Annotated in this window: 56 protein-coding genes and 4 pseudogenes (1 of these 60 cut by a window edge); 29 read left to right on the top strand and 31 right to left on the bottom strand. The window is 69.1% G+C overall.

Translation table 11 applies throughout. The annotated features are described in order from the left end of the window. Positions 1 to 59: 59 nt before the first annotated feature. The gene (locus tag DK389_RS16685) at positions 60 to 1,637 is read right to left on the bottom strand and encodes a DHA2 family efflux MFS transporter permease subunit (protein ID WP_109891226.1); all 1,578 of its coding nucleotides are present in this window, start codon (positions 1,635 to 1,637) and stop codon (positions 60 to 62) included. A 21-nt stretch (positions 1,638 to 1,658) separates the two neighbouring features. Continuing rightward, positions 1,659 to 2,885, bottom strand: a complete 1,227-nt coding sequence (locus tag DK389_RS16680; protein ID WP_109891224.1) for an HlyD family secretion protein — start codon at positions 2,883 to 2,885, stop codon at positions 1,659 to 1,661. 216 nt (positions 2,886 to 3,101) lie between these two features. Between DK389_RS16680 and DK389_RS16675 the strand changes: the two genes are divergently transcribed. Beyond that, on the top strand, positions 3,102 to 3,746 hold the full coding sequence (locus DK389_RS16675; protein WP_109891222.1) for a TetR/AcrR family transcriptional regulator: 645 nt from the start codon (positions 3,102 to 3,104) through the stop codon (positions 3,744 to 3,746). Positions 3,747 to 3,753: 7 nt separating this feature from the next. On the opposite strand, the gene dxr is transcribed toward DK389_RS16675, so the two are convergent. The 7 genes and pseudogenes from dxr to DK389_RS16640 all read right to left on the bottom strand — a co-directional run bounded on the left by dxr (position 3,754) and on the right by DK389_RS16640 (position 10,467). Further along, positions 3,754 to 4,932: a 1-deoxy-D-xylulose-5-phosphate reductoisomerase gene (dxr, locus tag DK389_RS16670; protein ID WP_109891220.1), complete on the bottom strand. Its 1,179-nt coding sequence runs from the start codon at positions 4,930 to 4,932 to the stop codon at positions 3,754 to 3,756. 13 nt (positions 4,933 to 4,945) lie between these two features. After that, positions 4,946 to 5,817 (bottom strand): annotated as a pseudogene (locus DK389_RS16665) (phosphatidate cytidylyltransferase). Further along, the gene (locus DK389_RS16660; protein ID WP_109896462.1) at positions 5,817 to 6,593 is read right to left on the bottom strand and encodes an isoprenyl transferase; all 777 of its coding nucleotides are present in this window, start codon (positions 6,591 to 6,593) and stop codon (positions 5,817 to 5,819) included. Before DK389_RS16660 ends, DK389_RS16665 begins: the two are co-directional and overlap by 1 nt. Positions 6,594 to 6,768: 175 nt before the next feature. After that, positions 6,769 to 7,332 carry a ribosome recycling factor gene (frr, locus tag DK389_RS16655; RefSeq protein WP_109891218.1) on the bottom strand — a complete coding sequence of 188 codons (564 nt, stop codon included), beginning with the start codon at positions 7,330 to 7,332 and terminating at the stop codon, positions 6,769 to 6,771. A gap of 146 nt (positions 7,333 to 7,478) precedes the next feature. Then, entirely contained in the window at positions 7,479 to 8,201 is a 723-nt protein-coding gene (pyrH, locus tag DK389_RS16650) for a UMP kinase (RefSeq protein WP_109891216.1), read from the bottom strand. A gap of 147 nt (positions 8,202 to 8,348) precedes the next feature. Next, complete coding sequence (gene tsf / locus DK389_RS16645; RefSeq protein ID WP_109891214.1) at positions 8,349 to 9,275, bottom strand: translation elongation factor Ts; 927 nt, start codon at positions 9,273 to 9,275, stop codon at positions 8,349 to 8,351. A gap of 121 nt (positions 9,276 to 9,396) precedes the next feature. Continuing rightward, a complete protein-coding gene (locus DK389_RS16640; RefSeq protein WP_109891212.1) occupies positions 9,397 to 10,467 on the bottom strand; it encodes a 30S ribosomal protein S2 in 1,071 nt (356 codons plus the stop codon). Between the two features lie 409 nt (positions 10,468 to 10,876). Here DK389_RS16640 and DK389_RS16635 point away from each other — a divergent pair, with 409 nt between their 5' ends. Genes DK389_RS16635 through DK389_RS16625 form a run of 3 tightly spaced genes read left to right on the top strand, consistent with a single transcriptional unit; the run spans position 10,877 to position 14,392 of the window. Then, entirely contained in the window at positions 10,877 to 11,512 is a 636-nt protein-coding gene (locus DK389_RS16635) for a hypothetical protein (RefSeq protein WP_109891210.1), read from the top strand. A 10-nt stretch (positions 11,513 to 11,522) separates the two neighbouring features. Beyond that, positions 11,523 to 12,890 carry a patatin-like phospholipase family protein gene (locus DK389_RS33455; protein WP_109891208.1) on the top strand — a complete coding sequence of 456 codons (1,368 nt, stop codon included), beginning with the start codon at positions 11,523 to 11,525 and terminating at the stop codon, positions 12,888 to 12,890. Further along, a complete protein-coding gene (locus DK389_RS16625) occupies positions 12,809 to 14,392 on the top strand; it encodes a cell division FtsX domain-containing protein (protein ID WP_109891206.1) in 1,584 nt (527 codons plus the stop codon). Before DK389_RS33455 ends, DK389_RS16625 begins: the two co-directional genes overlap by 82 nt. A 111-nt stretch (positions 14,393 to 14,503) precedes the next feature. Here DK389_RS16625 and DK389_RS16620 read toward each other — a convergent pair whose 3' ends face one another. From DK389_RS16620 to DK389_RS16590, 7 genes are all read right to left on the bottom strand, one after another. Continuing rightward, positions 14,504 to 15,268 (bottom strand): pseudouridine synthase, encoded by a 765-nt coding sequence (locus tag DK389_RS16620; protein WP_109891204.1) that lies wholly within the window; start codon positions 15,266 to 15,268, stop codon positions 14,504 to 14,506. Next, a complete protein-coding gene (locus DK389_RS16615) occupies positions 15,265 to 16,170 on the bottom strand; it encodes a class I SAM-dependent methyltransferase (RefSeq protein WP_109891202.1) in 906 nt (301 codons plus the stop codon). Before DK389_RS16615 ends, DK389_RS16620 begins: the two co-directional genes overlap by 4 nt. Positions 16,171 to 16,267: 97 nt before the next feature. Beyond that, entirely contained in the window at positions 16,268 to 17,257 is a 990-nt protein-coding gene (gene era, locus DK389_RS16610) for a GTPase Era (RefSeq protein ID WP_109891200.1), read from the bottom strand. Positions 17,258 to 17,290: 33 nt separating this feature from the next. Continuing rightward, on the bottom strand, positions 17,291 to 18,052 hold the full coding sequence (gene rnc / locus DK389_RS16605) for a ribonuclease III (protein ID WP_109891198.1): 762 nt from the start codon (positions 18,050 to 18,052) through the stop codon (positions 17,291 to 17,293). Between the two features lie 10 nt (positions 18,053 to 18,062). Further along, on the bottom strand, positions 18,063 to 18,872 hold the full coding sequence (gene lepB / locus DK389_RS16600) for a signal peptidase I (RefSeq protein ID WP_109896460.1): 810 nt from the start codon (positions 18,870 to 18,872) through the stop codon (positions 18,063 to 18,065). A gap of 137 nt (positions 18,873 to 19,009) precedes the next feature. Beyond that, positions 19,010 to 19,423: a holo-ACP synthase gene (acpS, locus tag DK389_RS16595; protein ID WP_109891196.1), complete on the bottom strand. Its 414-nt coding sequence runs from the start codon at positions 19,421 to 19,423 to the stop codon at positions 19,010 to 19,012. Next, positions 19,420 to 20,187 (bottom strand): pyridoxine 5'-phosphate synthase, encoded by a 768-nt coding sequence (locus DK389_RS16590; RefSeq protein ID WP_236960118.1) that lies wholly within the window; start codon positions 20,185 to 20,187, stop codon positions 19,420 to 19,422. Before DK389_RS16590 ends, acpS begins: the two co-directional genes overlap by 4 nt. Before the next feature lie 139 nt (positions 20,188 to 20,326). On the opposite strand from DK389_RS16590, the gene DK389_RS16585 reads away from it, so the two are divergent. Continuing rightward, on the top strand, positions 20,327 to 20,701 hold the full coding sequence (locus DK389_RS16585) for a PH domain-containing protein (protein WP_109891192.1): 375 nt from the start codon (positions 20,327 to 20,329) through the stop codon (positions 20,699 to 20,701). A 62-nt stretch (positions 20,702 to 20,763) separates the two neighbouring features. Here the strand turns inward: DK389_RS16585 and DK389_RS16580 are convergent, their stop codons facing one another. Further along, positions 20,764 to 21,030, bottom strand: coding sequence for a hypothetical protein (locus tag DK389_RS16580; RefSeq protein WP_162560705.1), 267 nt, complete (start codon positions 21,028 to 21,030; stop codon positions 20,764 to 20,766). A 397-nt stretch (positions 21,031 to 21,427) separates the two neighbouring features. Between DK389_RS16580 and rpsF the strand changes: the two are divergent. The 13 genes and pseudogenes from rpsF to DK389_RS16515 all read left to right on the top strand — a co-directional run bounded on the left by rpsF (position 21,428) and on the right by DK389_RS16515 (position 33,863). Further along, a pseudogene (gene rpsF, locus DK389_RS16575) lies at positions 21,428 to 21,906 on the top strand (30S ribosomal protein S6). 3 nt (positions 21,907 to 21,909) lie between these two features. Next, positions 21,910 to 22,161 carry a 30S ribosomal protein S18 gene (gene rpsR, locus DK389_RS16570; RefSeq protein ID WP_066921788.1) on the top strand — a complete coding sequence of 84 codons (252 nt, stop codon included), beginning with the start codon at positions 21,910 to 21,912 and terminating at the stop codon, positions 22,159 to 22,161. 125 nt (positions 22,162 to 22,286) lie between these two features. After that, on the top strand, positions 22,287 to 23,285 hold the full coding sequence (locus DK389_RS16565) for a DUF2232 domain-containing protein (RefSeq protein ID WP_109891188.1): 999 nt from the start codon (positions 22,287 to 22,289) through the stop codon (positions 23,283 to 23,285). Positions 23,286 to 23,313: 28 nt separating this feature from the next. Continuing rightward, complete coding sequence (rplI, locus tag DK389_RS16560) at positions 23,314 to 23,880, top strand: 50S ribosomal protein L9 (RefSeq protein ID WP_109891186.1); 567 nt, start codon at positions 23,314 to 23,316, stop codon at positions 23,878 to 23,880. Positions 23,881 to 24,141: 261 nt separating this feature from the next. Then, positions 24,142 to 25,629, top strand: coding sequence for a replicative DNA helicase (locus tag DK389_RS16555; protein ID WP_109891184.1), 1,488 nt, complete (start codon positions 24,142 to 24,144; stop codon positions 25,627 to 25,629). 37 nt (positions 25,630 to 25,666) lie between these two features. Then, complete coding sequence (locus tag DK389_RS16550; protein ID WP_109891182.1) at positions 25,667 to 26,149, top strand: DUF29 domain-containing protein; 483 nt, start codon at positions 25,667 to 25,669, stop codon at positions 26,147 to 26,149. 44 nt (positions 26,150 to 26,193) lie between these two features. Further along, the gene (alr, locus tag DK389_RS16545; RefSeq protein WP_236960986.1) at positions 26,194 to 27,285 is read left to right on the top strand and encodes an alanine racemase; all 1,092 of its coding nucleotides are present in this window, start codon (positions 26,194 to 26,196) and stop codon (positions 27,283 to 27,285) included. Positions 27,286 to 27,339: 54 nt separating this feature from the next. After that, positions 27,340 to 28,770, top strand: a complete 1,431-nt coding sequence (gene radA / locus DK389_RS16540; protein WP_109891178.1) for a DNA repair protein RadA — start codon at positions 27,340 to 27,342, stop codon at positions 28,768 to 28,770. A gap of 117 nt (positions 28,771 to 28,887) precedes the next feature. Continuing rightward, positions 28,888 to 29,511, top strand: a complete 624-nt coding sequence (locus DK389_RS16535) for a CvpA family protein (protein ID WP_109891176.1) — start codon at positions 28,888 to 28,890, stop codon at positions 29,509 to 29,511. A 182-nt stretch (positions 29,512 to 29,693) separates the two neighbouring features. Continuing rightward, the gene (gene purF / locus DK389_RS16530; RefSeq protein WP_109891174.1) at positions 29,694 to 31,184 is read left to right on the top strand and encodes an amidophosphoribosyltransferase; all 1,491 of its coding nucleotides are present in this window, start codon (positions 29,694 to 29,696) and stop codon (positions 31,182 to 31,184) included. Between the two features lie 8 nt (positions 31,185 to 31,192). Then, entirely contained in the window at positions 31,193 to 31,960 is a 768-nt protein-coding gene (locus DK389_RS16525; protein WP_418291948.1) for an SDR family NAD(P)-dependent oxidoreductase, read from the top strand. Between the two features lie 57 nt (positions 31,961 to 32,017). Beyond that, positions 32,018 to 32,428: a dihydrofolate reductase gene (locus tag DK389_RS16520; RefSeq protein WP_109891170.1), complete on the top strand. Its 411-nt coding sequence runs from the start codon at positions 32,018 to 32,020 to the stop codon at positions 32,426 to 32,428. A 292-nt stretch (positions 32,429 to 32,720) separates the two neighbouring features. Then, positions 32,721 to 33,863 (top strand): carboxylate-amine ligase, encoded by a 1,143-nt coding sequence (locus tag DK389_RS16515; RefSeq protein ID WP_109891168.1) that lies wholly within the window; start codon positions 32,721 to 32,723, stop codon positions 33,861 to 33,863. A gap of 7 nt (positions 33,864 to 33,870) precedes the next feature. On the opposite strand, the gene DK389_RS16510 is transcribed toward DK389_RS16515, so the two are convergent. From DK389_RS16510 to DK389_RS16495, 4 genes are all read right to left on the bottom strand, one after another. Continuing rightward, a complete protein-coding gene (locus tag DK389_RS16510) occupies positions 33,871 to 34,797 on the bottom strand; it encodes a sulfite exporter TauE/SafE family protein (protein ID WP_109891166.1) in 927 nt (308 codons plus the stop codon). Positions 34,798 to 34,961: 164 nt separating this feature from the next. Further along, a complete protein-coding gene (gene der / locus DK389_RS16505) occupies positions 34,962 to 36,311 on the bottom strand; it encodes a ribosome biogenesis GTPase Der (protein ID WP_109896458.1) in 1,350 nt (449 codons plus the stop codon). Positions 36,312 to 36,442: 131 nt separating this feature from the next. Further along, positions 36,443 to 37,153, bottom strand: a complete 711-nt coding sequence (locus DK389_RS16500) for a tetratricopeptide repeat protein (protein ID WP_109891164.1) — start codon at positions 37,151 to 37,153, stop codon at positions 36,443 to 36,445. A 122-nt stretch (positions 37,154 to 37,275) separates the two neighbouring features. Next, positions 37,276 to 37,884, bottom strand: coding sequence for an NnrU family protein (locus tag DK389_RS16495; RefSeq protein ID WP_109891162.1), 609 nt, complete (start codon positions 37,882 to 37,884; stop codon positions 37,276 to 37,278). 115 nt (positions 37,885 to 37,999) lie between these two features. Between DK389_RS16495 and DK389_RS16490 the strand changes: the two genes are divergently transcribed. From DK389_RS16490 to DK389_RS16480, 3 genes are all read left to right on the top strand, one after another. Next, positions 38,000 to 39,184: a hypothetical protein gene (locus DK389_RS16490; protein WP_109891160.1), complete on the top strand. Its 1,185-nt coding sequence runs from the start codon at positions 38,000 to 38,002 to the stop codon at positions 39,182 to 39,184. Positions 39,185 to 39,532: 348 nt separating this feature from the next. Beyond that, complete coding sequence (locus DK389_RS16485; RefSeq protein WP_109891158.1) at positions 39,533 to 39,793, top strand: DUF6894 family protein; 261 nt, start codon at positions 39,533 to 39,535, stop codon at positions 39,791 to 39,793. Between the two features lie 534 nt (positions 39,794 to 40,327). Beyond that, complete coding sequence (locus DK389_RS16480; protein ID WP_109891155.1) at positions 40,328 to 40,852, top strand: hypothetical protein; 525 nt, start codon at positions 40,328 to 40,330, stop codon at positions 40,850 to 40,852. Positions 40,853 to 40,882: 30 nt separating this feature from the next. Here DK389_RS16480 and DK389_RS16475 read toward each other — a convergent pair whose 3' ends face one another. Together DK389_RS16475 and DK389_RS16470 are read right to left on the bottom strand one after the other, a co-directional pair. After that, positions 40,883 to 41,125 (bottom strand): hypothetical protein, encoded by a 243-nt coding sequence (locus DK389_RS16475; RefSeq protein ID WP_109891153.1) that lies wholly within the window; start codon positions 41,123 to 41,125, stop codon positions 40,883 to 40,885. Positions 41,126 to 41,306: 181 nt separating this feature from the next. After that, a complete protein-coding gene (locus tag DK389_RS16470) occupies positions 41,307 to 41,669 on the bottom strand; it encodes a hypothetical protein (protein ID WP_109891151.1) in 363 nt (120 codons plus the stop codon). On the opposite strand from DK389_RS16470, the gene DK389_RS32560 reads away from it, so the two are divergent. Both DK389_RS32560 and DK389_RS16460 read left to right on the top strand, forming a co-directional pair. After that, the gene (locus DK389_RS32560; protein WP_162560704.1) at positions 41,662 to 42,144 is read left to right on the top strand and encodes a hypothetical protein; all 483 of its coding nucleotides are present in this window, start codon (positions 41,662 to 41,664) and stop codon (positions 42,142 to 42,144) included. The genes DK389_RS16470 and DK389_RS32560 overlap by 8 nt on opposite strands. A 233-nt stretch (positions 42,145 to 42,377) precedes the next feature. Continuing rightward, complete coding sequence (locus tag DK389_RS16460; RefSeq protein WP_109896456.1) at positions 42,378 to 42,671, top strand: hypothetical protein; 294 nt, start codon at positions 42,378 to 42,380, stop codon at positions 42,669 to 42,671. Positions 42,672 to 42,718: 47 nt separating this feature from the next. Here the strand turns inward: DK389_RS16460 and DK389_RS16455 are convergent, their stop codons facing one another. From DK389_RS16455 to DK389_RS34345, 3 genes are all read right to left on the bottom strand, one after another. After that, entirely contained in the window at positions 42,719 to 43,420 is a 702-nt protein-coding gene (locus DK389_RS16455) for a L,D-transpeptidase (protein ID WP_236960116.1), read from the bottom strand. 708 nt (positions 43,421 to 44,128) lie between these two features. Beyond that, a complete protein-coding gene (locus tag DK389_RS32555; RefSeq protein ID WP_236960114.1) occupies positions 44,129 to 44,509 on the bottom strand; it encodes a hypothetical protein in 381 nt (126 codons plus the stop codon). A 384-nt stretch (positions 44,510 to 44,893) separates the two neighbouring features. Further along, complete coding sequence (locus DK389_RS34345; protein WP_236960112.1) at positions 44,894 to 45,328, bottom strand: lytic transglycosylase domain-containing protein; 435 nt, start codon at positions 45,326 to 45,328, stop codon at positions 44,894 to 44,896. Between the two features lie 1,011 nt (positions 45,329 to 46,339). On the opposite strand from DK389_RS34345, the gene oxlT reads away from it, so the two are divergent. The 4 genes from oxlT (at position 46,340) to DK389_RS16430 (ending at position 49,759) form a co-directional block, all read left to right on the top strand. After that, entirely contained in the window at positions 46,340 to 47,638 is a 1,299-nt protein-coding gene (gene oxlT, locus DK389_RS16445) for an oxalate/formate MFS antiporter (RefSeq protein WP_109891145.1), read from the top strand. Between the two features lie 243 nt (positions 47,639 to 47,881). After that, complete coding sequence (locus DK389_RS16440) at positions 47,882 to 48,628, top strand: GntR family transcriptional regulator (RefSeq protein WP_236960110.1); 747 nt, start codon at positions 47,882 to 47,884, stop codon at positions 48,626 to 48,628. 51 nt (positions 48,629 to 48,679) lie between these two features. Next, a complete protein-coding gene (locus tag DK389_RS16435) occupies positions 48,680 to 49,135 on the top strand; it encodes a hypothetical protein (protein ID WP_109891143.1) in 456 nt (151 codons plus the stop codon). Between the two features lie 186 nt (positions 49,136 to 49,321). Continuing rightward, complete coding sequence (locus tag DK389_RS16430; protein ID WP_236960108.1) at positions 49,322 to 49,759, top strand: hypothetical protein; 438 nt, start codon at positions 49,322 to 49,324, stop codon at positions 49,757 to 49,759. A 199-nt stretch (positions 49,760 to 49,958) separates the two neighbouring features. Here DK389_RS16430 and DK389_RS32550 read toward each other — a convergent pair whose 3' ends face one another. Both DK389_RS32550 and DK389_RS32545 read right to left on the bottom strand, forming a co-directional pair. Next, a complete protein-coding gene (locus tag DK389_RS32550) occupies positions 49,959 to 50,402 on the bottom strand; it encodes a hypothetical protein (RefSeq protein ID WP_162560703.1) in 444 nt (147 codons plus the stop codon). A 101-nt stretch (positions 50,403 to 50,503) separates the two neighbouring features. Continuing rightward, entirely contained in the window at positions 50,504 to 51,172 is a 669-nt protein-coding gene (locus tag DK389_RS32545) for a hypothetical protein (protein ID WP_162560702.1), read from the bottom strand. Between the two features lie 223 nt (positions 51,173 to 51,395). Here DK389_RS32545 and DK389_RS35675 point away from each other — a divergent pair. After that, positions 51,396 to 52,272, top strand: a pseudogene (locus DK389_RS35675) (transposase); the annotation flags it as partial. On the opposite strand, the pseudogene DK389_RS34340 reads toward DK389_RS35675, so the two are convergent. Both DK389_RS34340 and DK389_RS34335 read right to left on the bottom strand, forming a co-directional pair. After that, positions 52,213 to 52,386: pseudogene (locus tag DK389_RS34340) on the bottom strand (IS701 family transposase); the annotation flags it as partial. The pseudogenes DK389_RS35675 and DK389_RS34340 overlap by 60 nt on opposite strands. A 63-nt stretch (positions 52,387 to 52,449) precedes the next feature. Further along, complete coding sequence (locus tag DK389_RS34335) at positions 52,450 to 52,746, bottom strand: hypothetical protein (RefSeq protein WP_236960106.1); 297 nt, start codon at positions 52,744 to 52,746, stop codon at positions 52,450 to 52,452. 308 nt (positions 52,747 to 53,054) lie between these two features. Between DK389_RS34335 and DK389_RS16415 the strand changes: the two genes are divergently transcribed. After that, a protein-coding gene (locus DK389_RS16415) for an IS630 family transposase (RefSeq protein ID WP_109887384.1) occupies positions 53,055 to 54,115 on the top strand; the annotation gives its coding sequence in 2 pieces (ribosomal slippage) (positions 53,055 to 53,541 and positions 53,541 to 54,115; 1,062 coding nt in all). Between the two features lie 16 nt (positions 54,116 to 54,131). On the opposite strand, the gene DK389_RS33610 is transcribed toward DK389_RS16415, so the two are convergent. Next, positions 54,132 to 55,068 carry the 3' portion of an endo alpha-1,4 polygalactosaminidase gene (locus DK389_RS33610; protein WP_210206675.1) on the bottom strand. 476 nt of this gene lie beyond the right edge of the window, so 937 of the gene's 1,413 nt are visible here — the last part of the coding sequence; its start codon lies beyond the right edge, outside the window — the gene reads right to left on this strand; the stop codon is at positions 54,132 to 54,134.

Raw genomic sequence — 55,068 nt, 5'->3', positions numbered from 1 at the left:
CCGTTTTCCCCGCTATTCGCGGCGCTTCGATGGCCGGCGCCGGCAGAGGTCGCGGCCGGTCAGTGGCCGGCGCCGGCCGGGCCCGCGGCGCGCGGGCGCCGGATCAGCGGGGTCGCGCAGGCCATGGCGAGGAACAGCATCGTCAGGACGAGGAACACGTCCGAGAAGCTCATCAGCAGGCCCTGCACCCGCACCGTGTTCGACAGGGCCTTCAGCGCCTGCGCGTTGGCGTCGCCGCCAAGCGCCTCGAACTGGCGGCGCATCGTGTCGAGGCGCTCCAGCACGGCCGCGTTCGTCCAGGTGAAGCGCTCGTGCAGCCGCGCGAGGTGAAGGTCCCAGCGGTCGTTCAGGAGCGTGTTGATGAGGGCGAGACCAACCGCGCCGCCGAGATTGCGCGTGAGGTTGTAGAGGCCCGACGCGTTCTTCATCCGCGCCGGCGGCAGCGTGCCGAGGGCGATGTTGTTGATCGGGATCATGCACAGCATCAGCGAGCAGCCGCGCAGCACCTGCGGCAGCAGCAGCTCCCAGAAATCCCAGTCCTTGGTGAGCCCGGTCACGATCCAGGTGCCGGCGGCGAAGCCCGCGAAGCCGATCGCCATCAGCACCCGCGGGTCGGCACGCCCCGAGAACCGCCCGGCGATCGGCGCGGTCGCGAACATGGCGAGGCCGGAGATGAACATGGTCTCGCCGATCTGGAGCGCCGAGTAGCCGCGCACGCGCCCGAGATAGACGGGGTAGAGGTAGGTCAGCCCGTAGAGGCCGATGCCCATCACGAAGCTGAAGATGCAGCCCGCCGCGAAGTTGCGGTCGCCGAAGGCCCTCAGGTCCACGATCGGCTCGCGGGCCGTGAAGGCGCGCCAGAAGAAGGCGAGCCCCGAGACGGCGCAGACGATCGCGCAGGTGAAAACCGCCTCGTCGGCGAGCCAGTCGTGGTTCGGGCCCTCCTCCAGCACGTATTCGAGGCAGCCGAGGAACCCCGCCATGAAGGCGAGGCCGAACCAGTCGAAATGCTTGAACAGGTCGAGGTTCGGGCGGTCGAAATCGACGAGGTAGTAGGTCGAGACCGTGACGAAGATGCCCGGCACGATGTTGATCAGAAACAGCCAGTGCCAGGAGAACAGGTCGGTCAGGTAGCCGCCCACCGTCGGACCGATCGTCGGGGCGAGCGTCGCCACGAGGCCGATCATCGGCGAGACGATCGGGCGCTTCGAGGGCGGGAAGATCGTGAAGGCCGAGGCGAAGACGGTCGGGATCATGCCGCCGCCGATGAAGCCCTGCAGGGCCCGCCAGACGATCATCTCGTTGATCGTGGTCGAGGTCGAGCACATCAGGCTCATCAGGGTGAAGCCGCCGGCGGCGATCGTGAACATCCAGCGCGTCGAGATCACCCGCGACAGGAACCCCGAGAGCGGGATCATGATCACTTCGGCGATCAGGTAGCTCGTCTGCACCCACGGGATCTCATCGGCCGAGGCCGAGAGCCCCGCCTGGATCTCGGCGAGGGAGGCGGAGACGATCTGGATGTCCAGGATCGCCATGAACATCCCGAACACCATGCAGAGGAACGCCACCATGCGGCGCCGGTCGAGCGGCGGCTCGGCGGGGGCGGCGGCGATCGGGGCTGCGGGCGCGGCCATGGCGGATCCTTCGTCCGGACCCTACTCGTGGCCCGCGGTGCGCACGCGCCCCTGCCCCGCCTCGCGGGTATCGACCCGCACCGTGACGGAGAGGCCCGGACGCAGCAGGCCCTCCCGGGCGATCTCCTCCGGCACGCGGACGCGCACGGGCAGGCGCTGCACGATCTTGGTGAAGTTGCCGGTGGCGTTGTCGGGCGGCAGCAGGCTGAAGACGGAGCCCGAGGCCGGGGACAGGAACTCGACCTCACCGACGATGTCCCGGTCCGGATAGGCGTCGACCGCGATGTGGACGGGCTGGCCGGGGCGCATGCGGGCGAGCTGCGTCTCCTTGAAGTTCGCGTCGATGCGCACGCTCTCGAGCGGCACCAGGGCGGCGATGCGGGAGCCCGGCGCGACGTAGGCGCCCGCCTCGACGGCCTTGTTGCCGACGACGCCGTCGAAGGGCGCGCGGATCGTCGTGAAGGCGAGGTCGCGGGCCGCCCGCTCCTCGGCGTTCCTCAATTCCACCGCGAGGCTCTCCGCCTCGCGGCCCTGCGCGCGCAGCACCTCGACATTGGCCCTCGAGGCGGCGAGGGAGGCCTCGGCGCCCTTCACGGCCGCCTCCGTGCGGTCGCGGTCGGCGCGGGCCTGCTCGATGCGGGACTTCGCCACGAAATCCGATTTCTCCAGCGCCTGCTGGCGCCCGTAATCGGCGGCCGCGCGGACCGCGTCGGCCTTCGCGGCCTCGATCTGGGCGAGCCCTTGCGCGATCTGCGCCTGCGCCGCCTCGATCTGGTGACCGATCCGGCCGATCGTCGCCTGCTGGGTCAGGAGCTTGTCGTGGGCGGCCTCGAGCGCGAGGCGGTAATCGCCGTCGTCGAGCGCTGCGATCACCTCGCCCTTGCGGACGGATTGCCCGTTCCGGACCGGGACGGCGGCGAGGTAGCCGGGCACCTTGGCCGCGAGGACCGAGATGTCGGCCTGCACGTAGGCGTCGTCCGTCGAGACGAAGAAGCGGCCGAGCGTCCACCACGCGTAGGCCTTGTAGCCGCCGCCCCCCAGCGCCGCAGCGAGCAGCAGGAGGAGGACGAGCTTCCGCAGCGGCTTGCGGCGACGCGGCTCGGCCGGAGCCACGGCGACCGGAGCGGGCGCCGCGGCCAAGGCCGGAACGCGGCCGGAGACCTCCGGCCCGCGGACCTCGCTCCTCGGCTCGTCGGGTGCGGCCGCGTTCGGCTCGTTCCTCGCGGATCCGTCTTCGCGCAGGGACATCGGCTATCCGTCGCAACTTCTGACCGAACCGTTCGGTCAATGCTCCATACAGGTTGACCCGAGCGGAGCGGCACGACATATCTATGCTGACTGAACGGTTCGGTCAATGCATGCGCGAACGTCCCGAGGGCGTTCGACGTCGCGGCGTGCCGCCTGGATTTCGCCTGCCGAAGCGAATCCGCCAGAATGCCGGATCGGTGCGTGAGTGGGACGACGATGACGAGTGATGCGGCGATTCTGGAGCCAGCCAATCGCCCCCTCGCGGAGGGCGACAAGCGGCGGCAGATCCTCGACGGGGCGCGTGCCGTGTTCCTCGGCTCGGGTTTCGACGGGGCGAGCATGGGCGAGATCGCCCGGGCGGCCGGCGTCTCGAAGGGTACGCTCTACGTCTACTTCGACAGCAAGGAGGCCCTGTTCGAGGCGCTGACGCTGGAGGAGAAGCGCTGTCTGGCCGAGGCCCTGTTCCGCCTCGACGGGGACGATCCGGACGTGCGGGCGGTGCTGACGCGCCTCGGCCTCACCTACCTCACCGAGATGATCCGGCCCGAGCACGTGCAGGTGATCCGCATGGTGATCGGCGCCTGCGAGAAGTTTCCCCGCTTCGGCCAGGCCTTCTTCGAGGCGGGGCCGGCGCAGGGCGTCGCGCGGCTCGCCGCCTATCTGAAGACGCAGGTCGCAGCCGGGCGGCTCCGGATCGCCGATCCCGACCTCGCGGCCAAGCACTTCCTGCACCTGACGCAGGCGGGGCTGCTGACCCGCCTCCTGTTCTGCGCCGGCGGCCCGGTGACGGAGGCCGAGATGCGCTACCGGGTCGAGGAGGCGGTACGGGTGTTCTTCGCGGCCTACGGGCCGGAGGCGTGAGCCGGGCTCAGCCCGCGGCGCGCATCTGCGGCAGGGCCTCTGTGCTCCAGGCGCGCACATGCGCGTCGATGGCCAGCGCCTCGTCGACGTCGGCGGGCGCCGCCCGGTAGGTTCCGGCGAAGTGCTCGCAGGCCCGCTCCACCAGATCAGCGATGCCGTAGAAGGCGATCTCGCCGCGGATGAAGGCCGCGACCGCGATCTCGTTCGCCGCGTTCATCACGGTCGGCGCGGCCGCACCGTCCGCCAGCGCCGCGCGGGCGATCGCCAAGCAGGGGAAGCGGGCCTCGTCGGCGGGCTCGAAGGTGAGGCTGCCGGCCGCCGCGAGGTCGAGGTTCCGCCCGCGCTGGATCGCGAGCCGGTCGCCGAGGCCGAGGCAATGGGCGATCGGCACCCGCATGTCGGGCATGGCGAGCCCGGCGGTCACGGCCCCGTCGCGCCAGTAGACGAGGCCGTGCACGATCGATTGCGGGTGCACGATCACGTCGAGCCGCTCCGCCTCGATCGCGAAGAGATGGTGCGCCTCGATCAGCTCCAGCCCCTTGTTCATCAGGGAGGCGGAATCGATGTTGATCTTCATGCCCATCGACCAAGTCGGGTGGGCCGCGGCCTCGGCCGGTGAGGCCGCCTGGATGCGCTCGCGCGTCCAAGTCCGGAACGGGCCGCCGGAGGCGGTGATGGTCATCTTGGCGACGTCCGAGACGCGGCCGTCGCCGAGCGCCTGGGCCAGCGCGTTGTGCTCGGAATCGACCGGCAGGAGGCGCGCCCCGTAGCGGGCGGCGTCGCGCATGAAGGCGTGGCCCGCGCAGACGAGGCTCTCCTTGTTGGCGAGCGCGATGGTGCGGCCGAGGCGCAGCGCCGCGTGGGTCGGCTTCAGGCCCGCGGCGCCGCTCACCGCCGCGACCACGATGTCGGCCTCGCGGGACGCCGCCTCCAGCACGGCGCCCTCGCCCGCGCCGCAGGCGATGCCGGAGCCGGAGAGCGCCTCGCGGAGCGCGGGGCCCGCGCTCTCGTCGGCGAGCGCGGCGAAATCGGCGCGCATCTCGCGGGCGAGCTTGGCGAGCGCGGCCGCGTCCTTCCCGCCGACGAGGGCGCCGACCCGGAAGCGGCCGTCATGCTGGGCGAGGAGATCGGCGGTGGAGCGGCCGATCGAGCCGGTGGCCCCGAGGACGGTGACGGTGAGAGACACGGGGGAAGCTCCTTCAGGCCGCCGCGAGGTGGCGCAGGACGAGGTAGGCGCCGACGAGGATCGCGACGGCGAAGAAGCCGTCGAGCCGGTCCATGACGCCGCCGTGGCCGGGGATCGAGCGGCCGGAATCCTTCACCCCGTAGACCCGCTTCAGGCCGGATTCGACGAGATCGCCGGCCTGGCTGAGAATCGAGGCGACGGCGCTCGCGAGGGCGACCTGCTCCAGCGGCGCCTCGGCGAGGCTGCTCCAGCCGTAGACGCGGGCGAGCGCCATCAAGCCGGTGCCGGCGGCGACGGCGGCGAGGAGGCCGCCGATCGCGCCCGACCACGTCTTCTTCGGCGAGATCCGGGGCATCAGCTTGGGGCCGCCCAAGGAGCGGCCGGTGAAGTAGGCGGCGATGTCCGTCGACCAGACGACGGCGAACATCCAGGCCGGTCCGACGATGCCGATCTCCGGATCGTCCCTGAGGGCCGAGGGCACCAGCACGATCACGGCCGCCGCCGCGAGGCCCGCGACGGCGCGCAGCCGCCCCAGCCGCCGCCCGCGACGACGAGCACGGCCGCCGCGCCGCTCACGACGACGGCGAGCGCGGCCAGCGGCGACGTGCCCGACTGCGCGCAGAGCGCGAGCCCGCCGAGCGTCGCCCCGATGAGGAGGATCAGGAAGCCGCCCGGCCGGGTGCGGCTCATGCCGATCCACTCGGCCGCGCCGACGATGCCGGCCACCAGCCAGACGAGGGCGAAGGGCCAGCCGCCCTCGACGAGCGCCGCGACGACGATGCCGGCCAGGATCACGCCGGAGACGACCCGGAGCACGAGTTCGCGCCCGCCCAGGCGCGCGCGGCCCGGGATCGGGCCCGGTGAGACCTCGCCGGACGCGCTCATCATCCGGCCTTCTGGCTGAGGCCGCCGAAGCGGCGGTCGCGCCGGTGGAACTCGTCGATGGCGGCCGCGAAGGCCGCGTGGTCGAAGTCCGGCCAGAATTCCGGCACGATCACGTATTCGGAATAGGCGGTCTGCCAGGTCAGGAAATTCGAGAGGCGCTGCTCGCCGGAGGTGCGGATCACGAGGTCCGGGTCCGGGATGCCGGCGGTGTCGAGGGCGTCGGCGATCCGCGAGGCGTCGATCGCCTCCGGCGCGAGGCGGCCCTCGGCGACGGCGGCGGCCAGGCGCCGCACGGCGCCCAGGATCTCCTGCCGCCCGCCGTAATTGAAGGCGACGACGAGGGTGAGCCCGGTATTGGCCCGGGTGCGCTCCTCGGCCTCGCGCAGGACGGCGGCGATGTCGGGGCTCAGGCCCTCGCGCTCGCCGATGATGCGGATGCGGACGTTGCTGGAATGGAGGTCGGCGAGGTCGCGGCGCACGAACAGCTTCAGGAGGCCCATGAGGTCGGAGACCTCGGCGGGCGGGCGCCGCCAGTTCTCGGAGGAGAAGCTGTAGATGGTCAGGTAGCGGATGCCGAGGTCGATGGCCGAGCGCACGGCGCGCCGCACGGCCTCGACGCCGCGCCGGTGCCCCTCGACGCGGGGCAGGCCGCGGCGGGCGGCCCAGCGCCCGTTCCCGTCCATGATGATGGCGACGTGCCCCGGCGCGGGGCAGGACGCGGCCGACGCGACGGCCCCCTGGCCCGGTCGTGCCGCCGTCTGGCCGTCGCCCGTCATGCCCGCCTCGGCCTGACGCGCGCGCTCCGCCTGCTCCACGCGTCTCTCCATCGCTCGCGCCGATACCGCACCGAGAGCCACTCTGGCGCATCCTTGGGGCATTTTCAGGTCATGCCCCGCGAAGGACGCGGCCCGCGAAGGTGCGGAACGCCCCCTCGCCCGTCGCAGGCCCGGCTCAGACCTGCATGATCTCCTTCTCCTTCGAGGCCAGCACCCCGTCGATCTCGGCGATGTGGTGGTCGGTGGCCTTCTGGACCTCCGCCGCCTGACGCTTCTCGTCGTCCTCGCTGATGGCGCTGTCCTTGAGGAGCTTCTTGAGATGGTCGAGCCCGTCGCGGCGCACGTGGCGCACGGCGACGCGGGCCTCCTCGGTGTATTTGTGGGCGACCTTGACCATCTCCTTGCGGCGCTGCTCGTTCATCTCGGGGATGCGCAGGCGGATGGTCTGCCCTTCCGTCTGCGGGTTGAGGCCGAGATCGGATTCGCGGATCGCCTTCTCGACGGCCGTGATCATGCTGCGGTCCCAGACCGAGATGCTGAGGAGGCGCGGCTCCGGCACGCTCACGGTCGCCACCTGCGCCATCGGCATCATCGCCCCGTAGGCGTCGACCTGGATCGGATCGAGGAGGCTCGGCGTCGCGCGGCCGGTGCGCAGCGAGCCGAGATCCTTCGAGAGCGAGGTCACGGCGCCCTGCATGCGGCGCTTGAGGTCGTTCAGATCGAAGTCCGGTGTGGCCATGTCCTGCGGTTCCCGACGCGTCCCGATTGCATGCCGGGGCGGCGCCCGTGGGCCCGCCCGTTCGGGGCTTCAATGAACGAAAATCGGCAGCGCCGCAAATGCCTATCGCGTAAGGAAAACGGAGCCGTCCGCGGGCGCGGCGGCCGTCAGGGGACGACGTGCGTCGAGGGCGACTGCCCGGTGAGGATCGCGGTGATCGAGCTCGGGGCGTGCACGGAGCCGACCACGATCGAGAGGCGGCTCTCGCGGGCGAGCGCGAAGGCGGCGGTGTCCATCACCTTGAGGTCGCGGGCGATGGCCTCGTCGTGGGTGATGCGGTCGTAGCGCGTCGCGGTGGGATCGTGCTTCGGGTCGGCCGAGTAGACCCCGTCGACCTGCGTCGCCTTGAGCACGGCGTCGCAGCGCAGCTCCGCTGCCCGGAGCACCGCCGCGGTGTCGGTGGTGAAGTACGGGTTGCCGGTGCCGCCCGCCAGCACCACGACCTGCCCCTTGTCGAGGTGGTGCAGGGCCGGCTGCCGGGCGTAGGTCTCGCAGATCGTCGGCATCGAGACCGCCGACATGGTGCGGGCGGTCACGCCCGTCGCGTTCAGTGCTGTCTCCAGCGCCAGCGAGTTCATCACGGTGGCCATCATGCCGAGGGAATCGCCGGTGGCGCGGTCGATGAAGCCGGCGGCCGAGATGCGGGCGCCGCGGATCATGTTGCCGCCGCCGACGACGAGCGCGACCTCAATGCCGGCCTCGATGGTGCGGGCGATGTCCTCGGCGAGGCCGGCGAGCGTCGGGGGGTGCAGCCAGTAGCCGTCCGGGGCGGCCAACGCCTCGCCGGAGAGCTTCACGAGCACGCGGCGAAACGGCGTCGTCTCCGGCATCAGCCCATCCCCTCGTCGCCGGCTGTCCGAGACCGCGCCGGCCTGCACGCGAACCGAGGGGGCTTCTACTTAAGCGGGCGCGCGCCGTCGAGGGGCGCGCGCCCGGTAAGGTGCCCCTCCCCCGTCTCCGGAGGGAGGAAGAGGCGATCAGGCGCGGCCGGCCTGCTGGGCGACCTCGGTGGCGAAGTCCGGGCCCTCTTCCTTCTCGATGCCCTCGCCGAGGGCGTAGCGGACGAAGCCCGTGAGCTTGACCGGCGCGCCGACCTTGCCCTCGGCCTCCTTCAGCACCTGCGCGACCGACTTCGAGCCGTCGTGCACGAAGGGCTGCTCCAGGAGGGTGACCTCCTTGTAGTAGGTCTTCAGGCCGCTCTCGACGATCTTCTGGAGGACGTGGTCCGGCTTGCCGGCGTTCTTCTCGCGCAGGATGTTGCTCTCGCGCTCCAGCGTCGCCGCGTCGACGCCCGAGGCGTCGAGGGCGACCGGGTTCGTCGCCGCGACGTGCATGGCGATCTGGCGGCCGAGGGTCGACAGCCCGTCCACGTCGCCCTCGGATTCGAGCGCGACCAGCACGCCGATCTTGCCGAGGCCCTCGGTGACCTGGTTGTGGACGTAGCTCGCGATGACGCCCTTCGTCACGTCGAGCTTGGCGACGCGGCGCAGGTTCATGTTCTCGCCGATCGTGGCGATCAGGCTCTGGAGCCGCTCGCCGACCGTGGTCGACTCGCCCGGGAACGGGGCGGCCTGCAGACCCTCCAGCGTGCCGTCCGTGTTGAGGGCGAGCTTGGCCGCCTCGCGGACGAAGGCCTGGAAGTTGTCGTTGCGGGCGACGAAGTCGGTCTCGGAATTCACCTCGACGATGGCGGCGTGGTGGCCCGAGGATTCGACGGCGACGAGGCCCTCGGCGGCGGTGCGGCCGGCTTTCTTGGCGGCCTTGGCGAGGCCCTTCTTGCGCAGCCAGTCCACGGCGGCCTCGAGGTCGCCGTCCGTCTCGTTGAGGGCGCCCTTGCAATCCATCATGCCCGCGCCGGTCTTCTCGCGGAGCTCCTTCACCATCGCGGCGGTGATGTTGGCCATGGCCGGTCCTTCCTGTGACGTGTTCAGATGAGAATGAGCCCGGCGCTCAGGGGCTGAGCACCGGGCCCGAAGGGTGTCGCATGCCGTCCGGCGCGGCCCGATCACGGGCCGCGCGGCGTGCTCAGGCGGCGGCGGCGGCCTCGACGAAGGCGCGGGCCTGCTCGACCCAGCCGTCGCGGCCGAAGCGGCCGTTGAGCTTCAGGTCGCCGTCCACGCGGGCGACGTCCTCGGGGCTCATCGCGGCGATCTGCCAGTAATGGTAGATGCCGGCATCGTTGAGCTTCTGCACGATCTGCGGACCGGCGCCGTTGAGCTTGGTCAGGTCGTCCGGCGCGCCGCGCGGGGCGGCGAGGAGCTCGAAATGCTCCGTCGACTCGGCGAGCGCCTCGACGTCGGCCGCGCTCAGCGCCTCGGCGTCGACCGCGGGGCCGCGATCGTCGTTGGCCGGGGGCAGCTCCTCGGCGACCGGAGCCTCGGAGGCGCCGAGATCGATGCCCGACGAGCCCTGCGCGCGCGAGATGCCGTCGATGGCGGCGCGGGCGACGAGATCGCAGTAGAGGGCGATGGCGCGGCCGGCGTCGTCATTGGCCGGGACCACGTAGGTGATGCCGTCCGGGTTGCAGTTCGTGTCGACGATGGCGGCGACCGGGATGCCGAGGCGCTGGGCCTCCTTGATGGCGAGCTGCTCCTTGTTCGTGTCGATCACGAACAGGAGGTCGGGCACGCCGCCCATGTCCTTGATGCCGCCGAGCGCCTTCTCGAGCTTGTCCTTCTCGCGGGACAGCATCAGGCGCTCCTTCTTGGTCAGGCCCTGGCCGCCGCCCTCGAGCGTCTCGTCAACCTTGCGCAGGCGCTGGATCGAGCCCGAGATGGTCTTCCAGTTGGTCAGCATGCCGCCGAGCCAGCGGGAGTTGACGTAGTACTGGGCGGAGCGCTTGGCGGCCTCGGCGATCGTGTCCGACGCCTGGCGCTTCGTGCCGACGAACAGCACGCGGCCGCCCTTGGCGACGGTGTCGCTCACCGCCTGCAGCGCGTGGTGCATCGCCGGGACGGTCTGGGCGAGATCGATGATGTGGATGTTGTTGCGGGTGCCGAAGATGTAGGGCTGCATCTTCGGGTTCCAGCGGTGGGACTGGTGCCCGAAATGAGCGCCGGCTTCGAGGAGCTGACGCATAGAGAAATCGACGGCCATGATCGGTGTGCTCTCCGGTTGATACCGCCGCGGAGGAAGCGACCGGCCGCAAGGGTCCGGCCACCGGAAACGCCTCATTCAGGCATGAGGCCGGCTCCGCGTGTGGAATGGGCGCGGCCTTAGCAGAGCGCCTCTCCGAAGGCAAGGCGGACGGAAAGGGGCGGTCCCACGGGTCTGCATGGAGTTCCTGCGCGGACGGAACCGGACACGAACGCGGGCAGCGACGGGAAACCCTGCCTCCGTGCCGCTTTTGCACTTCCCAAAATCAATCTCAGGTGCATTAAATCAATCTTAGCGATTATTCGCAGTTGGCGGTGCCGAGCATCGGCCCGCCTCGACCAGTCACGCCCGAAAGACGGGCGGCGGGATAACGCGCGCCGAACGAGCCGCGAGAACGAAGGGGGCCTCCATGCGCGTTCCGGCAGCGATCCTGTTCCTGTGCCTGCTCGCGGCCTGCGACTCGCCGAGCCTGAAGGTGACGCAACTCCAGTACGGCACCTCGAACACCCTCGCCACGACCGGCAATCTCCGCCTCGTCAGCGAGCGCCCGAGACCCGGGCCCGACGGCCTCGTCCGGCCCATCGTCTGCACGGAGCCGAGCCCCGACTACGCCGTGGAATTCGGGCGCAACGCCAACGCCAATGCCAGCGTGACCATCGCCGAGAAGGGCAGCGGCAGCATCGCGGGCGGCTTCGCGCAGACCGAGAAGGTCACGACGCTGGAGGGCCGGACCGCCGGCGTGCTGGCGCTCCGCGACGGGCTCTACGCCGCCTGCCAAGCCTATTCCAACGGCGTGATCGGGCACGACGCCTACGCGATGATCCTCAGCCAGTACGGCACGCTCCTCGTCGCCCTCGTCAGCAAGCCGGACGGCGCAATCGGCCCCGGCGCCGACAAGCGGGCCGCCCTCGCCGCGATGCTCGTCACCTGCATCAGCAAGTATGACGAGACCCGCCTGCCGGCCGCCCGCAACCCGATCCTCGACGACCGCTTCTGCCGGCGCGTGCTGAACCAGGGCCTGAGCTTCGCCCTGACCCGGTCCTGAGGGGCCGGCGATGTCGCACGCTCACGATCCCGTCGCGCCGCTCTCGACCGACGAGGCCCTCGCCGCCGAGCGGGACGCCCTCGAACTCCCGGACGGGGCGCAGCCAGCCGCCCTCTGCCTGTCGGGCGGGGGCGTGCGCAGCGCCGCCTTCGGCCTCGGCGTGCTACAGGCCCTCGCCGCGCGCCGGCTCCTCGGCCATTTCCACTACCTCTCGACGGTCTCCGGCGGCGGCTACATCGCCGCGTGGCTGACCCGGGTGGTCTCCGGACAGCTCGACGAGGCGGGGGGCCAGACGCGCTGGGCCAGCGTCACGGCCGCCGAGGACGCGATCAGCGGTCCCGGCAGCGACCGGCCCGGCGGGCCGGTCCACGCCCTGCGCCGCTACACGAGCTTCCTGGCGCCCGAGCCCGGCCTCCTCTCGCTCGACACCCTGACGGGTGTCCTGCTCTGGCTGCGGAACACGCTGATCAACTGGTTCGTGCTGCTGCCCGTCTTCGTCGCAGTGGCCGCGTCCCTGCTCCTCTACGCCGTCGCGACGGCGTCCCTCGTGACGCACCGGCACGACCTCGCCGAGTTCGTGCTCCTGGCGGTCGGGGGCGCGTGCCTGCTCTCGGCCGTGTACTGGTCGATCCTCGGCGTGCCGAGCCACAGTCATCCCGACCTCCCAGCCTCTTGGATCAGGCGGGACGACCGGGCCCACCCGTTCGGACCGGACGCGGGCCAGATCCGGATCCGGATCATCGTGCCGATCCTCGTCTGGTGCTTCGCGATGCCGATGGCGGCGGCGCCGCGCATCCTCAGCGACCACCACATCGCGGACCTCCACCAAGTGTTCCGGACGGGGCCGCCGCCCGCCTGCGAGCCGGCGGCGAAGCCGTGTCCGCCGGCGGCGGCCTCGGCGGAGGCGCGTCCTCCCGCGGGCGCCGCCGTCGGGACCGCCTGCCACCCGGCGACGCCGGCCGCCTGCCCCGCGCCGCCGCGGCGAACGGGTGCGACGGAGACGCAGATCCTGCTCGTGCCGGGGCTCAGCGTCGCGATCTGCCTGCTCGCCTACGGGCTCGCCTTCCTCTGGGAATCCAGCCGCCGCTACGGGGCGCGCGACGCGCGGGACGAGGCGCTGGCACGGGTTTGGCACGTCACGCTGTTCCGGAGGGGTCTTCTCGCCTGGATCGTCAGCGCGCTCGCCTCGGCGGCCCTGCTCTGGTGGGGCATCTGGTTCGCCCAGGATCTCGACATCTTCTGGCTGGTGCTGCTCGGCCCCTCTGGATCGCGCTGGCCGAGACCCTGCGCACCACGGTGTTCGTGGCCCTGCGGCGCAACGCCCTGCGGGGCGACCTCGACCGGGAATGGCTCGCCCGGCTCAACGGGACGAAGCTGATCGTCGTGCTCGGCCTCTGCCTTGCGGGCATCGTCGTGGTGATCGGCGGATCGCACCTGTCGGATTGGGGCGGCTCGGCCATCGCCGCGCTCGCGGGCGGCGGCGTCGCCTCGGGCGGCCTCGTCGCCTGGATCGGCCGCAGCGCGATGACGGCCTTCACCGCGCGCGGCGAGGCGCAGAAGCCGCGGCTCGTCCCGCTCTCGGTCCTGACCAATGCGGGGATCATCGTGTTCGGCACCGCTCTTCTGGTGCTGATCGGGCACGCCACCGCCGTCGCAATCGGTTGGGCCGCCTCGCGTTTTTCCCCCGCGCCCACGATGATCGCGATCACCGCGGCGAGTGTCGCGTTCGTGATCGCTGCGGCAGGCCTCGCCTGGCTCCTCAGCGGGCTGATCAACCTCAACCGGTTCTCGATGCACGCCGTCTACCGGAGCCGCCTGATCCGCGGCTTCCTCGGCTCGGCACGCCGGAGCGGCGCCAAGCACCCGGACCGCTTCACCGGCTTCGATCCCCTCGACAACCTCCGGGTGGCCGACGCCTTCACGCGCCGCTCGCCGCCGCGCCTGTTCCCGGTCATCAACGTCGCCCTCAACCGGACCCGGGGCTACGACCCGGCCCAGGCCGAGCGCAAGGCCGATTCCTTCACGATCACGCCGCTCCATTGCGGCTCGGCCCGGCTGCGCCGCTCCACGGACGACGGCGCCGCGACCGGCGCCTACGTCCCGACCGAGAGCTACGCGGGCGACGAGCGCCAGACCGGCATCCACGACGAGCCGAAGGGCATCACCCTCGGAACCGCGATGACGATCTCGGGCGCCGCCGCGAGCCCCAACATGGGCTACCATTCCTCGGCCCTGACCGCCTTCGTGATGACGCTCTTCAACATGCGGCTCGGGGCGTGGCTTCCCAATCCCGGCATCGGGCTCCGGAAGGGCGAGCTGATCCGTGGCGGCCCACGCAACGCCGTGCCGGCCCTCCTGTCCGAGCTGATCGGCAGCTCGCGGGACGACGGTGCCTTCGTCTACCTGTCCGATGGCGGCCAATTCGACAATCTGGGCCTCTACGAGATGCTGCGCCGGCGCTGCGCGCTGATCCTCGTCGTCGATGCGGGCCAGGACCAGACCTACGCCTACGAGGATCTCGGGCGCGCGATCCAGTACGCGACCATCGATCTCGGGGTCTCGATCGACTTCCCGAAGCCGATCAGGGTGGATCAGAAGCGCTTGCGGGCGGAGGGCGCCTTCGCCCGCATTACTTATCCGGCGCGCGACGGGCAGCCGAGGGCGGAGGGGCGGCTCCTTTACCTGAAGCCCTGGCTCTCCGATCCCCTCCCGATCGAGATCTCGGCCTGCGCCGGCCGGCGCAAGACCTTCCCCACGACCCGACCCTCAACCAGTTCTTCACGGAGAGCGACTTCGAATCCTACCGACGGCTGGGCGCCTGGATCACGGGCGCGATGCTCGACGCGGCCGCGCGCGCCCCGGACACGCTCGACGACGTGATGGACCCGGCCGAGACCGAGTTGCATCGCGTCTTCAACGGCCTCGAGGCCCTGGCCGACAGGCGCGCTTGAGCGACGCGTGATGGCGAGCGTCGCTGACGGGTCGCCCGCGTCAGGCCGGCGCGGAGCCGGGCGCGGCACCGAAGATCCGCTCGACATCCTCCGCGCTCGCCGAGCGGAACGCGCCGGGCGCCAGATCCTCGGGCAGGTCGAGGGCGCCGATCCGGTCGCGATGCAGGGCCGTCACGTGGTTGCCGATCGCGGCGAACATCCGCCGGACCTGATGATAGCGGCCCTCGGTCAGGGTCACGGCCGCGCGCGTCGCGTCGTGCACCTCCGTCGCCACGGGCAGGAGCGGCCTGTCCTCGCCCTCCAGCATCAGCGTGCCGGAGGCGAAAACCTCGGCCTCATCGCCGCGCAGGGGCCGCTCGAGGGTGACTTGATAGCGCTTCGGGACGCTCGCCTTCGGCGAGATGATCCGGTGCAGGAGCGCCCCGTCATCCGTCAGCAGAATCAGGCCCGAGGTTTCCTTATCGAGCCGCCCGACCGTGGAGAGGGCCGGATCCCGGCGACGCCAGCGGGTCGGGAGGAGGCCGTAGATCAGCGGGCCGGCCTCCTTGTGCGAGCAGGTGACGCCGACCGGCTTGTGCAGCAGGAGCAGCAGGCCCGGCGGCGGGTCGAGCCTGTCCCCGTCGACCGTCATCCGTTCTGGCAGGTCCGGCGTGACGGCGATCCGCCGGTCCGCATCGTGCAGCACCGCGCCGTCGAGCCGGATACGGCCGCCGCGGGCGAGGCCCGCGATCTCGCGCCGCGAACCGTAGCCGAGATTCGCCAGGAGCTTGTCGAGCCGCAGGTTCGTGGTCTTGGCGGCGCTCATGCGCGGGCCTCGTAGACCTTGTAGCCATTGGCGGCCGCCCGCTGCGCGACGCTGCGGAACGAGGCCCTGAGAACCGCCTCGTAGGGCAGATGGGCATTGGCCGTCAGCCAGAGCGTCCCACCGGGGCGCAGGCTCTCGGCGGCACGCCGAATGAAGGTCTGCCCGAGGGCTTGGTCCTCGGCACCGCCATCGTGGAAGGGCGGATTCATGACGACGAAGTCGAGCCGGGCGAGGCCGGAATCGGCCGTGCGGAGATCGGCCCAACGGAACTCGGCGCGCGGGTCCCCGACGTTGCGGCGGGCCATCTCGATGGCGCGCCGGTCGATGTCGATGAGCACCAGCTTCGTGACGGCCGGCGCGGCGAGCAGAGCGCGCGCGAGGATCCCGAGCCCGCAGCCGAGATCGGCACCGGCACCCGAGACGGGCGGCAGCACGCCGAGGAGGAGCGCGGTGCCCGGATCGAGCCGATCCCAGGAGAAGATGCCGGGCTGCGTGCAGAGGGCGATATTCTCGATGTGGCGGGGTGCGCCAGCCGAGATGGCCTCGGCGAGCGGCAGCGCTGCCTCGGGTCGATCGAGCGTGCAGATGCGGTGGTGGCGCCGCGGCTCGTCGCCTGGCGCGCAGCCGAGATCGCGCAGCTCGCGGGCGAGGCGTGAGCCGCCCTTGTCCTTCGGCGCGAGCGCCGTGAGGCGCCCGCCAGGCCTGAGCGCGCGGAGCGCGTGCGCGAGCACGAACCGCCGCTCGACCGTGCCGGGGGGCGCCAGCATCGCGATGCTGTCGAGGCTCGCCTCGGCGCAATCCTCGAGCCGGGCCGAACCGGGGATCAGGGGCGAGAGCTGGACGGCATTGCCCGGCACCTCGGCGAGGCCGGCGGGGGGCAGGCCGTAAACGGCGGCGGACATCGCGGAGGAAGGCATCGGGGACGAAGGTAGGTCCGAGGCGGGTCGGTTCGATCGGGAGCCGGGCCGGCGGCCCTGCGTGCAGACGTCGCGGGGCGCGTCAGGCCTTGGGGAATTCGAGCCCCATCTCGCGGTACCGGGCCGGGTCGTCCGCCCAGTTCTCGCGAACCTTGACGTGAAGGAACAGGTGGACCTTCGCCTCGGCCACTTCGGCGATCTCCAGGCGGGCCGCCTGACCGATCGCCTTGATGGTCTGGCCGCCCTTGCCGAGCACGATGGAGCGCTGGCTCTCCCGCTCCACGAAGATCGTCTGCTCGATGCGCACCGAGCCGTCCGCGCGCACCTGCCACTGGTCGGTCTCGACGGTCGAGCGGTAGGGCAGTTCCTCGTGGAGCCGGTCGTAGATCTTCTCGCGTGTGATCTCGGCGGCCAGCATGCGGATCGGCGCGTCCGAGACCTGATCCTCCGGGTAGAGCCAGGGGCCGGGCGGCATCATCGCGGCGAGGCTCCGCTTCAGGTCGGCGACACCGTCGCCGTTGAGCGCCGAGATCATGAAGGTTTCGGCGAACGACATCCGTCCGTTGAGGCCCGCCGCGAGGTCGAGGAGCTTCTCGCGCGGGATCAGGTCGATCTTGTTCAGGATGAGGATGCGCGGGCGCCGCACCTCGGGTAGCCGGGCGAGGATCGCCTCGACCTCCTCGTCCACGCCCTTGCGGGCATCGACGAGCAGGCAGATCGCGTCGGCGTCGGCCGCACCGCTCCAGGCCGAATGCACCATCGCCCGGTCGAGACGGCGCTTCGGCGCGAAGATCCCGGGCGTGTCGACGAGCACGATCTGCGCGCTGCCCTCGATGGCGATGCCGCGCACGAGGGCGCGCGTCGTCTGGACCTTGCGCGAGACGATCGACACCTTGGTGCCGACGAGGCTGTTGAGCAGCGTCGACTTGCCGGCGTTCGGCACGCCGATCAGCGCGACGAAGCCCGCCCGCGCGTCGGCCGGCATCGCGGGCAGCGGCGGGATGTGCGGGCCGTCCTGTCCCTGTTCGGGCGTGTCGTCTTCAGGGGTGTCGTCCTGCGGCGCTCGGGCCATCGGGTCAGTTCCTCAGCGGGGCGAGGTGCCCCATCAACCGGTCTCGGTCGCGTTGGTTTCGGCGGCAGCCTCCCCGATGCCCTCGCGGGCGAGGACGCTTCGGGCCGCCTCCTGCTCGGCGAGACGTTTGGACGTGCCCTCGCCGTAGCCCGGCTCGACGCCCACGACGCGGGCGGCGATGCGGAAACGCGGGGCGTGGTCGGGCCCGGAACGTTCCACCACCTCGTAGACGGGGACGGCGAGGCCGCGGCCCATCGCCCATTCCTGCAGGGCCGACTTGGCGTCGCGCCCGCGCGGCGCATCCGTCTTCTCGCCAGGGCGAAAGGCCGTCGCGACGAGATCCTTCGCACGACCGAACCCGGCATCGAGGTAGACGGCTCCGAGGATCGCCTCGCAGACATCGGCGAGGATCGTCTGGTTCCGGCGCCCGCCGCCCATCACCTCACCCGGACCGAGGACGAGGTGCGGGCCGACATCCCAGGCGGCCGCGACGGTGGCGCAGGTCTCCCGGCGCACCAGCCCCGCGAGGCGTCGCGAGAGGTCGCCCTCGTCGGCCTCGGGAAAGTTCTGATAGAGCAGCTCCGCGACGGCGAGGCCGAGCACCCGGTCGCCCAGGAACTCGAGGCGCTGATAGCTGCCTGCACGCCCGGTCGCCTTGCTGACATGGGTGAGCGCGAGGCTCAGGAGATTCGGGTCGGCGAAGGTGTGGCCGAGGCGATCCTCCAGCGCGCTGAGGGGCGGCTTCGGCTTGTGCGCGCGCCGCGCGCGGCTGGAGGGACGCGCGGCGTCGTTCAAGGCGCCACCGTCAGTGAATGGTGTTGAAGATGCGGTTCCAACGGACCTTGGCGGGCCAGTTCCAGACCTGCCAGGCCGGCGTGCCCTCGTCGATCGAGAAGAAGATCATCTCGGCGCGGCCGACGAAGTTCTCGAAGGGCACGTAGCCGACATTGGCGAGATCGCGCGAATCGGTCGAGTTGTCGCGGTTGTCGCCCATCATGAAGAAGTGGCCGGGCGGCACCGTGTAGAGCTCGGTCTTGTCCCAGAAGCCGTTGTCGCCGTCGCGCTCGATGACCCGGTGGACGACGCCGTTCGGCAGCGTCTCCATGTATTGCGGAACCTTGGTCGCCTGGCCGTAGGGATCGATCGTCTCGTAATCGGCGATGCGCTCCCGCTTGACCGGCTTGCCGTTGATGTTGAGCACGCCGTCGATGACCTGGATCTTGTCGCCCGGAAGGCCGATCACGCGCTTGATGTAGTCCGTGGCGTTGTCCTTCGGCAGCTTGAAGACGGCGATGTCACCGCGCTTCGGCTCGGCCGCCCAGACGCGACCTTCCGACTTGACCGGAATGAACTCACTCAAGGGCAGCGAGTACTTCGAGTAGCCGTAGGAATACTTGGACACGAACAGGTAGTCGCCGATCAGGAGGGTTGGCACCAGCGATCCCGAGGGAATGTTGAAGGGCTGGAACAGCAGCGTGCGCACCACGAGGGCGATGAGCAGCGCCTGGATGCCGACCTTCAGGGTCTCGCGGATGCTGGCCCAGGTTCCAGTCGAACCGGTCTCGGCCGCCCGAATCTCGTGCTTCGTCTCGTGATCCACGCGTGCGCGTTCCATCGATTCGCCCAGTCCTTCGACTCGGCCCCCGGCCCGGTCCATCGGCATGCAAAGCGGGGAGCCTGCCGCGATCCTGTCCGCTGTGTGCGGGGGTCTAGACTAAGCCGGGACAGCCCGCAACGCGTGAAGTCCGCCGGCTAATCCCGGAAGGTGCCGCACGGCACCGCCTCGATGACCACGAAGGCCTGCGCGAGCGGCGGATCGTCGGTGAGACTGACATGCACTCGCGCCTCGTGGCCGGGCGGCGTCATCTCCGACAGCCGCGCGAGCGCGCCGCCGCTGAGGCGCAGGGTCGGGCGGCCACCCGGCAGGTTCACGACCTCCATGTCCCGCCAGAACACGCCGAGGCTCAAGCCCGTGCCGAGTGCCTTGGCGCAGGCCTCCTTGGCCGCGAAGCGTCGCGCGTAGGATGGGGCGCGGGCCGCGCGCGCATCGCTCTTGGCGCGTTCGCCCTCGGTGAAGACGCGGTGCGTGAAGCGGTCGCCGAAGCGCTCCAGAGACCTCTCGATGCGGCGGATGTCGCAGAGGTCCGAGCCGATGCCGAGGATCACGCCGCGACCTCCGGCCCCTTCTGCCGCGCCCGATCCATCGCCGCACGCATGTCGCGCACCGCCTGAGGAAGCCCGACGAAGATGGCCTCCGCGATGATGGCGTGGCCGATGTTGAGCTCGGCGAGCTGGGGCAGCCGCGCGATCGGCCCGACGCTGTCGACGGTCAGCCCGTGCCCGGCATGGATCTCGAGGCCGATCGCAGCACCGTACTCGGCGGCGCGCGCGATCCGCGACAATTCGTGCGCGACGCGCTCCGTCTCGCCCGCGATCACCGCCTCGCAATAGCTGCCGGTGTGGAGTTCGACGACCGGCGCGCCGAGGACGCGGGCCGCCTCCATCACCCGCTCGTCGGGCTCGACGAACAGGGAGACGCGGATGCCGGCCTCCGACAGGGCCTTCACGCGCGGCTTCAGGTGCTCGCGGGCTCCGATGATGTCGAGGCCACCCTCGGTGGTGCGCTCCTCGCGCTTCTCCGGCACGAGGCAGGCCGCGTGCGGGCGGATGCGCAGCGCGATCCCGATCATCTCGTCGGTGGCCGCCATCTCGTAATTGAGCGGCACCGTCAGGATCTCCTTGAGGGCGTCCATGTCCGCGTCGCGGATGTGGCGGCGATCCTCGCGCAGGTGCGCCGTGATGCCGTCGGCGCCCGCCTCCACGGCGAGGCGCGCCGCGCGCACCGGGTCCGGATAGGCGCCGCCGCGCGCGTTCCGCACGGTGGCGACGTGATCGATGTTGACGCCGAGACGGAGGCGGGAGACGGACACGGTCGTTTCCTTCAGCGCGCGGCGGGTGCTCCCGCTTCCGCGCTGCTCTATCCGAGGCCGCAGCGGCTTGAAAGCGCGCGGGGTGCAAGGCCGGCCCGCCCCGCCCATATGCTCGGATGCGAGCGGAGGACACGCGACGATGGGCTTACTCGACGGGCTTCTGGGCCACGGCAGCGATCTCAGCGCGGACGAGTTACGGGACCAGATGGCAGGAGTGCTCGCGGAGGGCGAGAGCGTGCGCGTCGCCTTCAAGGTTATCCGCGATCTCTTCGTCTTCACGGACCGCCGGCTCGTCTTCGTCGACCGCCAGGGGCTGACCGGCCGCAAGGTCGAGTACCTGACCGTGCCCTACCGGGCGATCACCGCGTTCTCGATCGAGACGGCGGGGAGCTTCGATCTCGATTCGGAATTGAAGATCTGGGTCTCGGGCCGGCCCGATCCAATCCAGCGCACGCTGAAGCGGGGCGCCAACATCCTCGGCATTCAGCAGGCCATCGCGGCGTCCCTGAAGTAGGCGGCCGCGCGAACGAGAAAGGCCGGGCCTCGCGACCCGGCCTTCGTCAGCAGTCCGTGCGCTCAGCGGCGCGGGGTCGGCTCGGCGGGCGTCGGGGCCGTGCCACGATCCATCGTGGAGCCGGCCTTCATGCCGGCATCCGGCGCCGTGGCGGTGCCGGTGGTGGCCGGCATTCCACCCTTCTCCATCGCCTTCTCGGAATTGCTCTTCACGCTGCCGGGATTGTTCATGTTCTTTTGGGCGCTGTCCGGGGCCGTGCTCTGGGCGAGCGAAGCACCCGTGAGAGATACGAGCAGGCCCGCGGCAACGGCAAAGGTTTGCATACGCATTAGTTTGTCCTTCATTCGCACGTCTGGGTGGTAAAACAGTCTCGCGACGGAAAGGTTCGCGGAAAAGATTGTGCGCGGCCGAACCCGATCGGCGGCTCGATTGGCGAGGCGTCACGGGGGCGCGATGCGATCACCGCGCGGACGCGCCCTTGTAGATCGCGATCAAACCCGCTAAAGGCCCCACCTCGCGTTCGCTCCGGCTGGGGGCTGAACGGACGGTGCCGCTCGCGGCACAGGGCCCTGCCCGTCGTCCCGTGTCTCCGCCTTCGATCAACCGCTCGGGCCTGAAACATTCGGCTCGGAGGGCTTGGCGCCGGGCAAGCGCGTGACGAAACCGGCCCGATCCTCCCGCGCGTCCCGCGTGCGGTCGGGCCCCATTCACGCTGAAGGGCCCGCAATGCCTTTATACGAGCACGTCTTCCTGGCGCGCCAGGACGTGACGTCCCAGCAGGTCGAGACCATGGTCGAGACCTACAAGGGCGTCATCGAGCAGAACGGCGGCAAGGTCGACAAGATCGAGATGTGGGGCGTGAAGTCCCTCGCCTACCGCATCAAGAAGAACCGCAAGGCGCATTTCACGCTCCTCAACATCGAGGCTCCCCGGCGGCCCTCGCCGAGATGGAGCGCCAGATGCAGATCTCCGAGGACGTCCTGCGCTTCATGACGATCCGCGTCGAGGAGCTCGAGACCGAGCCGTCGGCGATGATGCAGAAGCGCGACCGCGACGACCGCAAGGATCGCGACCGCGGCGATCGCGGCGGCCGGCGTCGCGATGACGACGGCTTCGGCGGTGGCGGCTTCGGCGGCGACCGTGATCGCGGCGACCGCGGTGATCGTGGCGACCGCCCTGAGCGCAACTTCGGCGGGGAGAACTAAGTCATGGCATTCGGTGCTGGTGGCGGCGGTGGCCGTCGTCCGTTCTTCCGTCGGCGCAAGACTTGTCCCTTCTCGGGCGCGAACGCTCCGAAGATCGACTACAAGGACGTGAAGCTGCTCTCCCGCTACGTGTCGGAGCGCGGCAAGATCGTGCCGTCGCGCATCACGGCGGTGTCGGCCAAGAAGCAGCGCGAGCTCGCCCAGGCGATCAAGCGCTCCCGCTTCCTCGGCCTGCTCCCCTACGTGATCAAGTAACAGGTCGCCCCGGCCACCCGGCCGGGACTATCAACCGACCGGCGGACCTCAGCGTCCGCCGGGACGCTGGGGCGGAGTGCCGCCTCTAACCCTGCCCGGAACGGGTCAGCGGGACAGCGGGATCGATGAAGCAGTTTCTCGGCATCGGCATCGGTGCGGGCCTCGTCTCGGCGCTCCTGTTCGGAGTGCTCCTGAAGGCGACGCCGCTCGCCATCGTGCTCTACCTCCTGGCGCCCCTGCCCATCCTGATCGTGGGCCTCGGCTGGAGCCACAAGGCCGCCCTCGTCGCCGCCGCGACCGGGAGCATCGCGCTCGCCCTCATCGTCACGCCCTTCCTCGGCCTCGGCTTCGGAGCCTACCTCGCCCTGCCCGCGTGGTGGCTGGCCTACCTCGCCCTGCTCGGGCGTCCGGGCGCGGACGGCAGCCTCGAATGGTACCCGACCGGCCGCCTCCTCGGCTGGACGGCGGCGACCGCCGCGCTCGCCTTCGTCGCCATCGCGGTGATCGCTTCGCCGAACTACGAGACCTTTCACGCGCAATTGCGCAGCATGAGCGCCTCGATCGTGCGCGTGCAGCCTTCCCGCCAGCCCGCGCCGAAATCCGAGACGGCGCAGCCGGATCAGGCCCCTGCCGCTGGCGGAGCCGAAGCCCCCTCCGAGCCCGCCGGCGGCCAGCAGGCGGAGGTGGCGGATGCGCTCGCGCGGATCGCGCCGGCGCTCGCCACGCAGGGGCTCGCCCTGCTCCTCACCTTCTATCTCTGGGCCGCCGCTCGCATCGTGCAGGTCTCCGGGCGCCTGCCCCGCCCCTGGCCGGACATTCCCTCGACGGTGATGCCGCGGGCCGTTCTCGGGCTTCTCGGGGCGTCCGTGCTCCTCGGCTTCCTGCCGGGCTACGCGGGCGTCCTCGGCACCGCGCTCGCGGGCTCGCTCAGCGCGGCCTTCGCCCTTCAGGGCCTCGCCGCCTTCCATGACCGCAGCCGCGGACGCGCCGGCCGCCCGGCCCTGTTGTTCGGCCTCTACCTCGTCCTGTTCGTGACCCAGGGCATCGCCCTGTTCGCGCTCACCCTGTTCGGCATCGCCGATACCGCCCTGAACCTGCGCCGTGCCGGCGCGGCCAGATCCTGAAGACCGACATCACAGAAGGACCAGACCGATGGAAGTGATCCTGCTCGAACGCGTCGCCAAGCTCGGCCAGATGGGCGAGACCGTGAAGGTCCGCCCGGGCTTCGCCCGCAATTTCCTGCTGCCCCGCGGCAAGGCGCTCCGCGCAACCGAGAACAACAAGAAGCACTTCGAGACGCAGCGCGCCCAGCTCGAGGCCCGCAACCTCGAGCGCCGCAAGGACGCCGAGAGCGTCGCCGAGAAGCTGAACGGCCAGAGCTTCACCCTGATCCGCCAGTCCGGCGAGACCGGTGTGCTCTACGGCTCGGTCTCGACCCGCGACCTCGCCGAGGTCGTGACGAAGGAGGGCTTCTCGGTCTCCCGCGACCAGTTCAGCCTGAACCAGCCGATCAAGACGCTCGGCCTGCACACGGTGCCGGTCGTGCTGCACCCCGAGGTCGAGGTGAACGTCACCGTGAACGTCGCCCGCAGCCCCGAGGAGGCCGAGCGCCAGGCCCGCGGCGAGTCGGTGACCGAGCGCGAGCAGTTCAACCTCGACGATCTGGGTCTCGAGGTCGGCGCGGCGCTGGCCGAGAGCGGCGAGGACGAGACCGCCTGAGGCCGCCCCGCCTCCACTTCTCCACCGGGAATCGGTGGAGAATGGGGAGCGTTCGGCCCGAGGGTTGACACGTTCCACATTTGTTCCAGCATGGACGCCCGCCGCTTGCATGAGCGGCGGGCGTCCTTTTTGCGCGGGGTCGTCCCCGGGCGGGAGGCGGCGCAAGCATCGGTCAACCATGACGGTGCCATGGTCGCCGGATGTTGTCGGATCGCGGCGTCTTCTGGGGCCGCACCTTTGAGAATCGGAGCGAGACCGCCGATGGTCCTACCGAACGCCCTCACGGCGAAGCTCGAGACGGTGCAAGCCGAGTACCGGGTCGCGCCCCATAACATCGACGCGGAGCAGGCGCTCCTCGGCGCGATCCTCGTCAACAACGACGCGTATTACCGCGTGTCGGACTTCCTCCTCCCCGAGCATTTCATGGAGGAGGCGCACCAGCAGATCTTCCAGGTGGCCACCAGCCTGATCAAGGCCGGCAAGCTCGCGACCCCGATCACGCTGAAGACCTATCTCGGCGACGCCGATTTCGGCGGCCAGACCGTGATGCAGTACCTCGCCCGGCTCGCGGCCGACGCCACCACGGTGATCAACGCGGGCGAGTACGGCCGCACGATCTACGACCTCGCGATCCGGCGCCGCCTCATCACGATCGGTGAGGATCTCGTGAACGGCGCCTACGAGGCGCCCGTCGAGGCGGCGCCGCGCGACCAGATCGAGGCGACGGAGCGCCGGCTCTACGAGCTCGCCGAATCGGGCAAGTACGACGGCGGCTTCCAGAAGTTCTCGGACGCGCTCACTGCGGCCGTCGACATGGCGGCCAAGGCCTACCAGCGCGACGGCAAGCTCTCCGGCATCGCCACCGGTCTGTCCGACCTCGACGCCAAGATGGGCGGCCTGCAGCCCTCGGACCTGATCATCCTCGCGGGGCGCCCGGCCATGGGCAAGACCTCGCTCGTCACCAACATCGCCTTCAACATCGCCAAGGCGTACCAGGGCGAGAAGCGGCCCGACGGTACCATCGAGACCAAGAACGGCGGCATCGTCGGCTTCTTCTCCCTCGAAATGTCGGCCGAGCAGCTCGCCACCCGCATCATCGCCGAGCAATCGGGCGTGCCCTCCTACAAGATCCGCCGCGGCGACATCCGGCCGGAGGATTTCTACAAGATCACCGACGCGGCCCGGGACATGCAGACGATCCCATTCTACATCGACCAGACCGGCGGCATCTCCATCGCCCAGCTCGCCGCCCGGGCCCGGCGCCTGAAGCGCCAGAAGGGGCTCGACCTCCTCATCGTCGACTACCTGCAGCTCCTTTCCGGCTCCTCGAAGAAGGGCGACAACCGCGTCCAGGAGATGACCGAGATCACCACCGGCATGAAGGCCCTCGCCAAGGAACTGGCGGTTCCGATCATCGCGCTCTCGCAGCTCTCGCGTCAGGTTGAGAACCGCGACGACAAGCGCCCACAGCTCGCGGACCTGCGCGAATCCGGCTCGATCGAGCAGGACGCCGACGTGGTGATGTTCGTGTTCCGCGAGGAATACTACGTCAACAACAAGAAGCCCCGCGAGGGCACCGAGGAGTTCTTTGCCTGGGAAGCGGAGATGAACCGCGTTCACGGCAAGGCGGAGGTGATCCTCGGCAAGCAGCGCCACGGCCCGACCGGCACGGTGGAGCTGCAATTTGACGCCAACATCACTCGCTTCTCGAACCTCGCGCAGGACGACCGGATGCCCGAGCGGATGTGATAGGGTCAGGGGTGAGGACCTGTCAGGGAGATCGGCGGTGGCGAGCCCGAAGCAGTCGGTTGTCGAGACCGCGCGCACGGCCCACGAAGCGGACCTGTCCGCCTGGGCGATGGAGCAGGCGGCGCGGCGGCGCGCGGCGGCGTGGTCGCGGCTCGACATCGACAATCTTGCCGACGAGATCGAGGATGTGGCCAACTCCGAACGCCACGCGCTCACGAGCGCGCCTCACATCATCCTCCTGCATATCCTGGAATGGGACCATCAGCCCGAGCGCCGGACGCGCAGCTGGGCCGAATCCATCCGCACGCAGCGGCTCGCGGTGCAGGATCGCCTCGACGACAGCCCGAGCCTCAACCGGCAGATCGGTGAACGTCTGCCGCGGGCCTACCGGCGGGCGCGCGTCGAGGCGGCCGGCGAGACCAGCCTCGACGAGACGGTGTTCCCCGCCGCCTGCCCCTACGGATTCGAGGAGCTGATGAGCCGCGAGATCCCCTGGCCGCCCGCCTCGGAGGGACCCTGATCATCGCGCGCGAATGCTCAGCCGAGGCCGCGCCTCGCGATGTCATCTCTTCCGAGGCCAATCTGGCGTCCCACGGCGCCCGCCTGACGGTCGATCTCGGTGCCGTCGCGGGCAACTGGCGCCTTCTCTCCGCCGAGGCTCCGGGTGTGCCCTGTGCGGCCGTCGTCAAGGCCGATGCCTATGGCTGCGGATTGACGGGCGTCGCGCCGGCCCTGTGGCGCGCGGGCTGCCGCAGCTTCTTCGTGGCGCATCTTTCCGAGGCGCTGGCCCTGCGCGCGCTCCTGCCGGCAGCCGAGATCTCGGTGCTGAACGGGCTCATGCCCGGGACCGGAGGGGCCTATGTCGAGGCGCGGCTGCGGCCGGTGCTGGGCTCCCGCGAGGAACTCGACGAGTGGACCGGGATCGCGCGCGGCCGGCACCCGGCGGCGCTCCACGTCGATACCGGCATGAATCGCCTCGGGCTGCGCCTGCCCGAGGCGCTGGCACTCGCCGCCGGTCCCGTGATCCCGCGCGCCGGGATCGATCTCCTGATGACGCACCTCGTCAGCGCCGAGCGGCCGGAGGACCCGGTCAATGCGCGCCAGATCGCCGATTTCGCGATGCTCCGCGCAGCCTTCCCAGGCATCCCCGGCTCGCTCGCGAACTCTTCGGGGATCTTCCTCGGCGGATCCGCGCACCACGACCTGCTGCGCCCGGGCTACGCCCTGTTCGGCGGCAACCCGACGCCCGGCCGGCCGAACCCGATGCGGCCGGTGGTGCGGCTGGAATCCGCGATCGCGCAGGTCCGCATGGTCGAGGCGGGCGAGAGCGTCGGTTACAACGGGCGCTGGACGGCGCCCGCCCGCCGCCGCCTCGCCACCCTGTCCCTCGGCTACGCCGACGGTTACCCCCGCGCGGCGAGCAACACGGGCCGGGCCCTCGTCGACGGCGTTTCCTGCCCGATCCTCGGCCTGATCTCGATGGACCTCGTCATCCTCGACGTGACGGAGGCGCGCGGCGCGGCCCGGGGCGCGACCGCGACGCTGATCGGCGACGTCCTCGACGTTGACGCGGTGGGCGCGGCCGCGGGCACGATCGGCTACGAGATCCTGACGGGGCTAGGTTCTCGTTATGTTCGCCATTATGTTGGGGGTTGATCCGGACCTCCCGCCGCATTTCGGCGGCCCGACCCAAGGTGACTGCGCGCTGACATGGCCAAGATCCAACAGACTTTTGTCTGCCAGTCCTGCGGCGCGGTCTACAATCGCTGGCGCGGGCGCTGCGAGGCCTGCAACGGCTGGAACACGATCGTCGAGGAGGTTGCCGGCGGCGGCCCGCAATCTGGACCGGCCGCGACCCGTCCCGCGCGAGCGCGCGGACGCGTTTTCCCCCTAGAGGGCCTGACCGGCGAGGCCAAGGAGGCGCCGCGCGTCGCCTCCGGCATCGCCGAGCTTGACCGGGTCACGGGCGGCGGCTTCGTGCGCGGCTCGGTGATCCTGCTCGGGGGTGATCCGGGCATCGGCAAGTCGACGCTGCTGATGCAGGCCTCGGCCGCGATGGCCGCGACCGGAGAGCGCGTCGCCTACATCTCCGGCGAGGAGGCGGTGGGGCAGGTGCGCCTGCGGGCCGAGCGCCTCGGACTCGCCCGGCACCCGGTCGAGCTCGCGGCCGAGACCAACGTCGAGGATATCGTCGAGACGCTCTCGCAGGGGCGCCCACCCGCGCTCGCCATCATCGACTCCATTCAGACCATGTGGACCGAGACGGTGGAATCAGCCCCCGGCACGGTCACGCAGGTGCGAAGCTCCGCCCAGGCGCTGATCCGCTTCGCCAAGACCACGGGCACGGCGGTGATCCTCGTCGGCCACGTCACCAAGGACGGGCAGATCGCGGGGCCGCGGGTCGTCGAGCACATGGTCGATGCGGTCGCCTCCTTCGAGGGCGACCAGGGCCACCATTTTCGCATCCTGCGGGCGGTAAAGAACCGCTTCGGCCCGACCGACGAGATCGGCGTCTTCGAGATGACGGATGGGGGGCTCGCCGAGGTGCCGAACCCCTCCGCGCTGTTCCTCGCGGCGCGCGACCACGCCGCGCCCGGCACAGCGGTCTTCGCCGGGATGGAGGGCACGCGCCCGCTCCTCGTGGAGATCCAGGCGCTCGTCGCCCCCTCCGCCCTCGGCATGCCGCGGCGCGCGGTGGTGGGCTGGGATCCGAACCGACTCTCGATGGTGCTGGCCGTGCTCGAAGCCCATGGCGGCATCCGGCTCGGAACGCACGACGTCTACCTGAACGTCGCGGGCGGGCTTCGCATCACAGAGCCTGCGGCCGACCTCGCGGTGGCGGCCGCCCTTGTCTCCTCCCTGTCGGGCGCGGTGCTGCCCCACGAGAGCGTCTATTTCGGCGAGATCGGCCTCTCCGGCGCGATCCGTCCCGTCGCGCAGGCGACCGCCCGCCTGAAGGAGGCGCAGAAGCTCGGCTTCTCGAAGGCGCTGACGCCGCAGGGACGCGGCGAGGCTGGGGAGCGGGCTTTCCCGACGGAAGCCCTGCGCCACATTGCCGACCTCGTCTCCGGCATCGCCGCGGGCGCGCCCCGCCGAACCGGATCCGAGCGCGGGCGGGGACGCTACGCTGAGGAGGATTGAACCCGAGGTCGCCAGGGTGACGGCCGAGGTTCGGCGCGGTATAGAGGGTCCGCGGTCCGGGGAGCCGCAAAAATCCGGCGAAGCCCTCGCATCTCCCCGTGTAGCTTACAGGACGCGATGCCGTTCTCCGTTCTCGATCTCGTCGTCCTCGGAATCGTCGTGATTTCCGCGCTGCTCGCGGCCGTGCGCGGCGTCACCCGCGAGGTGCTGGCCATCATCGCCTGGGTGGCGGCCGCCGCGGTGGCGTGGTCGTTCTATCCGCTCCTCCTGCCGACCGTGAAGCAGCACGTGACGAGCGACACCGTCGCCCTCGTCGCCTCGATCGCGGCGATCTTCCTCGGCACGCTGATCGTCGTCTCGATCATCACCGTGAAGGTTTCGGACGTGGTGCTCGACTCGCGCATCGGCGCCGTCGATCGCTCGCTCGGCTTCCTGTTCGGCGCGGCGCGCGGCTTCCTGATCTGCGTGATCGGCTGGGTGTTTCTCGCCTGGCTCGTCCAGGGCAAGGTTCCGGAATGGGCGGCCCAGGCCAAGACCCGGCCGATGCTCGAGAAATCCGGCGAGGCCCTGGTGGCCCAGCTGCCCGAGAACCCGGAAGGGCTCCTCAAGCAGTTCAAGAAGCCGAAGATCGAGACGCCGCCGAACGAGCCCGTCGACGCGCCGGCCGAGACGGATACGCCCGCGCAGCGCCGCTCCGACGCCGGCGGCCAGCCCGCAGCCACGCCCGCGCCGCGGCGCTGACCTGCTCGCCGCGCGGGCCTATCCGCGCGCGGCCTCGCTTGGTTGCGCCGCAAACGCTGACTAGATAACGGTCTCTTGACGATGCCGGCCTAGGGGACTCACCCGGCCGCATCGGTCGCGTTCAGCTGTCGGATCGCGCGCGTGGCAAGCGGCGTCGGCGGCAACGAGGGATCACCACCAGCATGTCAGACCGCTCCGCGCCCGCCCGCCACCCTCTCGGTGTCGTCGACGGGCTCGACCGCGATGGGGATACGCTGCGCGAGGAATGCGGCGTCTTCGGCATCTTCGGGCATCCGGACGCCTCGGCCGTGGTCGCGCTCGGCCTCCACGCCCTGCAGCACCGCGGCCAGGAGGCGGCGGGCATCGTTTCCTTCGACGGCGAGATCTTTCACTCCGAGCGGCGGCCGGGGCTCGTCGGCGATTCCTTCTCCGACCGCTCGACCATCGAGCGCCTGAAGGGCCGCTCCGCCATCGGCCACGTGCGCTACTCGACGACGGGCGGAACCATCCTGCGCAACGTGCAGCCGCTCTTCGCGGAGCTCGCCGGCGGCGGCCTCGCGGTGGCCCACAACGGCAACCTGACGAACGCGCTCTCGATTCGGCGCGACCTCGTGCGCGACGGCGCCATCACGCAATCGACCTCCGACACCGAGGTGATCCTGCATCTGGCCGCCCGCAGCCGGTCACCGCGGATCATCGAGCGCTTCATCGACGCGCTGCGCCAGATCGAGGGCGCCTACGCCATCGTCGCGCTGACCAACAAGAAGCTGATCGGCGCCCGCGATCCGATGGGCATCCGCCCCCTGGTGCTCGGCGAGCTCGACGGACGCTACATCCTCGCCTCCGAGACCTGCGCCCTCGACATCATCGGCGCCAAGTTCGTGCGCGACATCGAGAACGGCGAGATCGTCGTGATCTCGGAAGAGGGCATCGAGTCGATCCGCTTCGCCGAGGCGCGGCCGATGCGGCCCTGCATCTTCGAGTACATCTACTTCGCCCGGCCGGATTCCGTCGTGAACGGCAAGAGCGTCTACGGGGTGCGCAAGAACATCGGCATCGAGCTCGCCCGCGAGGCGGCGGCGCCCGCCGACGTGGTGGTGCCCGTGCCGGATTCCGGTGTGCCGGCGGCGCTCGGCTTCGCGCAGGAGACGGGCCTGCCTTTCGAGATGGGCATCATCCGCAACCATTACGTCGGCCGCACCTTCATTCAGCCGACCCAGTCCGTGCGCGAGCTCGGCGTGCGGATGAAGCACTCGGCCAACCGTGCCGCGATCGAGGGCAAGCGGATCATCCTCGTCGACGACAGCCTCGTGCGCGGCACCACCTCGGTGAAGATCGTGCGCATGATGCGGGAGGCCGGCGCCCGCGAGGTGCATTTCCGCATCGCGTCGCCGCCGATCACCTATCCGGACTTCTACGGGATCGACACGCCCGAGCGCGAGAAGCTGCTCGCCGCGACCCACGATCTGGAGGGCATGCGCCAGTATATCGGTGCCGACTCGCTGGCCTTCCTCTCGATCGACGGGCTCTACCGGGCGATGGGCGAGGAGCGCCGCAACGACGCGAGCCCGCAATACACCGACCATTGCTTCACGGGCGACTATCCGACCGGGCTGACGGACCTCGCCATCGCCGGGCCGAAGCGCCTCGCGATGCTGGCCGAGGCGGACTGAGCGTCGCCATGACTTCCCCCGCCATGAGCGACACCGCGACGAAGTCGCTGGACGGCCGCATCGCCGTCGTCACCGGAGCCTCGCGCGGCATCGGCCGGGCCGCCGCCCTGGCGCTCGCCGGTGCGGGCGCCCACGTGATCGCCGTCGCCCGCACGCAGGGCGCCCTCGAGGAGCTCGACGACGCGATCCGCGCGGCGGGCTCCAGCGCCACGCTCGTGCCCCTGAACCTCACCGATTACGAGGCGATCGACCGGCTCGGTGCGGCCATCAACGAGCGCTGGAAGCGGCTCGACATCCTCGTCGGCAATGCCGGCATTCTCGGCAGCCTGATGCCGCTCGGCCATATCCCGCTCAAGACCTGGCAGCAGGTGATGGACGTGAACGTCACCGCGAACTGGCGGCTTCTGCGCTCCTTCGACCCGCTGCTCCGGATGTCGGATGCGGGCCGCGCCATCTTCGTGACGTCCGGCGCCGCCCAGAAATGCCGCGCCTATTGGGGTCCCTATGCGGTCTCGAAGGCGGCCCTCGACGCGATGGTGCGCACCTACGCCGCCGAGAACGAGACGACAAAGGTCCGGGCCATGCTCCTCAACCCGGGGCCTCTGCGCACGGCCATGCGCCGGGCGGCGATTCCCGGCGAGGATCCCGAGACCCTGCGAACGCCGGAGGATCTCGCCCCCCATTTCGTGCGCCTCGCGCATCCGGACTGGACGGAGACGGGCAAGATCTACGATTTCCCGACCGACTCGGTGCTGAGCCCGCAGATGCCCGCCTGAACCGCGGGGCCTATGCGCGGGTTCGACACGAAGACGGTAGGGAGAGACGGACCGGACATGATCGACGTTCGCTGCATCTGCGCCATCGGGCAGCGCGGGCAACTCGGCCTCAACGGGCACCTGCCCTGGGAGGGCAACACCGACCCGCTCTTCGTCGAGGACGTGACGCGCTTCTTCGCGCTGACCATGGGGCACGTGCTCATCGCCGGCCCGAAGACGGTGGCCTCGGTCCCCGAATTCGCCTTCCGGGACCGCACCATCGACGTGATCCGCTCCCACGAGGACCCGGAGGCGGTGCTCAAGCGCTATCCCGGCCGGCGCATCTTCGTCGGCGGCGGCATCGCGGTCTGGAACGTCTACGCGCCGTACATCCAGCACTGGGACGTCACGCGGCTTCCCTACGACGGCGAGGCCGACCGCTGGTTCGATCCGGCCTGGCTCGTCGGCGGTCCGCTGCGAGCTGCTTGAGACCGCCGGACTCGGCCCGACGCATCGCCACGCGACCGATACCGCGTCGCGCCCCCTCTCCCGTTCGGGTGAGGCTGGGGTGAGGGATGCAGGTCGTTCCGGAAAGGTCGCCCCCCTCACCCGGTCGGCTCAAGCCGACTCGACCTCCCCCGAACGGGAGAGGTGAGGCGCGCACCTTACCGATGCCCGGCATCAGCCAGGAAGCCGCTCCACGCTGAAAAAACATGTGGGTCGCATGCCCCCTATCGAGGCGTGCGCCCTACATCCCTCGGCCGTGTCTGCAGGGATTGCCATGAGTTCCCACGCCTACCGGTTCGGCATCGAGGAAGAGTACTTTCTGGCCGATGCCGAGACCCGCGGCACGCCCCGCCGCTCGGTGAAGCCGTTTCACACCGAGGCCGCCGAGGCGCTGCCGGAGATCGGGCGCGAACTCCTCCAATGCCAGGTCGAGGTATGCACGCCGCCTGAGACCGAGTTTGCGCAGGCCCGTGAAGTGCTCGGGCGCCAGCGCGCGGCGCTGGCCGAGATCGGCGCCCGGCACGAACTCCTCGTCTTCGCCGCCGGGACGCATCCCGTCGCCGACTGGGCGCGGCAATTGCCGACGAAGGGCGACCGCTACAAGGGCATCCTGCGCGACGTCGGGCTCGCCGGGCGGCGCAGCCTGATCTGCGGCATGCACGTCCATGTCGAGGTGCCGGTGCCGGAGGCACGCATCGACCTGATGAACCGGCTGCTGCCGTTCCAGCCGATCCTGTTCGCGCTCTCGGCATCCTCACCCTTCTGGCAGGGCAAGCCGACCGGACTCACCGCCTACCGGCTGAGCGCCTTCGGGGAATTGCCGCGCACCGGCCTGCCCGAACTCTTCCCGAGCCCGGCCGATTACGAGCGCTACGTCCGCATCATGACCAATGCCGGCTCGATTCAGGATGCGAGCTTCCTGTGGTGGTCGTTGAGGCCCTCGATCAAGTTCCCGACCCTCGAATTGCGCATCGCCGATTCCTGCACGCGCCTCGAAGATGCGCTCACCATCGCCGCCCTATTCCGCTGCCTCGTCCGCCTCGTGGTGCGGCGGCCGGAGCTGAACGCGCGGCTCGACGGCGTATCCCGTGCGCTCGCGGACGAGAACCTGTGGCGGGCCCAGCGCGGCGGCACCGACGCCGAGATGATCGACGAGGCGAGCGAGCGGGCCCTGCCCTACGCGGAGGCGCTCGACGGGCTTCTCGACCTGATCGGCGAGGACGCCGAGGCGCTCGGCTGCGCGGACGAAGTTCGCAACGCCCGCCGCATCGTCGCGCAGGGCACGAGCGCCGACGGCCAGATCGCGGCCTTCGAGGCGGCGCGCGAGGCCGGACTCACCAACCGGCAGGCCCTCGACGCCGTGGTCGACTGGCTCGCCCGGACGGCGAAGGGCGAGGCAGCCTCCTCCCCCGCCTGAGGCAGCCTCAGGCGAGCAATGTCCAGAGGTTGAAGGCACTGAGGCCGACGATCAGCAGGCCCACCGTGATCATCAGCACCTTCGCCGGCAGGGCGCGCACCAGGAGCGCGGCGAGCGGGGCGGCGAAGAGGCCGCCGAGGATCAGCCCGGCAATGATCGAGACATGCGTGAAGGCTCCGAACAGGGTGAAGGAGACGCCGCTCGTCACTGCGAGGAAGAACTCGGCCGCGTTGACCGAGCCGATCGTGGTGCGCGGGTCCTGGCCGCCGCCGACGAGGGAGGTCGTGACCACCGGCCCCCAGCCGCCGCCGCCGACCGCGTCGACGAAGCCGCCGGTCAGCGCCAGCGGGGCGATGTAGGTCGGCGGCTTGGAGCGCAGCCGGATCGTCCGGAACGCCTTCACGAGGATGTAGAGACCCATCACCAGCAGGTACCCGGTGATCCAGGGGCGCAGCACGTCGCCCTCGAGCGAGGTGACGAGGTAGGCGCCCGTCACAGTGCCGATCATGCCGGGGATGAGCAGGCGCTTGAAGAGCCCCTTGTCGACGTTGCCGAGGCGCCAGTGCGAGAGGCCGGAGAAGCCGGTTGTGAAGATCTCGGCGATGTGGACGGAGGCGGAGGCCGCCGCGGGCGGCACGCCGGTGGAGAGGAGGAAGCTCGTGGAGGTGACGCCGTAGGCCATGCCCAGCGCACCGTCGACCACCTGCGCGAACAGCCCGACCGCGACTGCGATCCAGAAGCCGCGTCCGCTCAGGATCTCGCCGACCGCGTGGAGCGCCGTGCTCCAGTCGCCGCCGGCGTAGCGGTGGACGAGGAAGGCGGTTGCCGCGAGAGCGGCAACGACGAGGCCGACGAGGATCAGCCGGAACGGGCCGGCGCGAAGCTTGGCGCGCTTACCGGGCGCCGCAGCGGACGCGAATGAGGTCTGGGCCATGATCCTGCGACTCGCCGGCTCCGGCAGCGAGAGATAAAGTCTCTCCGGTGCGAGGCAAGCGTCGCGATTTTCAATGATCTCGCCGAACGTGGGAGATTGTTTTTCTCAAAACACCCCGCGGAGAAGATCGGCCCGTCGCGTGGCCCGGCCATCACGGACCGCGCTCAGCCCTTGTCGAACGGGTTCTTCGAGGTCCGCAGCGAGAGGCGGATCGGCGTGCCGGGCAGGTCGAACGCATCGCGCAGGCCGTTCACGAGGTAGCGGGTGTAGGATTTTGGCAGGGCGTCGAGCTGATTGCCGAACAGGGCGAAGTGTGGGGGCCGGCTCTTCACCTGCGTGGCGTAGCGGATCTTGATGCGGCGGCCCGAGACGGCCGGCGGCGGGTTACGGCTCGTCGCCTCGTTCAGCCAATCGTTGATGCGCGACGTCGAGACGCGGCTGCTCCAGACTTCGGCCGCCTCGACCACCGCCTTCATCAGCCGGTCGATCCCCTCCCCGGCGAGCCCCGAGAGCGGCACCACCGCGACGCCGCGCACCTGGGGCAGCAGGCGGGTGCAATCCTCCCGCAGGGTCTTGAGGAGGCCCGGCTGGTCGGCGACGAGGTCCCACTTGTTGAGGCCGATCACGAGGGAGCGGCCCTCGCTCTCGACCAGATCGACGATTGTCAGGTCCTGCTTCTCGAAGGGGATCGTCGCGTCGAGGAGTACCACCACCACCTCGGCGAAGCGCACGGCGCGAAGCCCGTCCGAGACGGCGAGCTTCTCGAGCTTGTCGTCGATGCGGGCGCGGCGGCGCATGCCGGCCGTGTCGTGCAGCTTGATCTTGCGGCCCCGCCACTCCCAGTCGAGGGAGATCGAGTCGCGCGTGATGCCGGCCTCGGGGCCGACGAGGAGGCGCTCCTCACCGAGCATCCGGTTGATGAGCGTCGACTTGCCGGCGTTCGGGCGGCCGACGATGGCCACCTTGAGGGAACGGCCGGCGGGGTCGCCCGCCTCCTCCTCGTCCTCCTCATCGGGCTTCGGCAGCGCCTCGAGGAGCGCGTCGTGCAGCTCGCCGATGCCCTCGCCGTGCTCGGCCGAGAACGGGATCGGGTCGCCGAGGCCGAGCGAGAAGGCCTCGTAGGCGCCGCTCATCCCCGCGCCGCCCTCGGCCTTGTTGGCGATGAGGATGACGGGGCAGCCGGCTCGACGCACCATCTCGGCGAAGGGCTGGTCGGCCGGCAGCACGCCCGCCCGCGCGTCGATGACGAAGAGCACGACGTCGGCTTCCAGGATCGCGGCCTCGGTCTGCGCGCGCATGCGGCCGAGGAGGGAATCCGAATCCGCCTCCTCCAACCCCGCCGTGTCGATGATGCGGAAGAGCAGGCCGCCGAAATTGACGTCGCCCTCCCGCCGGTCGCGGGTGACGCCGGGGCGGTCGTCCACGAGGGCGAGCTTCTTGCCCACGAGGCGGTTGAACAGGGTCGACTTGCCGACATTCGGCCGTCCGACGATGGCGACGGTCGGCAGGTCCATGCGCGTGGTCTCGTCCGTTGGGCGGGCCGGCATCGCCATGCCCGCCGGGGCCGTCCCGCCGGGGCGGGAACGGTCTCGTGGTTTGACAGGAATCCGCCTTCATCAACCGGCCGGGCGACCGGCCGGTTCGCTCAGCGGGTGATCGGCGGAAGCGGCGCGGCGGGCTCGGGCTTCGCTTCCGTGACGGTGACCGGGCCGCCGGCCACGAGGGCGGCGTAGACCTCGATGCGCTGGCGCAGGTTCTGCGGCGTCTCGGGATCGGTGGTGAGCTGGTCGAACCAGCGGCCCGCCTCCTCGTACTGGCCGCGCTTCAACGCGACGAGGCCGAGCATCTCGCGGGCGGTGTGGCGGAACGGGCTGCCGGCCGCGAGGCCCTGCAGGCTGGCGAGCGCGGGCGTGGGATCGGCGGTATCGAGGCGCAGCAGCGCGGCGCGCAGGCGCGCGAGGTCGCGCAGGGCGTCGCCCGCGCCCGTGTCGCCCGCGATGGCATCGAACGCGGCCGCACCCTTGGCGGGATCGCGCTTGGCGGCCTCGACCGCCGAGCGGAACTGAGCGAGCAGCCGGTAGCCGGCGGGACCGTCCTTCTCCAAGCCGGTGAGAACCTTGTCGGCTTCCTCCGGCTTGCCGTCGCGGGCGAGGCGGTTCGCCGTGTCGAACTGCTCGGAGGCGGCCTCCGCCGCGTGGCGCTGCGCGCTCTGCCAGTAGCGCCAGCCACCGACCGCCGCCACGACAAGCACCGCCAGCGCGATGATCACGCCGCTGTAGCGGCGCCAGATCTGCGCGACCTGGTCACGACGGTAATCCTCGTTGACCTCGCGGAAGAACTCGTTGTTCTCGGCCATCGTCTCTCAGGCCGGGCCCGGTGGGCTGGCCGCCTCAAGCTGGTTCGTGAGCGCTGGCGCCTAGCACAGACCCAGCGGCTTGGCGACCGCTACATCGGGCCGGAGAGTTCAGGCCATGAAGCTCACGCCATTCCGGGCCAGGCGGAGACGCCGATCAGCGGATAGTGCAGGTAGCGTCCGAACACGAACCACACCACGACGCCGACCGCGACCGCGATGGCGTCGTTGCGCCAGCCGGCCGGCCGCGCCGCCTCGCCGCCGTGCTGGGCCGCGACCTGCCCCGCCGTGAGCGCGCGCCGCTTGGCGCTGATGCGGGCCATGACCGCCCAGGCCAGAAAGCCGCCGAAGAGCAGGATCGAGCCGAGATCGCCGTTCGCGAGGAGATGGGCGGTCGCCCAGATCTTCACGGCGAGCAGCATCGGGTGCTTCGCCCGTGCCCGGATGTGCCCCGGCAGGTAAGTGGACGCCAGCGCGATGAAGGCGAAGAGGGTCAGGAGCACCGCGAGGTGGCGCGTGAAGACCGGTGGGTTCCAGACCGGGATGTAGCCGGACGCCCGGTATTCATGGAAGCCGATGCCGATCAGCACGAGTCCCGCCAACGAGAGCAGCGTGTAGCCGAGCTTGAACCGCTTCTCGCCGAAGCGGCCGATGAGCTCGGCGCGCTTGGCGCGGGCCATCGAGAAGCCGTGCGTGCCGAGGAAGAGCACGAGGCCGAGGATCAGGAGGGTCATGATGGGCCTTCGCGGCGCGTGGACTCGATGTGGAGGGCGCCGGACGGGGCTGGCCCGGTCAAGCTCATCGTAACGGTTCTGAGGCGAGTCTGAGCCGATTGTCCAGGCCGACCCGATGACGCGCCGCCCGCTTCTCTCCGCCCTCGCGCTCCTCGCGCCGCTTGCCGTCGCCGATCAGGCGCTGGGTGCGCCCGAGCCGCCGCTCTCGAGCCTCACCCTCGTCGGGCCGCCGCAGATCGTCTTCAAGGCAGGCCGCGACGCCTGCGACGGGGCTGACGTGCCGGACGCGCCGGCCCGCGCCTTTCGCGAGGCGAACGGCACGGTCGCCCTGTTCGGGATGCATTACCGCAACCGCGCCCTGAGGGGTCCCGACCTCGATCATCTCAAGCTCGACTGCGCCGTGGTGCTCGAATCCGGCGAGAAGCCCGACCCTGCCCTCTACGACGATCGCTCCTGGATCACGGCGACTTGGACCGACGACGGCCACACCGTCGCCGCCCTCCTGCACCACGAGTACCAAGCGAACGAGCATCCGGGCCGCTGCCCGGCCGGCAGCTACATGGCCTGCTGGTACAACACGATCACGGCAGCGCATTCCCTCGACGGCGGGCGCAGCTTCCGGCGCGCGAGCCCGCCCGCCGTCGTCGCGGCGGCCCCTTTCCGCCAGGAGATCGACCAGGGCCGCCACCGCGGCTTCTTCAACCCCTCGAACATCGTCGCCGACGGGCGCTGGCGCTATATGCTGGCCTCGACGACGGGCTGGGACCGGCCGGGCAGCGACCAGGAGGGGGGCGTGTGCCTGTTCCGCACCGCGACGCCCTCCGACCCGGCGAGCTGGCGCGCCTGGACGGGCATGGGCTTCTCGGCGGCGTTCCCCGATCCCTACCGCACGGCGATCAGGATCCCGGACACCTGCAAGCCGGTCGCGCCGTTCCCGGCCCCGGTCGGCGCCCTGGTGCGCCACCGCGGCACGGGCGCCTTCATCGCGATCTTCATGGCGAAGGCGGGCGGGAACTTCCCGCAATCGGGCTTCTATTGGACGAGTTCGCGCGATTTCCTGACCTGGGACAAGCCGCGGCTGCTCCTCGCCGGCGCCACGCTCTACGACGACGCCTGCGGCGCGCCCGCCGGGCTGATCGCCTATCCCTCGCTCCTCGATCCGGGGGCCGAGGGCCGAAACTTCGACGATGTGGGCGACACCGCATTCCTCACCTACACGACGCTGCGCACCGAAGGCTGCCGCATCACGTCCGACCGGGACCTGCTGCGGCGCCCCCTGGCCATCAAGGTCTGGCCGTAGCGCCAGGGGCCCTGCCAACCGGTCCGAGCGTAACCGTGGGGCCACATCCGGCGCGCTGATGATCCGTCCAGTAACCGGCGTCGACGGCTATGCGGCTGGTCGCAATCCTCAGAGTTGACGGCGGGACTAGTCGCTAAGGCTTGCCCGCGTCGAGGATTTTTTGTTGCCGGCTGTTTCGGCGGGCGCGTGGTACAACGAACTAATCCTATCTCACTAGTACCATTCCGCACCTTTCACATAGATTGATCATAGCATCGTCATCCTTCATATGGTGAAGACGACGCTGATTCGTCGCGTTCCTGCGTACAGACTTCCCCTCCACAAGAATTGGACGCGAAAGGTCAATCAATGGCCCTGTATTTCTTTGAGGTTGCTGACCCGGAATTCTCGATCCGGGACTTCGATGGCACGGAATGCACGGACGGAAACGCCGCCCTGGAAGAAGCACTGCGCACCCTCTGTGAAGTCGCGGCCGATCAACCCGAGAAATACAATGGGCGCCCGCTTCGCATCGATGTCCTGGATGATTCGCAAAGAAACGTCTTCTCCTGCGAGATCCAGCTCACGACGACGGTCCACGCTCTCAACAGATTGCGGTCGGCAGCCTGAGGCGCCCCGTATTTCGCTCATCTGAGGACTCGTACGCGCAACCCTAACAGGGACTCGACGCAGCGAGATGAGACCCAGGGATTGCCGCTCCGGAATACTTCGCTTGGCGCCGATGCGCGGCGGCGGAGCGGCAATCACGGCCCACCCCTCGACAGGTGCGTATTAGCCCGGCCCCAACCTCTCGCGCTGCGGGAAGTGACCGCCGCCGTTCCTTCGGCGCGGGGCGGCTTGCAAGCGGGCTTTATCCCCACGCGCCGGGCCCACCTTGGATAAAGCCTCGCGCGGGCTGGATGATTCCGGACGCTAACCGTTCCTCTCAACGCTTCGGTTACGTTTCCGTCCTGTGATCCAACGATCACCCGACGAGGCCCCGCGCATGAGCACGACCGTCTTCGATCCGATCAGCGGACAGATCGTGACGCTCCCCCGACCGAAACCGAGGCCACGCTGACGACGAACCCGGACCGGACGGCTTGGCCGTTCGGAAGCGTACAGCACCCGGAACGTGAAAGCTTGGCCTTGAGTTGTGTCATCATGAGAGTGAGCTTCGCGATACTTGGCGTATCGGCGATCTCCGCGCTCCTTCTGACGGCCGGATATCGCACGACGCTGCCGGACGGGCCCGGACCGGGCAGCGGGCCGTCGGCCGCGGCCCCTCAGGCCTGGATCGACCCGCCGCGTCGCGCCACCGCGCAGAGCACAGCCCACAGGGACGGTGACAGGGACGTCCGGGCGGCCGAGCCCGCGACCACCGGCACGCTGGTGCAGATCGCGGCGAGCCCGCCCCCCCTGCCGGACGCCGCGGTGCCGCATCCGATGGCGCAGAGCGCGCCTCTCAAGCGTGAGCGCGTCGCCGGCGTGGGAAATGCCCGGCGACCGGGACACGCGCAGGCAACGCGGAAGGCGCCGGCGCGGAAGGCGGGTCCCGCTCCGGCCGAGGCCGCCGCCGATCCGCCGGAGCCGCAGGCCGCGGCACCCCGACATGTCGCGCTCGGCGGCCCGCTCGGCGACATCCTGAGAGGATTGGGGCTCGTCGAGGGACAGAGACCGCCACCCTGAGGCTGCCGGCCGGCGCGCGCCCGGCGGTCGTCAGAAGGGCCACGATGCCTCGTCGGGTTCGGCGGCGATCCGCTCGCCCGGTGCGACGAGTTCGACGATCTCATCGAGCGGCTGCAGCACGCGGATGGTGCGGCCCGCTGCCGTGATGAAGGTCTCGTTGCGCAGCGGATCCGTGTCGCTGAGCGCCTGCACACTCGTCACCCGCAGAAGATGCCGGCAGCCCTCGCCGTCCTGGACCTGAAGGTAGTTCCCGACGCGCCGAACAGCGTCCATGGCCGCCTCTCACCCCGCGCCCGCTGACGCTCGCCGGCGCGGTCCCACCCTGCATGCCGGCCGGTCCGCGCATCCGAGCCTGCGCTCTCGTGTTCTCTGTCCGTTCTAGCACGAACAGGGCGTGCGGCGAAGGTGTCTCTCGACGGACGTCGCTACGTGCGACCGGCGCCCATTCGCGCCCTCACGCACCATCCCTGCGGCGGAGCGAGCGGAACAGGCTCCGGACCTTGCGGCCGGCGCCGCCCTCCTCGGCGCGCTCCGCCGGCTTGAATCCGCGCGCTTCCCGTCTCGCGCCCTCGCGCCGCGAAACGGCGAGCGCGGCCGAGCGATCGTGATGAACCCGCATCAAGAGATCGAGCGCGAGACGGGGGATCGGATGGGCGTGCCTGTCCAGGAACAGCACCCCGTCCGCGAGGGATTGCACCGTACGGTCCGACACGGAATGTTCGGACATCATCTCGGCCATGGCCTGATCGGCCAGCTTCGCCGTCAACGCGGCGACCATCTCGAGTTGCTCCGGCAGCGGTTTGCGGCTCGTGCTCATCCCGGATACGCCTCCTGATGCGAAATCTTGCAGGGATCCGCAAGGCGCTGATGCCCAACGCGTTTCCCTGCCAAGTCATGGTTCGTCCCGTTTCCATGCGCCGCGCCTGATTGACCTTCGTTCGAGCCGCGGCAACAAACCCGCCGCTTCGACAACGCTGGAGGCCCGCAGGTTGTCAACGACGGAACCGACCTACGACTTCGAGACCATCAAGGGGTTTCTCGAACCGGGCGACAGAGTGCTTTTCTACAAGCCGCATCAGTCTTTTGGATTCACGATCGACACGGATGAGAACTTCGCCGTCGTGCACGATCTGCTGGCGCGCGATCTCGGACTCGCCGACGCGGACATCGTGGAGATGTTCTGCAACGGCGACGGATCGCAGATCATCGCGCGAATCGAGCCCTCCGCGACCGTGAAGACGACCACGCGGTTCGGCAACGCGTTCGTCTCGAACCTGACCTCGGACGATTGACCCGGGTCTCGCATCTCGGCCATCGCGATGGACGCGACGCTCTGCAGGCGTGCCCATCCCGTAGCGTTTCCGGATCGATACCGCCTCGACGACAGGGCGCGGCCTGGATTTCACACCTGGGCCACCACGTGCGCGGGAAGCGGGGCGCGATTAACCGCGGCTTGAAGGATTCAGGCTCGGTTCAGCGTGCGGGCGCTCTGATCGGACCCGCGGATTTCACACAGGGGAAGATCGTGAAGAAGCTCGCTCTCTCGGCCGTCGCGGCGGCTTTCGCAGGATCCCTGCTCATTGCGCCCACCGCGGAAGCGCGGCCAGGCTATCGCGGCGGCTATCACGGCGGCTACGCCTATCGGGGCCACCGCCACTACGGATACCGTCGCGGCCCCGGTGTCGGCGGCGCCCTCGCGGCCGGCGCGGCTCTGGGCCTCATCGGCGGCGCGATCGCGGCCTCGCAGGCGCCGCGCTACTACTATCCGGCTCCGGCCTACGGCTATTACGGCGGCGGGCCGTACTATTACGGCTACTGACATGGTCCGCCACGGGCCGCGGCGGAGAGATCAGCTCGCGACCCGCCTCAGCAGGCGCTGCAGATCGGCTTCGCGACCTGCGCGCCCCTGTTGAGAAGCTGGCTCATCAGGGTCTCGCGGTCGGGTCCCTGGGATGGCGGCGGCCCAGCGCTCGCCGCGCCGGATGGAGATGCCTGGCCGACCGCGGCAGCCGGGCTCGGCGCGGCCACTTCGGCAGTGTTGTGTCCGGGCCTGCCCGTCGGAGCGCTCCCCGGATTTCTGCCCTCGCCCTGCCACCGGGAACGGGCAGCCGCGGATTGCTGGAGGACCGCGAGGGGGTCGATGCCCGGTCCCGAGTTCCGGCTCGCGACCAAGCTGTCGTCGCCCTCGACCACCACCTGCGTGCTCTGTAGCCCCTCTGCCCGGACGAGGGCGAAGAGCAGGCCGGCATTGCGCGGGGCGAGCCGGACGCAGCCGTGGGATGCCGGGTGCCCGAGACGCCGCCCCTGATTGGTGCCGTGGATCGCGTGCCCCTCCGCGGTGAAGAAGATCGCGAAGGGCATCGGCGCGTTGTCCCATTCCCGCGAGAAGTGGTGGCGGCTCAGGCGCGAAGGCCGGAACGTTCCGCTCGGGGTGTCATAGCCCGCAGCCCCCGTCGAGACAGGCCAAGTGTGGCGCTCCTGGCCGTTCACCGACACCGCCATGCTCTGGCTCGCCTTGTCGATCCGGATGAGCAATTCAGCCGAGGCACCGGACGACAGGGGAAGCATGAGCAACGGGCCCGCGAGGAGGCGCCGCAGGCCAAGATGCCATGCTCCCGCATCGCAGCTGTACCTAGCCGCAACTGATCGACCGAGCTTCCGCCGCGCCTGCATCATGGACCGACTCCGCCGCCTGTCGCGCCTGCCCGCCGTCGCGATTCCCGGGCCGCGTGGCCCGCGAGGAACCATTGGCGCGCGCGAAATCCGGCGGGACCGTGACGAACTGGCCGGAAACTTTTGGCCGGCGCAACTCGTATCCGTTTTGTAGCTGAGGAAGTGCGGACCTGGGAGGCGCGCGTGCCGACTCGCCCACGACAAAGGCCCGGAGCCGGACGCGTTGCCGCCGTGGCCCCACCAAACATCGCGGATCGCGCTTTCGTCGCCGTATGCACCGTGAGCGTACTGGCTGCCGAGATGGCCTTCTGGCTGGCACTCGGCTGACGCCGGGACGCCGGCCCGGCCTGGCTTCGAGGCCTCTCGCTGACAAGGCGAAGTCGGCCCTCATGTTACCTATACGGAATATCGTCTATCTTTCATCAGATAAACTGTGATCTTTTCAGTCTATGGCGGTCTCGGCTGAGCCAGCTTGCTGATGCCGCTGCGTTTCAATCGCGCCTGCTGGCGTTCGCCGCCCTTCCCAACCCACGCTCGGGGGTCGCGCCAACGAAAACGGCGGGGCTCGCGCCCCGCCGTCGGCCGGATCGATGATCCGTGCGCTTAGTAGGCGGTGTAGGCAGGACCGGCGCCGGCGCGGCCGTATTGCGGCGCAGGACGGTCGAAGTCCTCCGCGTTCCCGTAGCGGGCCGGAACATCGAGCCGGCGCGGCGCGATCGAGCCGGTGACGATGTCCCCGGCCGCGCCGACGGTTCCGCCGACCACGCCACCCACGGCGCCGGTCACGCCGCCGACCACAGTGCCGACACCGCCGATCAGGCCGCCGCGCGGTCCGACAGGATCGATATGGGCGCCCCAGACATTCAGAGTGCCGTCACGGTTGTAGCTCGCGCTGCTCGAATCGAACGTCTGGGCGAGGCTCGGCGAGGCAGCGAGGCCGAGGGCCAGAGCGATGGCGGTGGTGATGGTGGCGCGCTTCGTCATAGTCAGTCCTTCACGATTGCGGAGCGGCCTCCGACCTCGACCGGCGGATGTATAGATACCGGATCGGATCGCGCACTAGCGCCGCTCGACTGCGATGAGCCTGATCTGGTGCCAACTCTGCATCAGGCAATGCACGCTTTGTCGCACCGCAATATAATTATCGTTCGGACGGACCTCGATTCGACGGCACTTTACTTCCGCGACACAATGCGCGCGGAAATTGTCGTTGCATGACAGGAGGTTTCCGAGTGCAGGCCTCCGCCTGAGCGTGCAGTGCAGCATCGCACATCGGCGCGGGCGGCGCCGCTGTTTCGCCGGTTCGCCCGCCTCAAACGTCGCGCTGGCGTCCGATTCGGGATGAGGAGCGAGGCGGTCTCGAGCGCCTCAGCGTAGGGCATGGGCCGCGTAGGACTCGGCTGAGGCGAACAGGTCGCCGCCCTGCTGCCAGTCCTCGATCGTCCGACCCGTGATATGCGCAACGTAATCGCGTGTTTCCTTCGGCAGGGGCGAGCGCCCGGCGAGCCAGTCGCGGACTCGCTGCGGGCCCGCGTTGTAGGCCGCCGCGGCCAGCCCGAGATTGCCGAAGCGACCCCGGTGCTCCTTCAGCAGTTCCGCCGATTTCGGGATGGCCTCGTAGGGGTTGAAGGGATCGAGAAGGCCGCGCTCGCTCGCGGTTCCGGGCATGAACTGAGCGACGCCCATCGCACCGGCGCGGCTGATCGCCTGCGGGTTGAGCCCGCTTTCCTGGCGAAGCAGGCGCATGAGAAAATCGACAGGCAGCCCGTTGATCACCGCCGCGTGCTCGATGAACGCCGCCATGCGCTGGCGGTCCCCGAAGAATGCGGCGGACCACGCGTCCTCGATCGTCTCGAAGGCTGCGCGCTCGAGTCGGGGACCCGCCTCAGCAAAGGGGTGCCGCTGCGCGTAGGCGTAGGCAGGGCCGGCCGCCGTCGCGAGGGTGATGAGGCTCGGAACTAGGGTTAGCCGGGCCGCCGGTGACGCATTGCGATCCGATGCAGGCGGCCGATCCGGACCCTGCTCCTGCCCCGGAAGACTCGGGCTGAGCGCGAGCGGTGCCGCCAACATGAGACTGAGGGCGACGCCGCGATTGAGGAACGCGCGCCGCAGGGCACGACGTCGCGCGCGTCTCGCGACGCTCGCCCGATACTCCGCCCGGCTCGTCCGGCGCAGCGCATGCATATTGGAGGCGCCCCCTGTGGCGTCCTCGGACCCGACCGATGGCCGGACCCGCTGCTCTTCTCGGCGACGCTTGCACGGGCCGGCAAGCGCCTCAAGGCCGGGCAGCCCGGATCCCAACGGACGGTCGTTTAGGGTACCGATCGGGCTTCGTTCGAGCGGGCAGCCCGCAGACCGAGATTTCGAAGACGCGTCGCGCATCGCACGGATGACGGGGCGCGACGTTGGATTTGACCGGGATCGCCTAGAAATCGGTAGCACCGCACACCGAAAAATCTCGATCCCGGCAGCGGAAACCAGCGTTATTTTTCCTACGTTCCCGGGCGCCTCAGATCGCGCGATCAGTCTGCGGCCCTCGCGATCGCATCCACTTTCGCTCGGTGTGCACGCGCTGAGAACTGTCCCAACCGCCCGGAGCACGTTCGGCCCAATCGATTAATCCCTGTTCGGCGGCGTCTTGGTTAGAATTATTCTGCTTGCCGTCACATCTGACATACCAAATAATGCATGCCAGCTGCTTCCGGAGCGCATGCACCGCGCCGCTCGGACCGGCAGCCCGAATCATTGCAACGGCGTGCGAGCCACAGGGCAGGCCACGCCCTCATCTGCGATGTCCACTGAGGGAGAACGCTCATGCCAACGTCCGCTGCCGCGCCAGCCGCGGTCAAACCGTCACCGAACCGCTGGCTTCAGATAGTATTGGGTGTGGCCTGCATGGTGGCGGCCGCCAACATTCAGTACGCCTGGACCCTGTTCGTTCCCGAGATCCAGAAGACCTTCGGCTGGGACCGCGCCGCCATCCAGGTCGCCTTCACCATCTTCGTCATCGTCCAGACCTGGCTCACCCCGATCGAGGGCTACTTCATCGACAAGTACGGCCCCAGCCGGGTCGTCATGTTCGGCGGCCTGATGACCGGCCTGGCCTGGGTCATCAACTCCTACGCCACCTCGCTGACCGGCTTCTACGCCGGGGCGGTCGTCGGCGGCATCGGCGTCGGCTGCGTCTACGCCACCTGCGTCAACAACGCCCTCAAGTGGTTCCCCGACAAGCGCGGCCTCGCGGTCGGCCTCACCGCCGGCGGCTACGGCGCCGGCTCGGCGCTCACCATCCTGCCCATCGCCAAGATGATCGACGCCGGCAGCTACGCCCAGGCCTTCTTCACCTTCGGCCTGATCCAGGGTGCCATCATCATGCTGGCCGCCGCCTTCATGCGCGCCCCGGCCAAGGACGAGGTCAAGTTCTCCACCAAGGTCCTGCAGTCGCGCCGCGACTACACCCTCGGTGAGGCCCTGCGCACCCCGGTCTTCTACGTCATGCTCCTGATGTTCACCTGCACGGTGACCGGCGGCCTGATGGCCGTGGCCCAGCTCGGCGTGATCGCCCAGGATCTCGGCGTGAAGAACTTCCAGGTGAACCTGTACTTCTTCGCGATGGCGGCCCTGCCCTTCGCGCTGATGCTCGACCGCATCATGAACGGCATCTCGCGGCCCCTGTTCGGCTGGGTCTCGGACCGGATCGGGCGCGAGAAGACGATGTTCATCGCCTTCGCCATGGAGGGCATCGGCATCGTGGCGCTGGGCTATTTCGGCTCGAACCCGTGGGCCTTCGTGATCCTGTCGGGCATCGTGTTCCTGGCCTGGGGCGAGGTCTACTCGCTGTTCTCCGCCACCGCGGCCGACACCTTCGGCTCCAAGCACATCGGCAAGATCTACGGCGTGCTCTACTGCGCCAAGGGCTTTGCCGCCCTGTTCGTGCCGGTGGGCAACCTGATCATGCAGGCCACCGGCACCTGGTCGACGGTGCTCTACACGGTCGCCACCATGGACCTGATCGCCGCAGCCCTCGCCGTCGCGGTTCTGCGCCCCATGCTCAAGCGCCACCACGCCGCAAACGGCGTCGTCGCCCAGGCCCCCGCCCTCGCGCACGCCTGACACAAAGCCTGAGCCTAAGCCTGCCCCGCCCAAAACGCGGGGCAGGTCCCCTTCGGCCCGGACAGGTGGCCCGATCCAAGCGAAGGCCGGCTATCCGGGAGCCGCTGCTCTACGACGGGAGCGACGTCGCCCTCGCGAGTCTCTCCCTTCTCCATCCGCCGCATCCCGACCGTGCCTCGTCGATCCTGACCCGTCCGGGATCCCGGCGCGGCCGGCCTCCTTCGGTTCTCTCGGAGCGCGACCTTGCTGCAGCAGCATCCGCAGAAGCTCAGCCTGACCTCCATCAGCGGAGCCGTGACGCTGCGCTACCAAGCCTACGAGATGATCAAACGCTCGATCCTGGCGATGGACATCTACAGCGGCGCCGCCGAGATCCGGCTTGAGGAAAAACAGATCGCCCGGGATCTCGGCGTCAGCCGGACGCCGGTCCGGGAGGCGATGACCCTTCTCGAGCAGGAGGGTCTCGTGCGCTCCGTGCCGCGGCGGGGCCTGTTCGTCGCGCGCAAGACGAAGCACGAACTGATCGAGATGATCACCGTCTGGGCCGCGCTCGAAGGCATGGCGGCGCACCTCGCCGCGACCCGCGCCGAAGACAGCGACCTCGCGGAGCTCGGGTCGTTCTTCGACGCCTTTCCTTCGTCCCATTCGGCGGACCGGCTCGACGACTACGCGGACGCGAACATCGCCTTCCATCAGGCGATCATCCGTCTCGGCGGCTGCAACCTCATGGTGGAGATGACCGCCAACCTGTTCGTCCATGTCCGGGCGATCCGGACGCTCTCCATCCACCAGGAGGGCCGGATTGATCGCTCGGTGCGCGAGCACGCCTCCATCATCGCGGCCCTGCGAGCGCGGGATGCCGATCGCGCGGCGACCCTGGTGCGCGACCACGCGCTCGGACTGGCCGATCATGTCAACGCGCACTGGGCGCTGCCGGAACTCGACTGGGACGAAAGCCGGCCAGCCACCGGCCTCTGCCTCAAGCCATGAGATAGCGCCCCACGGACAGACCGAGAAACGGTTTCACGGAGGACATACGGGATGACGCGCCTCGCTCTCCTCATCGCCCTTCTCATCGCTCCGACGATCCCCCGGGCCGCCGAATCCGGTGATCCGGCCCTGCCCGCGCGAACATCAGCGCTCGTGCAGCAGCTGGTGGATTTCGCCGTGACGCTCGAGAAATGCAGGCTGATCAAGCCCGGCCGCAACGCTCAAGCCGCCTGGCACGCGATCGAGGCCGCCTATGCCGGCCTGCCGGCGCGCTGGGAGCGGGACAGGCCTCTGCTTCGATCCGTCATCCGCGCGGAGATCAACCGTCAGCGGCTGACGATGCTCGAACCGGCCGATGGCTGGTGCGCGGAAGCCAAGCGCGCCTACGGTACACGCGGCCTGATCTTCCCAGACGCCATCTCGATGATCGACGGGTCCTCGAGCCACTCGGCTCTCCGCGCGGAGGCGCTCTTCACGGCGGATACGCTCGAGATCTATCAGCACTAGCCGCGCAGCGATTGTCGCCTGACGGACAAGCGCCCGGCGCGGCAACGGAAATCGCTCGCGAACCGCCCGAGCGTAAGGCTCCCTTAATCCTGTTCCCGCATCTTCGCGGCACCGATCGAGCGGCCCAACCGGCTGCCGCGCGCGAGGCTGCCGAGCCTTCCCGCGCGCGAGGCTGCGGAGCTTCCCATGCGCACCATTCCCGCCCTTCGCCACTGGATGCAGACCCTCCCCCTCGCGCCGAGGCCGGCACCGACGACCGTGCTCGCCGCGGTGCTCGGGTTGACGGCCCTCGCCGGCTGGGGCGCCTTCGCCAGCAAGGCGTGGTCGCAGCAAGACCTGACCGAGCAGGTCGAGTTGCTGCAGGCCGATCGCGGACGGCTGCTCGCTGGCCTCAAGCAGATCGAGCAGACCAATGCCGAGCTCGCCCGCGACGGCCAGGAAAAGCTCGCCTCGGTCCGGGACGAGCTCACCCAGGCCCTGACGGCGCGCGACGCCGCCAAGGGACAGTTCGCCAGCGCCCAGCGAGAGCTGGCCACTCTCAAGAAGCGGCTGGATCAGGCCCGAGATCGGGTGTCGGAGACGGGCAGCATCAAGACAGTCGAAGCGAAAAAGGCCGGGCGCTGAGTCACAATTTGTCCTAACAATCTGAAGCCGCGCCGATATCTGCGGAACAACGCACCCCGCAGCAGACCAATCGCAATCCCAATTTCGATGGAGTTGAGTTCCGAAAATCAAATATCCTTTGTAACTATCATAAAAAACACGTCCACTTTATTTAAAATACCGAATTTGATAAATCAATGCCACGCTGCTATTACCGTTTTCAATCCTTTATGCTTTCATAGATTCGCATGGCAGTGCTTCGACGGGAAAAGGCCTTTCTTCTGTGCCTCTCAAGGCGGTCGAGGTTCAAAAGGACTTCTGAATATTTTATCTTAGACTTGAAAGCTTTTCCCGAGTTTTCATTCGCCTCACTGCTCACCTCCCGCATCAGGGAAAGTCTTAGTGTGCTAATGCGATCTAGATGAACTTGCGCATCGGCAAGCTTTCTAGCCGCCTTTACCGTCGCAGGATCACCAGCAGATTGGGCGGTTAGCTGCCGAGCGAGATTCTCGATCTCAGATTGAGTAGCTTCTTCGCCCATCACTGTCGCCAGCCAGCGCGTGCGAGCATTTTGCTCGGCGCGCAGTTGGCCTGCGAGCGACCGCGGGATGACGCTAGCCTGCGTCCCGCGTACATTCACCTTGTCGGAATGTTTTGAAGTCATAATCAATCCGCCATCCAAGATCTTAGGTTAATTTTTATATTTAACTAACTGCCACTGGACGCACACACAAAAATTGTCTTGCCATTGCCAACCTAAGGAAATTAAGGATTTACTTGAGGCGCTATTTCAGCATCCACCGCGTCCGTGCTCGCAAGCCTGAGTTTCTGACCAAGATTTGCTCGCTTGCGTTCAATCTCGCGTAAAAGTGTGTCACGACGGTGATCGGCGTTGGCGATCAATCGATCGATGCGCTCAATATCCGCGAGCTTAATTTGGAACGCACGCGCGCTCACATCCGCACTAGTTAATCCCCGCTGACACATGTACTCTTCAAATTTATTCAGCGCACCCGGAATTCCCGCAACCCAACCCACAGCAAGAGGCAAACCTGCGTAAGGCATACTTACTTGAGGGTTATCGGTACTGAGCGCATTGGCATCAAGCACCGGCCTCATCAGCTCTTCCGCAGCTTCTAGACGAGCCTGCGCCAGTATCCTACTGCGCCATAATTGTAATCTTTTAGATTCCCATATCAGATCAATGATATTTTTTACCCAAAGCGTCTCAACAACATCTGATGGCTTAACCTGTTGCACGATACAATTTAAGATAGCGTCGTATTGACCGACATCCTCATCAGGAAGAAGCGGCTTGTCATCAAAGAGAAACCAAAGATTTTCTGGCAAAGCTGGTAAAATTTCGTGCAAACTCTCAGCATTTTTGCGTTCAGTTTGACGTGTTGTATTGGACCGATCCACGAGCTTCTCCATTTTTCCTGTATTGCATTTTATGAAATTGGAGCGTCAGAACTCTCCTAAGTTCCAGCGGTCCTTCTCAGTTCCGCTGCAATCCGCATTGCCCAATGAAAGTCGTCGTCGCGCCATGAATGTGTGTCGGTCACTGATCCTCTTTTGCGAATCGCTCGGCCGCCCCCTAGGAGCCTGTCTGAGCCCGTGTCTCGACGACGAGGCTGCGGGGTGATTCACTTGGCTCATGGCCGAGGTGTTTCGCTCCTGGGACGTCGCTCAGGGCTGGCTGCTGCCGCGCTCGCTGCATGAGTTCGTGCCGCCCGGGCACAAGGCGCATTTTGTGCGCGACACGGTGCGGGAGGCGCTCGACCTCTCGGCCATCCTCGACACCGACACGGAACAGCGCGGCTACCGGCCCTACCATCCGGGCATGATGGTGGCGCTCCTGCTCTACGGCTACAGCCGAGGCCTGTACTCCTCGCGCCAGCTCGCCCGCGCCTGCGAGGAGCGGGTCGATGTCATGGCAGTGACCGGCCTGAACCGGCCCGACTTCCGAACCATCGCCGACTTCCGCAAGCGCCACCTCGTGGCCCTGTCGGACCTGTTCGTGCAGGTGCTGCGCCTGTGTCGGGCGGCCGGTCTCGTCGAGTTCGCTCACGTGGCGGTGGATGGCACCAAGCTGAAGACCAACGCCTCGCGCCACAAAGCGATGAGCTACGGGCGGATGAAGACGGCTGAGCCGGGCCCGACGCCGAGATGGGCGCGCACTTCCTGGAAGGTGACCTCGACGCTCCAGCGGCGGACGAACCACGATACGATCTGGGTTGGATAGCGGGCGAGGTCGGTGCAGAGCAACACCTGGGGCTCGAAGCGCCGGGCGGGATCGCGCACGAGCACACAGCGGACTGGCACGACCGGCATCCCGCCGTGCCGCCACACCGCGGTGCCGGGGGCGACCTCGATGCCACGCTGGCTGACCCGTACCAGCCCGGCACCATGACCGCGCGCCAGGGCGTGTCCTTGGCCACGAGGGTCGCAGAGAGTGTGGGCAGGCGTGCGCCTTCGGTGCGCGGGCGCCCGATCGTGCCGGGCGGCCGGGGCGGAGCGGGTTCGTAGAGGGCCGCGTCAAGCCGCAGGCCGGTGATCGCCGTGATGCGGGCGCGCCGCATCGCGTCGAGGAACAGCAGGGCGGAGAAGCCGCCGTCACCGACCAGTACGAAGTCACGCCCGCGCAGCCAGCTCCGCGCCTGGAGGGCGAGTTGGCGTCCGACGTCGAGCAGAGGCTTGTGCTGGCGACCCTACTCCCGGCAGGCGCGTTCGGACAGCACCAGGGCGGTCAGGAGCGGCAGCGCCCAGATGCGCCCCGCCCAGGGGATTGGGGCCAGCAGCATCAGGCTCATCCAACGCAGGCCGCTCGCCTTGCCGAAATGGCGGTCGGACGAGCGCACCGGGTCGCGGTAGATTCCCTTGGCCGAGATGCGCTTGCCGCGGCGGCGCTCGATCGTGTCGTCGAGCGCCTTAATGAGCGGACCGCGGGGGCGAAAGCGGCGATCAGCAGCCCGAGCAGGATGCGGCCGCCAGTGCGCGGGCACCATGCGGCGCGATTGAGGATGCGGTGGACGTTCACGAACCGCCGATCCTGCGCGCGTCGCCACGAGCGGTGGACGAACAGCGGCGCGAGCACCAGGATGAGCCCGGCGAAGCGGGCGGCAGATCAGGCATTGGATGTCTCTTGGTCGGGACACCCCGAGCCTACCCGTCATGCCCGCTTCGTCACCTCGCTGCTCAACCGCTTGTTTGATTGGCCAAAGTCGAGCTTATACCGGTCGACGGTGATAGCGACTCACGAGGTTTCGTATCGGCGGCGGATCTGGTTCGATGAGGCAAACCGGGAGGGTTTGCCATGTCCGCTGCGGTTGCTCTGCGTGAGGATTTCAACGCCGACGATCTTCGACGTCTGGCCAAGGCCAGCCGAGACGCGGGCCAGAGCCGCCGGCTGCTGGCGCTGGCCGAGATCTACGAGGGCGGCAGCCGCACGGATGCGGCTCGGATCGGGGTGGTAGGGTTGCAGACGGTGCGCGATTGGGTGCTCGCCTTCAACGCAGCTGGCCCGGCCGGGCTGATCAACCGCAAGGCCCCGGGCAACCCAGCCAAGTTGAGCGATGCGCAGCGTCAAGCGCTGGCGCAGATCGTCGAGAGCGGGCCGGACCCGGATCGACACGGCGTGGTGCGCTGGCGGCTGAAGGATCTCGCCGCCTGGATCTACGCCAGCTTCGGCGTGAGCCTGGACGAGAGCACGGTGGGCCGCACGGTGAAACAACTCGGCTTCCGCAAGCTGTCGGCACGCCCGCGCCATCATGAGCAGGACCCGGCCGCACTGGCAGCCTTCAAAAAAACTTGCCAGCCGAGGTGAGGGCGATCCGAGCCCGGCTGCCGGCTGGCGCGGCCATCGAGGTGTGGTGGTCAGACGAGGCTCGGGTCGGCCAGAAGAACACGCTGCCCCGCCGCTGGGCGCGCCGCGGCAGCCGGCCCTCGGCGCCCAAGGACCAACGCACGGCCCACGCCTACATCTTCGGAGCGATCTGTCCCGAGAAGGGCAAGGGTGCCGGCCTCATCATGCCGAGATGCGATACCGCGGCGATGAACGAGCACCTCAGGGAGATCAGCTGCAGCGTCGAGGAAGGCGCCCACGCCGTGCTGATCCTCGATGGGGCGGGCTGGCACGTCGCCCACGACCTCGTCGTGCCCGCCAACATCACCCTGCTGCCGCTGCCAGCCTGCGCCCCGGAACTCAACCCGGTCGAGAATGTCTGGCAGTTCCTGCGCGACAACTGGCTCGGCGACCGCGTCTTCTCGTCCTACGAGGACATTGTCGAGCAGTGCTGTCAGGTCTGGAACCGGTTCATCGACCAGCCTTGGAAGATCATGTCCATCGGCCTGCGTGACTGGGCCTATCAGTTATGATCACCACCGATTGGTATTAGGCGTGAAGCATCCCGTCCGTCGGGGCGTGGACGGTGAAGGCGCGGCCTTCGTCCACCCAGCCCGGGCCGGCCGATCCGTAGTTGATGGCGTCGGCCTCGGCCGCGTTCGCCGCGTAATGGTGCAGGCCCGTCTGCGTGTTGTAGAAGCGCTCCAGCGTCACGCCGCCGGTGCCGGCCGCGGCCGGGCTGGCGTAGGCCTCGAAGGCGACGCCCTCGTAGTGGTAGCTCGGCAGCGTCTTGATGATGGTGTCGCGCTCGCCCGCGTCCGTCGTGAAGAAGTGCTGGCCGGTCTTGGTGTCGTAGAAGCGGAACACGTCGATCGTGTTCGGGCCGTTCTGCGGCGTCGCCCAGCCGACGCCCTCGTACTGGTAGCTCGGCAGGCTCTTCAGGATCTGCGCCTTCTCGGCGGCGCTCGTCGTGTAGAAATGGTCGCCCGTCCGCGTGTCGTAGAAGCGGTAGACCGCGTTCACGTCGTCAGACTGGGTGCCTGTCTGGGCCTGCGCAAGCGGCCGCTCAAACCCGTGCTCCGCGGGGCTCACCGCATCGGGCTGCACCGATGGGGGAGGCGCCGAGGGCTGCGTCGTGCCAAGGCCATCCTCATGAATCGTCTGTCCCGGGCGGATGCCCTCGGAGTCGACACCGTTCAGGTCGAGATGAGCGACGTAGCTGCTGATGCCGTACTTATCGTTCAAGGCGTGCACGTCGGCGACCTTCTGCGCACCGGTGACGTACTCGATGCTGATGACGTCCTTGCCAGCGTCGATCGCCTTCTGCAGCAGGCCCATGCTGTAGCTGGTCTCGGCTGAAGGCTGCTTCTGGCCGCCGTCCGTGTAGAACAGGTTCTCTTTGAACATCCCGTCGATCGTATTGAGGTACCCTGGGTGGGTCAGAAGCTCCTCGGCATTGTTGACCCAGATCTTGAAGCCGGGTTGC

Origin of the sequence: Methylobacterium durans, from assembly GCF_003173715.1 — a bacterium.
Classification (GTDB): Bacteria; Pseudomonadota; Alphaproteobacteria; order Rhizobiales; family Beijerinckiaceae; genus Methylobacterium; species Methylobacterium durans.
This window is presented reverse-complemented; position numbering and strand designations above follow the sequence as displayed.

Bases quoted from the DNA above. Each gene is read 5' to 3' on its own strand.
- DK389_RS16685 (WP_109891226.1), bottom strand. From the start codon at position 1,637: ATGGCCGCGCCCGCAGCCCCGATCGCCGCCGCCCCCGCCGAGCCGCCG.
- DK389_RS16680 (WP_109891224.1), bottom strand. From the start codon at position 2,885: ATGTCCCTGCGCGAAGACGGATCCGCGAGGAACGAGCCGAACGCGGCC.
- DK389_RS16675 (WP_109891222.1), top strand. From the start codon at position 3,102: ATGACGAGTGATGCGGCGATTCTGGAGCCAGCCAATCGCCCCCTCGCG.
- DK389_RS16660 (WP_109896462.1), bottom strand. From the start codon at position 6,593: ATGACGGGCGACGGCCAGACGGCGGCACGACCGGGCCAGGGGGCCGTC.
- frr (WP_109891218.1), bottom strand. From the start codon at position 7,332: ATGGCCACACCGGACTTCGATCTGAACGACCTCAAGCGCCGCATGCAG.
- pyrH (WP_109891216.1), bottom strand. From the start codon at position 8,201: ATGCCGGAGACGACGCCGTTTCGCCGCGTGCTCGTGAAGCTCTCCGGC.
- tsf (WP_109891214.1), bottom strand. From the start codon at position 9,275: ATGGCCAACATCACCGCCGCGATGGTGAAGGAGCTCCGCGAGAAGACC.
- DK389_RS16640 (WP_109891212.1), bottom strand. From the start codon at position 10,467: ATGGCCGTCGATTTCTCTATGCGTCAGCTCCTCGAAGCCGGCGCTCAT.
- DK389_RS16635 (WP_109891210.1), top strand. From the start codon at position 10,877: ATGCGCGTTCCGGCAGCGATCCTGTTCCTGTGCCTGCTCGCGGCCTGC.
- DK389_RS33455 (WP_109891208.1), top strand. From the start codon at position 11,523: ATGTCGCACGCTCACGATCCCGTCGCGCCGCTCTCGACCGACGAGGCC.
- DK389_RS16620 (WP_109891204.1), bottom strand. From the start codon at position 15,268: ATGAGCGCCGCCAAGACCACGAACCTGCGGCTCGACAAGCTCCTGGCG.
- DK389_RS16615 (WP_109891202.1), bottom strand. From the start codon at position 16,170: ATGTCCGCCGCCGTTTACGGCCTGCCCCCCGCCGGCCTCGCCGAGGTG.
- era (WP_109891200.1), bottom strand. From the start codon at position 17,257: ATGGCCCGAGCGCCGCAGGACGACACCCCTGAAGACGACACGCCCGAA.
- lepB (WP_109896460.1), bottom strand. From the start codon at position 18,872: ATGGAACGCGCACGCGTGGATCACGAGACGAAGCACGAGATTCGGGCG.
- DK389_RS16585 (WP_109891192.1), top strand. From the start codon at position 20,327: ATGGGCTTACTCGACGGGCTTCTGGGCCACGGCAGCGATCTCAGCGCG.
- DK389_RS16580 (WP_162560705.1), bottom strand. From the start codon at position 21,030: ATGCGTATGCAAACCTTTGCCGTTGCCGCGGGCCTGCTCGTATCTCTC.
- rpsR (WP_066921788.1), top strand. From the start codon at position 21,910: ATGGCATTCGGTGCTGGTGGCGGCGGTGGCCGTCGTCCGTTCTTCCGT.
- DK389_RS16565 (WP_109891188.1), top strand. From the start codon at position 22,287: ATGAAGCAGTTTCTCGGCATCGGCATCGGTGCGGGCCTCGTCTCGGCG.
- rplI (WP_109891186.1), top strand. From the start codon at position 23,314: ATGGAAGTGATCCTGCTCGAACGCGTCGCCAAGCTCGGCCAGATGGGC.
- DK389_RS16555 (WP_109891184.1), top strand. From the start codon at position 24,142: ATGGTCCTACCGAACGCCCTCACGGCGAAGCTCGAGACGGTGCAAGCC.
- radA (WP_109891178.1), top strand. From the start codon at position 27,340: ATGGCCAAGATCCAACAGACTTTTGTCTGCCAGTCCTGCGGCGCGGTC.
- DK389_RS16535 (WP_109891176.1), top strand. From the start codon at position 28,888: ATGCCGTTCTCCGTTCTCGATCTCGTCGTCCTCGGAATCGTCGTGATT.
- purF (WP_109891174.1), top strand. From the start codon at position 29,694: ATGTCAGACCGCTCCGCGCCCGCCCGCCACCCTCTCGGTGTCGTCGAC.
- DK389_RS16525 (WP_418291948.1), top strand. From the start codon at position 31,193: ATGACTTCCCCCGCCATGAGCGACACCGCGACGAAGTCGCTGGACGGC.
- DK389_RS16520 (WP_109891170.1), top strand. From the start codon at position 32,018: ATGATCGACGTTCGCTGCATCTGCGCCATCGGGCAGCGCGGGCAACTC.
- DK389_RS16515 (WP_109891168.1), top strand. From the start codon at position 32,721: ATGAGTTCCCACGCCTACCGGTTCGGCATCGAGGAAGAGTACTTTCTG.
- DK389_RS16510 (WP_109891166.1), bottom strand. From the start codon at position 34,797: ATGGCCCAGACCTCATTCGCGTCCGCTGCGGCGCCCGGTAAGCGCGCC.
- der (WP_109896458.1), bottom strand. From the start codon at position 36,311: ATGGACCTGCCGACCGTCGCCATCGTCGGACGGCCGAATGTCGGCAAG.
- DK389_RS16500 (WP_109891164.1), bottom strand. From the start codon at position 37,153: ATGGCCGAGAACAACGAGTTCTTCCGCGAGGTCAACGAGGATTACCGT.
- DK389_RS16495 (WP_109891162.1), bottom strand. From the start codon at position 37,884: ATGACCCTCCTGATCCTCGGCCTCGTGCTCTTCCTCGGCACGCACGGC.
- DK389_RS16490 (WP_109891160.1), top strand. From the start codon at position 38,000: ATGACGCGCCGCCCGCTTCTCTCCGCCCTCGCGCTCCTCGCGCCGCTT.
- DK389_RS16485 (WP_109891158.1), top strand. From the start codon at position 39,533: ATGGCCCTGTATTTCTTTGAGGTTGCTGACCCGGAATTCTCGATCCGG.
- DK389_RS16480 (WP_109891155.1), top strand. From the start codon at position 40,328: ATGAGAGTGAGCTTCGCGATACTTGGCGTATCGGCGATCTCCGCGCTC.
- DK389_RS16475 (WP_109891153.1), bottom strand. From the start codon at position 41,125: ATGGACGCTGTTCGGCGCGTCGGGAACTACCTTCAGGTCCAGGACGGC.
- DK389_RS16470 (WP_109891151.1), bottom strand. From the start codon at position 41,669: ATGAGCACGAGCCGCAAACCGCTGCCGGAGCAACTCGAGATGGTCGCC.
- DK389_RS16455 (WP_236960116.1), bottom strand. From the start codon at position 43,420: ATGCTTCCCCTGTCGTCCGGTGCCTCGGCTGAATTGCTCATCCGGATC.
- DK389_RS32555 (WP_236960114.1), bottom strand. From the start codon at position 44,509: ATGACGAAGCGCGCCACCATCACCACCGCCATCGCTCTGGCCCTCGGC.
- DK389_RS34345 (WP_236960112.1), bottom strand. From the start codon at position 45,328: ATGGCGGCGTTCATCGAGCACGCGGCGGTGATCAACGGGCTGCCTGTC.
- oxlT (WP_109891145.1), top strand. From the start codon at position 46,340: ATGCCAACGTCCGCTGCCGCGCCAGCCGCGGTCAAACCGTCACCGAAC.
- DK389_RS16435 (WP_109891143.1), top strand. From the start codon at position 48,680: ATGACGCGCCTCGCTCTCCTCATCGCCCTTCTCATCGCTCCGACGATC.
- DK389_RS16430 (WP_236960108.1), top strand. From the start codon at position 49,322: ATGCGCACCATTCCCGCCCTTCGCCACTGGATGCAGACCCTCCCCCTC.
- DK389_RS32550 (WP_162560703.1), bottom strand. From the start codon at position 50,402: ATGACTTCAAAACATTCCGACAAGGTGAATGTACGCGGGACGCAGGCT.
- DK389_RS32545 (WP_162560702.1), bottom strand. From the start codon at position 51,172: ATGGAGAAGCTCGTGGATCGGTCCAATACAACACGTCAAACTGAACGC.
- DK389_RS34335 (WP_236960106.1), bottom strand. From the start codon at position 52,746: ATGGTGCCCGCGCACTGGCGGCCGCATCCTGCTCGGGCTGCTGATCGC.